Here is a 55,518-nt window from a genome sequence, read left to right on the forward strand (position 1 = left end):
AACCGCGTCGACAACGCATACGGAGACCGAAACCTCGTCTGCACATGCCCACCAATGTCAGAATACGAAGAAGCCGCCGAGTAAAAACGCGAAACCCCCGCTGAAAAGCGGGGGTTTTTCTTATGGTACGAACCCTTCAGGCACGCCGAATGGCGGCGTCTCTACGCTTGACCCCGTCAGTGCCTGCAAAAAGGCGATGAGACTTTTTATTTCCTCGTCGGATAGTTCTACTAGACGAATGTCGATCTTGGTGCGCTGACGTTCCATTTCGAACTTGTCGTCCCACACCACAAAGTCCGCTTTCTGAAGCCAGGGCACGTCGGGCAAAGCGGCCATGTCCCGAGTCCACTGCGACAGGCTCTGCTGCGGATTCAGATGATGACGGATCATGCTTTCGAGATCGGGTAACGCTCCGTTATGGCCGTAAGGCGCAGTCAGCGCGATGTTTCGAAGCATCGGTGTGCGAAACCTGTAGGCATCTTCCAACCGGTCGCTTTCGCCCATGCGACCGACGTCCCGGACGTAGGGGTCCCATTGTCTTGTACGGCCCGGTCCGAATGGTGGCAGAGCCAGCGCGTGAAACTTCTGATCCGACATGAGCGGCCCGGAATGGCAGGCAGAGCATTGCGCCTTTCCGTAAAACAGGCTCATGCCGTTCTTTTGGTCCTGTGACAGGGCGGTAGTGTCTCCGGCCAGATACTGATCAAACGGGCTGTCTGTGCTGCGCCATTCGACGGCCATGAAGGCTGCAAGCGCGTTGGCTATCTGGGTGATCGAGATGTCCTCGGTCGCCTCGATTTCGTCAAACGCAGCGACGATGGCCGGACCATAGTTCGGATCGGTGCGCACCCTTTTGGCGAGGATCGGCCAGCCTTTGTCGATCCGGTCGTGTACGGCTCCAGTGACCTGGTTCTCGGCCACGTTGCCTGCCATCTCAAACTGCGAGGTCAGCGGAAACAACGCCTGCGCAGCGAGCAGCGAGTTCAAACCCTCTGGCAACCATTCCTGTGCGGGCGAGTTGAAGCGGTTGCCATAAACATCTGAGATGCTCAGCCGACCGTCGTGAAACAGGGTGTGAATGTCCTTCGCCCCTAGGTTCCAAAGGCCCGGAGAGTTTCGGGGGATGCGTTTGCGGATCTTGTCGGCGCCTGTGCCGGGGTTTCGGTCGGGTCCCAGGCCGTCACCACCTTCGCCGATGCCCAGTGACAACCCGTCCGACGTTCCGAAATCGGGGTGATGGCAATGGGCGCAGGCGATGTTCTGATTGCCTGACAGGATCGGGTCGTAAAACAGTTGATGACCGATGGCGGCCTGTTTCATATCAAAGGACAGGAAATCGTCATCTGTTAGCGGTCGTGGAAGTTCTTGCGCGATTGCCGTCCCGGCCCAGAGGAAAGCAGCCACCCCATGCGTCAGTATGTTTTTGCCCTTTGTCTTCTTGCCACCCCGGCGCTTGCCGAACTGGAGCAGGCCCGCGATATGATGGAGGCGGGAGAGTTTGAGGCCGCGCGCGAGGAACTTTGGCCCGCCGCGCGTTCTGGCAATGCCGAGGCGGAAGAGCTGATCGGTGTGATGTATGGCCTTGGGCTGGGCGTCGAGCAGGATTATGAGCGGGCCTTTGAATGGTATCTGCGCGCCTCGATGAAAGGTCATCCCGGGGCGCAGTCTGGTGTTGGCTGGTATTATGAGCTTGGTCTGGGCATGCCTGCGCCCGATCTGGTGCGGGCTTACATGTGGTACACGCTTAGCGCCATTGGCGGCGATCCCGACGCGGCGATCAGCCTTGAGGAAGTGGTCAAGAAAATGTCGCCGGAGCAGATTGAAAGGGCGCATGTTCTGGTCAACGACTACAAAGGGTGGATGTACCCGTTTCGGTGAAAGGGCCGGGCCACAAGGCCCGACCCACAATTGATTAGTTCAGGTCTGCATCGCGTGACGCATTGATCTCGCCTTCCGCAATCGAAACGGCTTCGGTCAGCGCGGCAAAAATCTCATCACCGCGAGCCACGTTCGACTGGAACCACTCGTAAACAGGCGTAGCCGCATCTTTGAACGCGGCTTTCTGATCGGGTGTCGGGACGTAGAGGTCACCGCCGCCCGCAACGAAATCTTCATAAGCCTGGATCGACTTGCGCTTGGGCGAGGCAAAAGTGGCCTGCTGCAGGGCATAGAAACCGTCGACGACCACGCGGCGCAGATCCTCGGGCATCTCCTGGAACTTGGCGTTATTCATCCACCACAGCGCACCCATATAAGCGTGGCCGTCCAGCGTGACGTATTGCAGGCCTGCATCCGGGAACTTCATGCCCATGATGTCGGTAATGCCGTTCTTGGATCCTTCAACAACACCGGTCTGGAAGCTGGTGAACAGCTCGGGCCACGGAATCGGCGTGGGCGAGGCGCCCAATGCCTTGACCAGTTCCTGAGGCAGGTCAGCGACCACGGTGCGGATCTTCAGGCCTTCCATGTCCGCGGGTTCGGCGATCCGGCGCTGCGTGTTCGCAAAGTTGCGCCAGCCGCCTGTGTTGCCGATGGTCATCAGACGGATCGCACCGCCGGAATCCTCCAGCGCCATCTCGCGCATTTTCCGTGTGAAATCACCGGACAGTACACGCTCGGCCACACGGTCATCTGCCATCAGGTAGGGAAGATCGAGCACCTGTACGTAAGGGAAGATTCCCGACGCACCGCCAGAGGTAGAGATGTAGATGTCGATGGTGCCATCAGCAACGCCCTGCAGGCATTCCGCGCCGTTCGAACACAACTGCGTTCCGATGAACAGTTCGACTTCGATCGCACCGTTCGAGGCCGCTTCGACAAAGTTTTTGAAAACGATCAGACCGTCATAGTCCTCATCGTTTTCATTAGAGTTTGCAGTCGCGCGCAGCGTGTAGTCAGCTGCAGTTGCCGCGATGGCGGATGCGGCAACCAGCGATGTCGCTAGGGCTGCTGTTTTGATAAATCTTCCGAGCATGCGTTTCCTCCCTGTGATACTCAGTCAGTTTGCAAATCCCGTTATGCGTGGGATCGTCATTGATAATGCGGGGACATAGGTGATCAGAAAGATCACTATGATTTCGACAGCCAGGAACGGCAGGATCGCCTTGGCAATGGTTTCAACCTTTTCCCGTGACACGGCGGCGGCCACGAACAAAACCAGCCCCATGGGCGGTGTCGCAAGACCAACGGTCAGGTTGACGCTCATGATGATGGCAAAGTGGATCGGGTCGACGCCAAGGCTGGTAAAGATCGGGGCCAGGATCGGGCCAAGGATGATAATCGCGGGGCCTGCATCCAGAAACATACCAACGATGAACAGCAACAGGTTGATCAGGAACAGCAGGATCAGCGGGTTTTCCGACAGGCTGAGGATCAGCGAGGCCAGTTGTTCAGGCGCGTGGCTGAGGCTGACAACGGTTTTGAACGCCATCGCGGCACCCACCAGCAACAATACGACGGCCGAAGTCAGGCCTGCATTGCTGAGGATTTCCGGCACCTCTTTCAGGGTCAGTGTGCGCAGCACGAAGAACCCGATGAGGAATGCATAGCCGACAGCAACTGCCGCAGCTTCGGTTGGTGTGAAGATACCGCCCAGAATACCGCCGAGGATGATGACCGGTGTCAGCAACGGGAAGAACGCCTTGAGGCTGGCCTGTCGACGCTCGCCCCAGGTGTACTTCCTGCTGGCGACGGGAAAGTCGTATTTGTCGGCCATCACCTTGATCATCAGCATCAGACCAACGCCCACCATGACGCCCGGCACGATACCGGCAAGGAATAGCGCCGCAACGCTTTCGCCCATGACATAGGCATAGATGATCATGATGCCCGAGGGCGGAATGATCGGCCCGATCACCGAACTGGCCGCTGTGATCGCAGCGGCGAACTTGCGGGTATAGCCCTGTTTCTCCATCGCTGGGATCAGCATGGACCCCAGCGCCGAGGTATCGGCAACAGCCGAGCCTGACAGGCCTGCAAACAGGATCGAACTCAGCACATTCACATGAGCCAGACCGCCCCGGAAGTGCCCCATCAACGCCTGACTGAATTCAACCAGGCGAATGGTGATGCCACCGCGGTTCATCAACTCACCAGCCAGCATGAAGAAGGGGATGGCCATCAGCGGAAAGCTGTCCATGCCGTTATAGACGTTGCGGTAGAGCAGCGTGATGTCGTTGGTCTGGCCGTTCAGCCATAGCAGAATGCCGGGGGCTGCCAGCAGAGCGAAAAAGACCGGCAGGCCGATCAACAGGAACACGAGAAACGTGGGCAGGAACCATATCAGCATTTACTCGGCCCCCACGGGTGCGTCGGCAATGTCCGGTAGCAGATGCCCGCCGCCCATCAGGGTTACGAAGGCGCGCAATATCAGTTCGATGTTCACCGAGATCAGCAGGATGACGCCAACCAACAGCGATGCCATCATCCAGCTGCGGGGGATGCGATACCACTCGTCAAATCCAAAGGATGTCGGCAGATACAGCGCAGCTGTGGCGAATTTGCCGCCAAAACCGGTCACCTCGGACCAACCGATATTGACGGCGACCAGCAGCACGGCCAGCGAAACCAAAAGAAGCAGGATATTCAGGATCTGCCCGATCCCACGCGGCAACATCAGGGGCACCATGTCGATGGCGACGAACCCGCCACGCCGAAATGCCGTGGGGGCCATCAGGCCCGTCATCCACAACATACAGAACCGCGCAGCCTCATCCGGCCAAGGCAGCGCGTTGCCCAGAACGTATCTGAAAAACACCTGAATCAGGATCGCGATTACCATAAGCGCAATCGCAACGACACCAACCGCGCGGCCCAATCGCAACACGGTTTCATTAACAAACGCGATCGGCGCAAGCACCGACGTCAATCCGCCCATGCGGATCCTCCCTTTTCAGCCGCGGGTTTCCACCGCGACAGTTATTCCGCGCTTACTGGTGCGCGAATTGGCCGAGCTTTCCGGCGTAGAAGGTCAATGCGTCTCCGTCCGCCATACTGGCACGCAGGACCTTTCCAATAACAATAACGTGGTCGCCAGCGTCATGATAAGCGTGTTGCTCACACTCGAACCGGGCCAGGCAGTCGGGCAGCAGCGGGGTTCCGTTTTCACAACGGTCGTGCTCGATATCCTGAAGCGCAAACGCGTCTTTCGAGCATCCAAAGCACAGCTCGGCCTGTTCGGATGACAAGACGTGAACACTGAAATGGCGCGCCTCGTGAAAATAACGGAAGCGCCGAGAATTGCGGTCCCCCGCCCACATCACAAGCGGCGGATCCAGAGACAGCGACGAAAAGCTGTTGGCCGTGATGCAGACCGGTCCATCGGCGCTGTCGCAGGTGACGACAGTGACACCGGTGGCAAAGCGGCCAAAGGCATCGCGCAGGGTGCGGGTGTCGTCCTTGTGCGGGACGAAGGTGTGTGTCATGTCCTTTGAGATTGCGTTCATCATGGTACCTCATGCCCCAGTGCCGCCTCGTACAGGCGAAACCAGCTCTCGCGATCCAGATTGACTTTCAGCGCATCGGAAATGCCTTTGATGCGGTCCAGATTGTTAGTGCCCAGAACCGGAAGGATACCGGCTGGATGCGCCAGCAGGAACGCGATTGCGACGGCGGCGCGATCCACGCCGAACTCGACCGCGATCTCATCCGCAACCACACCGACCGGAGGGTTTCCGGCCATCAGCAACCCACCACCTAATGGTGACCAGGCCATTACCGGCTGGCCGTGTTGTTGATGAAAGGCAAGATCACCGTTAGTGAAGGGGCTGATCTCACCCAGAGAAATCTCGATCTGGTTGGTCACCAGTTGCGTATTCATCGCCGATTGCAGCAAGCTCCAGTCCCAAGGGCGGAAATTGGACACGCCCACTGCGCCGACCTTGCCGCTGGCGACAACTTCGTCCAGCGCGGCACCTGTTTCGTGATGATCCATGAACGGATCGGGGCGGTGGATCAGCAGCAGGTCGATATGATCGATAGCCATTTCTGACAATGACGTCTCAACCGATTTCAGGATATGCGCGCGTGAGGTGTCATAGTACTTGCACTTGGCGTCCGCATATCGGCCCATCGGCGCGACGATGTCACATTTGGTGACGATTTCCATCTGTTTACGCAGGCCCGGATTTGCGCGTAGGGCGTTGCCCAGAACAGCCTCGGCCGCGTAACCGCCATAGATGTCGGCCTGATCGAATGTGGTGATGCCCTGATCCAGGCAGGTCTGAATCTTGGCCTCGACATGGCCTACTGACGTATCCGTGTCATCGCCCAGCCGCCACATGCCATAGACAAGGCGGCTCATGTCCAGCGAGTCAGATAGTTTTACGCGTTGCATCAGCGACGAACTCCATTGCCCAGCGGTGTGGCCGGTGTATTTGCAGGAACCCTTCCGTAGGCTTCGGGAAGGGAGCAGGTTTTCAGGTTCGGCATAACACGGCTGCCAAAATGGCGGGCTTCGTCCATGTGGGGATATCCCGAGAAGATGAAGGCACGGATGCCCATCTTCTGATATTCCTCGATTTTGGACATGACCTGATCAGTCGATCCGACCAGAGCTGCGCCGCACCCAGACCGCGCGCGTCCCACACCGGTCCATAAGCCAGGTTCGACATAGCCATACTCATCCGCCAGATCGCGGTTCTTGGCCTGATGTGCCACACCCAGTGAGGTCGCATCCAGCGCCCGTTCACGGATCGCGCGGCCGTATTCGTCATCCAGTTTGGACACGATGTAATCCGCGTATTCCTGCGCTTCGGCCTCAGTATCGCGAACGATCATGTGCACGCGCAGGCCGTAATCCAGCGTTCGGTTGTAGTTCTCGGCAACCGCGTGCACGGCCTTCATCCGTTCGGCCAGTTGATCCTTGGTCTCCGGCCACATCAGGTAGACGTCGCAATGCTCGCCACACAGGTCCAAGGCGGATGGGGAATAGCCACCAAAGTACAGAAGCGGCCCGCCGGTCTGATAGGGTTTCGTCGGATCGGTCGTCAGCCCTGAGAAGTTATAAACCTCGCCCGCATGGTTGATTTCATCCTGGGTCCACGCCTGTTTCAGGATCTCAACCACCTCGCGCGAACGCTGATAGCGATAGGCGCTGTCGGCTTTCTCGCCGGGGAAGTCGGATGAAATAATGTTGACGGTCAACCGCCCTTTCAGCATGTGGTCCAGCGTAGCAATGGTGCGGGCTAGCATGATGGGTTGCATCTCACCGCAGCGAACAGCGGCCAGCATGTTGATCTTTTCAGTAATCGGCGCGCATCCCGCGACAAAGCTCAATGTGTCCTGACCCACCTGATAGGACGAAGGGCAGAGGATGTTTCGGAACCCTTGCGCCTCGGCCTCTTTCACGATGCCCGAGCAGTGGTCCCAGCTGGATCGCAGATCGCCATCCGGCACGCCAAGAAACTGGTAATCGTCCGAGCACAGCGCCGCGAACCACGAAACCTCGGCCGCATTCAAATCGGGTGAGGTGATGGGGACGATGGTCATCTGATTCGCTCTCCGCAGTGCTGTGACTTTCCTCTTGCGTAGCAATCACATTGATGTAGATCAATGGTGTATCAATTTTTCCTGCGACCGAGTGAAGCGCCCCAAGATGTCCTCAGCCAACCGAAACCCGAATGCTCTGCCTGTTTATGTTCAGATCGCAGAGCTTCTGATCCGCGACATTGCTGCTGGACGCCTGATTGATGGAGAGCGTTTGCCGCCGGAAAGAGATCTAGCAGCCGAACTGAAGGTTTCGGTCGGGACCCTGCGAAAATCGCTCGCTGAGCTTGAGAAAAAAGGCATGCTGGAGCGTATTCAGGGGTCCGGGAATTACATACGCGAGACCGGAACACAGAACAGCGTCTATGCAATGTTTCGCTTGGAACTACCCGAAGGCGGCGGGTTGCCACGCGCGGATATCCTCTCGGTCGATCATCTGAAAAAGCCTGTGGACCTGCCGCGTTTTGGGGCGTCTGAAATGGGATCGCGGGTGCGCCGGATGCGCTACCTGAATGACACAATCATCGCTGTCGAGGAGATCTGGCTGGACGAATCTGCCGGACAGATTGATCGGCACCTGCTCTCCGACTCGTTGTACCGGTACTATCAGCACCAGCTTGGGTTCTGGATAACGCGAGCTGAAGACAGGGTTTCTCTTGGGGCGCTGCCGGATTGGACGCCTGCTGATTTCACCAAGCCAGTCGGAGAAACGGTTGGCTACATCGAACGGTTCAGTTGGTCGGAAAAACCCGAACCGGTTGAGTTTTCAAAAACATGGTTCGACCCGGATCGGGCCACCTATGTCCAACGACTGAAGTAAAAGGAACTGCGCATGACCCGGACCATTCACTACGGGCTGATCGGATGTGGTATGATGGGGCAAGAGCATCTGCACAATATTGCCCTGCTGGACGACACGCGCGTTTCAGCGATTTTCGAACCGGACGCCGAGATGGCGAAGGCTGCACAGGCGATTGCGCCGGATGCGGTGATGGTCACGTCGGTCGAGGACTTGTTGGCGGTTGCGGATTTGGACTGCGTTGTCATCGTCAGCCCCAATCATGTGCACGTGGATCAGATTGAAGAGATTGCCCGAACACGACCCTTGCCGTTGCTGGTCGAAAAACCTCTGTTCACTGATCCTGCAGATGTCGCGCGGCTGGAAGCCGTCCAGCGCGACTATCCGCATCCGATCTGGGTGGCTATGGAGTATCGCTATATGCCACCCATCGCCGCTTTGGTTGCCGAGGCGGAGGCTACGGGTGGCGTCAGGATGCTGTCGATCCGCGAGCATCGGTTCCCATTTCTTGAAAAGGTTGGGAACTGGAATAGGTTCAATCGCAATACGGGCGGGACATTTGTCGAGAAATGCTGCCATTTCTTCGACCTCATGCGCCTGATCCTGCAATCTGACCCGGTGCGCGTCACCGCAAGTGGCGGGCAGGCGGTGAATCACCTGAGCGAGTCGTATGAAGGTGAGACACCGGATATCCTCGACCACGGATACGTCATCGTAGATTTCGCCTCGGGTGCGCGCGCGATGCTAGAGTTGTGCATGTTTGCCGAAGGGTCGCGGTATCAAGAGGAAATCTCGGCCGTTGGTCCGGATGCTAAGATCGAAGCGCTGGTTCCCGGACCCGGGCGCTTCTGGCCGGAACATTTGGGGGAGCCGCCCGTGCCGCAGGTCATCGTCAGCCCTCGCGACCCGAAGGGGCCGATTGCCAAGGAGATACCGGTCGATCCGCGCTTGCTGGCCGCCGGGGATCACAACGGTTCGACCTTCTATCAGCATCAGGGGTTCCTGGCAGTTCTGCGAGGCGAAATAGCCAGGCCGGAAGTGACACTGCAGGATGGTCTTTGGGCAGTGAAGATGGGGCTGGCCGCGCAAGAGGCGCTTGAGACCGGAGAGACCGTCCGCTTCGCTTCGTGAAGCCGATAGGAAACTCACGTTCCAGATACGCGCATATTCTGGTGTCGTTTTTGACACCAGAAGCGTCTTTTCCGCTTGCTGAGCGTATTGCCACGCAATAGCTCTGTCCGTGGGACACCCCTCCCCAACGAGGGGCGTGTATCTGGAAGGATAATACACATGGCTATCGAACAACCGGCGACGCGGCCGGCTAATCCGCGTTTTTCCTCGGGCCCCTGCGCCAAACCCCCCACATTTGATTTGACCAAACTGGCGGATGCTGCGCTGGGCCGGTCGCACCGTGCTGCGGTTGGCAAGGACAAGCTGAAGGCCGCCATTGAGGGCACGCGCGAGGTGCTTGGTATTCCGGCAGACTACAAGATCGGTATCGTTCCCGCGTCAGACACCGGTGCGGTTGAGATGGCTCTGTGGTCGTTGCTGGGCGAACGCAAAGTCGAGATGCTGGCCTGGGAAAGCTTTGGTGCGGGCTGGGTAACCGACGTGGTCAAGCAACTGAAGATCGATGCCGAAGTGAAGACGGCTGACTATGGGCAACTGGTTGATTTGGCGTCGGTAGACTTCGCCAATGACGTTATCTTTACGTGGAACGGCACCACCTCGGGCGTGCGGGTTCCAAACGGCGACTGGATCGTCGATGACCGCCAAGGGCTGACAATTTGTGATGCCACCTCGGCAGCTTTCGCGATGGACCTGCCGTGGGACAAGCTGGATGTAACCACCTTCAGCTGGCAGAAGGTGCTGGGTGGAGAAGCGGCTCATGGCATGCTGATCCTGTCGCCCCGCGCTGTAGAGCGATTGGAAAGCTATACGCCCGCGTGGCCGCTGCCAAAGATTTTCCGCCTGACCAAAGGTGGCAAGCTGATCGACGGTATCTTTACCGGAGCCACGATCAACACGCCGTCGATGCTGGCGGTCGAAGACTACCTGTTTGCCCTGGATTGGGCGCGCTCGGTTGGCGGGCTGCAAGGCCTGATCGCTCGCGCCGATGCCAATGCCGGTGCGGTGCATGCGTTCTGCGATCAGAACAACTGGATCGCCAACCTGGCCGAGGACGCGGCAACGCAGTCGAACACCTCGGTCTGCCTGAAATTCACCGATCCGCGTATTCAGGACGGTGCGACGTTCGCCAAAGCTGTTGCCAAGCGGCTGGAGGCCGAGAACATCGCCCTGGATATCGGAGCCTATCGCGATGCGCCTGCCGGCTTGCGTATCTGGTGTGGCGGTACGGTCGAAACCCAGGATATCGAAGCGATGCTGCCCTGGCTGGCATGGGCTTTCGAGACCGAGATTGCCGCGCAATCTGAAGCCGCCTGATCCTTTCCAATCTTCACCGGGCCGCCTCAGGCCCGGATCTCTCATTACATGCAAGGACCACGAACATGGCTCCCAAAGTACTCGTCTCTGACAAACTCAGCGAAACCGCCGTTCAGATTTTCCGAGATCGCGGCATCGACGTGGATTTCATGCCTGATCTGGGCAAGGACAAAGACAAGCTGGCCGAGGTGATCGGTCAATATGACGGTCTCGCCATCCGCTCGGCCACCAAGGTCACGCCCACCCTGCTGGAAAAGGCGGACAATCTGAAAGTTATCGGTCGCGCAGGCATCGGGACCGACAATGTCGACAAGGATGCGGCCTCGAAAAAGGGTGTGATCGTGATGAACACACCCTTTGGCAACATGATCACCACCGCCGAACACGCGATCGCGATGATGTTCGCCGTGGCGCGGCAAATCCCCGAGGCCAGCACTTCGACCCATGCGGGCAAGTGGGAAAAGTCCAAGTTCATGGGGATCGAGCTGACCAACAAGACCCTCGGTGTTATCGGCGCGGGCAACATTGGCGGTATCGTTTGCGAACGCGCGCTGGGCCTGAAAATGAAGGTCATCGCCTACGACCCCTATCTGGGCGAAGAGAAAGCCGCCAAGATGGGTGTGGAAAAAGTCGAACTGGATGAGCTGTTGTCGCGGGCTGACTTCATCACCTTGCACGTGCCATTGACCGACCAGACGCGCAATATCCTGAGCCGCGAGAATCTGGCCAAAACCAAGCCGGGTGTGCGCATCGTCAACTGCGCGCGCGGTGGTCTGGTCGATGAGGCGGCTCTGGCCGAGATGCTGACCTCTGGTCATGTTGCGGGTGCAGCCTTTGACGTGTTCAGCGAGGAGCCGGCCAAGGACAACCCGCTGTTCAACCTGCCCAACGTGGTCTGCACGCCTCACCTTGGTGCGGCAACAACCGAAGCACAGGAAAACGTGGCGCTTCAGGTGGCTGAGCAGATCTCGAACTACCTGCTGACCGGAGCTGTCGAAAACGCACTGAACATGCCCAGCGTGACCGCCGAAGAGGCCAAGGTCATGGGACCGTGGATCAAGCTGGCGGGTCATCTTGGCAGCTTCATCGGCCAGATGACGGATGAGCCGATCAAGGCGATCAACATCCTCTATGACGGCGTCGCGGCGGAAATGAACCTTGCCGCACTAAACTGTTCTGTCGTCGCTGGGATCATGAAGAAATTCAATCCCGAGGTGAACATGGTCTCGGCCCCGGTCGTTGCGAAGGAACGCGGAATTCAGCTGTCGACCACCAATCAGGACAAGTCCGGCGCCTTTGAAGGCTATATCAAAGTGACTGTGGTGACCGAAAAGCGCGAACGTTCGATTGGCGGTACGGTCTTCAGCGATGGCAAGCCGCGCTTCATCCAGATCAAGGGTATCAATATCGACGCCGAAGTCGGCGCGCATATGCTCTACACCACGAACGAGGATGTCCCGGGCATCATCGGTACGCTGGGCCAGACCATGGGCGAGAACAACGTGAACATCGCTAACTTTACGCTGGGCCGCGCCGAAGCCGGAGGCGAAGCCATCGCATTGCTTTACGTGGACGAGCCGGTTCCGGCCGAAGCGCGGGCGAAATTGGCGGAAACCGGGCTGTTCACTCAGATCAAACCGCTGGAGTTCGACGTGGCCTGAGTTGTGGTCCAAAAATTGTGATTTCGACGATGCCCGTGCTTGAAAAGTGCGGGCATTGTCTTTTTTCTGCAAGCATGTTGCTGCCCAAGGCGGCTTACACTTTTTAGAGGCACCGTTTTGAGCTCCCCAGTTTACGCAATCGGCGACATTCATGGTCAGCTTGAGATGCTGCAACAGGCGCTGAGCCTGATCGAAGCCGACGGTGGGCCGGACGCCCACGTGGTGTTTCTGGGTGATTATGTGGACAGAGGGCCGGACAGCCGTGCTGTTCTGGACCTCTTGTCCGCAGAACACCGCGCCGGGCGGAACTGGGTCTTTTTGCTTGGCAATCACGACCGGATGTTTGCCCGCTTCCTGAACGATGGCTCCACGGCCGAGGCCAAACTGCGGGTAGGGGAACACTGGTTGCATCATCGTCTGGGCGGGGCAGAGACTTTGGCGTCATACGGCGTCGTATTCTCGGAGTATGACCGCATCTACCAGCTTCTTGAGCGGGTGCGCGATGTTGTTCCGAAAACCCATATCGAATTTCTGAACAGCCTTGTGACACATCATCAGGTAGGAGAGGTGTTCTTTGCCCATGCAGGCATTCGCCCCGGTGTCGCTTTGGCGGATCAAACCGAAGAGGATCTGGTTTGGATACGGGGCGAGTTTCTGAACGACCCGCGCCCGCATCCTTGTCTGATTGTCCACGGCCACACGCCCGCCCAACGGGCCGAGCATCTTGGCAACCGGATCAACCTGGACGGCGGTGCCGGGATGGGCCGACCACTGGTTCCGGCGGTGTTCGAGGGTCGCAACTGCTGGCTGTTAACCGAAAATGGTCGTGCGCCTTTGATCCCTAGCTCTTGACGAACAGATCCCTGAACTGTTCGCGCAGGGCGCTCTTCTGCACCTTACCCATCGTATTGCGCGGCAGTTCATCCAGTACGATCAGCTTTCGGGGATGCTTGAACCGCGCCAACTCGTTTTGAACATTGGACAGAATGGCATCAAGGTCTGGCGTCCCACCAGGCTCTGCCACCAAAAGGCCCAGCACCGTCTCGCCAAAATCAGGGTGCGGCACGCCAATCACGGCGCTTTCCAGCACACCGGACTGATCGTCCAGCACCAGTTCGATCTCTTTCGGATAGATATTGAACCCGCCTGAGATGATCAGGTCTTTGCCCCGACCGACGATATGGAGATAGCCGTCCTCGTCTACGCGCCCCAGATCGCCGGTGATAAAGAACCCGTCCGCACGCAACTCGGCGGCGGTTTTCTCAGGCATCTGCCAATAGCCTTCGAACACGTTTGGACCGCGTACTTCGATCATGCCGATCTCGCCCTGCGGCAGTGTTTCGCCCGTATCAGGGTCTGTTACCTTCAGCTCAACGCCCGGCAAAGGAAACCCGACAGTCCCTGCGCGGCGTTCACCGTCATAGGGGTTCGAGGTGTTCATGTTGGTTTCGGTCATTCCATAGCGTTCAAGGATGCGGTGACCGGTGCGCGCCTCAAACCGTTCATGGGTTTCGGCTAGCAAAGGGGCCGAGCCCGAGATGAACAGCCGCATATGCCGCGCCAGATCGCCGGTAAAGCGCTCATCCACCAACAGGCGGGTATAGAAAGTCGGCACACCCATCATCGAGGTTGCCTGGGGCATAAGCCGCAGGACGTCATCCAGATCGAATTTCGGCAGAAAGATCATTGACCCGCCTGAGGCCAGAATGATGTTCGTCGCGACAAACAGCCCATGTGTGTGAAAGATCGGCAGGGCATGCAGCAGCACGTCTTCCTTGGTAAATCGCCATTCCTGGACCAGCGTCTCGGCATTGGACAACAGGTTTGCCTGAGTCAGCATTGCGCCCTTGGACCGTCCGGTTGTGCCAGAGGTATAGAGAAAGGCGGCAAGGTCGTCCTCGGCCCTCTTCACCGGTGCAAATGCCGGCAGCATTCCCAAAGCCCGGCGCATGAGGCTGCCCGATCCGTCGGCGTTTAGCGTCTCTAACCTGGCGTTTTGCGCCTCAGCGATCGGTGTCAGTTCTGCCTCGCTGGCGGTATCGCAAACCACCAATGCCGCGCCGCTGTTTTCGATGAAATAACTGAGTTCCACTGATTTGTAGGCAGTATTCAGCGGCAAAAAAATCACCCCGGTCAGTGCGCAGGCCGCGTATAGGGCCAAAGCCTCGGGTGACTTTTCCACCTGAACCGCAACCCGGTCGCCGGGCTCAAGCTCAAACCCGGTCAACGCATTGGCGATCCGGGCGGTCATGTCCAGAAATGCGGCGTGGGAGATGATTTGGCCGTCAGGCAGATGCAGGAATGGCGTGTCCTTTCCTGCATGAATACCAAACAGTCGATCATACAGAGGGTTGCCCATCCCATAGTTCCTTCGCACTGGACCAAATTGCGCTGAATCTGGCGTGGATTAGAAAGACGGTAAAGCGGAAATCGCAGACAAACTCAGAACTGTGTGGTCATGCGGTACCCGGCGGCAAAGTACATCTTCGCGAAAGTGACCGGCTGCCCCTCCAGCCACGTGATACGCTCGCCCGTGAACACCGGTTCGCCCACAGGGACGTCCAGGAACCCCGCCACTGTTTCATCCGCACGGCTGGCCAGGAAACTCAGCTCAACATTGGTGAATGGAACGGTTTGGATCAGCCATTCGTTCGGACCGATGGCAGCAAAATCCGCCTCAGCCACTTGCGGAACCGAGTCGATGACGATCCAGCGATCCTCGTATTGGAACGGCGTGTTGCCGTTGAAATGCATGCAGCGCACTTGCATGACGCTTTGATCCGGCTTTAAGGCAAGACGCGCACGCAGCCAATCGGGGGCGTTCGTGACCTCCGATGAAACCAACGCATAGCGATAGGTGCCGCCCAGCGCCTCAACCTCGTCCCGCACCATTGGGATCGTAAAGCGGGCCTGCCGTTGCGGTGCGCTCAGAACGCGCGTGCCAGCTTTCCGGCGCCGCTCCAGATACCCTTCCTCGGCCAGTTCTCGCAACGCGCGGTTCACTGTGGTCCGGGTGCACGAGAATTCGACGGCAAGGTCCTGTTCATTCGGCAGCAGAGAGTCGGGCCGCCACCGCCCCGACCGAATGCGCGCCAGCACGGTTTCTTTGATGTCCCTGTAGCTGGTGGTTTCCGTCGGTTGAGTCATGTGCCTGCTTTCTTTGATAGGTCGGTTTAGACGTCGGCTAGTAGATCGGCAATTGCTGACCGATAGGCGGGGACGATCCTGTCCCGGTTTACGTGGCGGCCTTGCTGCACCATGTGCCTTCCGGCAGACCAAAGATCCGTCACCAACCCATCCGGGGCAGCAAAACAAAGGCCGTCCAGCAATTGCTGGTCGGTCAACGCGCACAGCGTGGGATGAGTCCGGTCGATTGCAACGAGGTCCGCCAGTTTACCGACAGCGATCTCCCCGGCATTCCGCCCCAACGCTTGCGCACCCCCTGACGCGGCCCCGGTGTAGAGCGCATTACCGACCGACCCTTCGTCCTTGACCAGAATAGTTCGTGCTTGGTCTCTCAACCGTTGCGAATACTCCAGCGTCCGCAGCTCCTCAGGTAGGGAAATCCTTATATTAGAGTCTGATCCAACGCCAAATCGTCCGCCTTCGCTGACGTATACAGCCCCGTTGAAGATACCGTCGCCCAGATTGGCCTCGGTGATCGGACATAGTCCCGCAACCGCGCTAGACTGCGCCAGGGCACGGGTTTCTTCGTTCGTCATGTGGGTTGCATGGATCAGGCACCACTTATGGTCGACCTCTGCGTTGTCCAGCAACCAGGCAACGGGACGCTGACCCAAAGCAGCTTCGACATCGGCGACCTCTTTGACCTGTTCCGCGATGTGAATGTGCACCGGACCATCAGGAGTGGCATGCAGGACATTCTGCAAATCTGCAGGCGACGTCGCCCGCAGGGAGTGCGGAGCAATCCCGATGACGGAGTCGGTATTAGGCAGCGCTGCTCGGCACTCCTCAACCAGATGCAAGAACCGATCCGGCGCATTGCCAAATCGTAATTGTCCGCCGGTTAGTGGTTGCTGCTCGACGCCGCCGTAAGTGTAGAGAACGGGAAGGTGGGTCAGCCCGATACCGGAAAGGGCGGCCGCAGAAAAAACGCGCTGGCTGAGTTCGGACAATCGGTCGTAAGGCGTTCCTCCCGGTTGGTGATGGACATAATGAAACTCGCCGACCGAGGCATATCCGGCCTCCTGCATCTCCATATAGACCAGCGCGGCAATGGCTTCGACGTGATTCGGGGTCAACGTGTCCAGGAATCGATACATCAGAGTGCGCCAGGTCCAAAAGCTTTCGCGCCCCGCGGCACGGACCTCGGTCATGCCGGCCATGGCGCGTTGAAACGCATGGCTGTGCAGGTTGCCCAGTGCCGGAAGCAGCACATCAACTTGTGTGTCACCGCGCAGCGCAGGTGTTCCGGTCTGCACTTTCTGAATCTGCCCCTGCTCGATTTCTATCCGCAAATTGCTGACCCAATCAGAGCCTAACAAAGCGGTTTTTGCGTGGATCGTCATTGTATTTCCATTTTGTGTAGACTTTAAACCTTTATACGTATACGAAAAATCCAATCGCAAAGGGAGCCCAAAAGAATCGTCATGGTGAAAAAATCTGTTCTTTTCAGCACGCGCGTGGCGACCATGGTCCATGGGGATGAGCCTTACGGGATGGTTAAGGATGCGGCGCTTGCCGTCGACGGCGGAAAAATCGTTTGGATTGGGCCTAAAACTGCGCTGCCCGCAAAATATGACGATTGGTCTGTGACGGATTACGGCGACCGGCTGATCACGCCCGCTCTGATCGATGCCCACACACATGTGGTGTTCGGCGGAAACAGAGCGGTCGAGTTCGAAATGCGCCTGAAAGGGGCCTCATACGAGGAAATCGCGCGCGCGGGCGGCGGCATTCTGTCCACAGTCACCGCGACGCGTTTGGCCAGTGAGGATGAACTGCTGGCGGATGCCCTGACCCGAGTGGATGCGTTGCTGGCCGAAGGGGTGTCCTGCATCGAGGTCAAATCGGGTTACGGGCTGGACACGGATACCGAGCTTAAGATGTTGCGCGTTGCGCGCCGGATCGCCAAAGCACGCCCGTTTCGCGTAAAGAACAGCTTTCTGGGCGCGCATGCGGTGCCGCCCGAGTACAAAGCGCACCCGGACGACTACATTGACAACGTTTGTATTCCCACACTGCGCCAGGCCCATGAAGAAGGGTTGGTGGATGCCGTAGACGGTTTTTGCGAAGGAATCGCCTTTGATCCGGCGCAAATTGCTCGGATCTTTGATGTCGCAAAGGAATTGAACCTTCCGGTCAAATTGCATGCGGAACAACTTTCGAATCTGGGCGGCGCGGCGCTGGCGGCCTCGTACGGCGCGTTGTCTGCAGATCACATCGAGTATCTCGACGAGGAAGGCGTGTCTGCAATGGCACAGGCAGGCACCGTGGGAGTACTGCTGCCCGGGGCGTTCTACACACTGCGCGAGACACAGGTGCCGCCAGTTGAACTGCTACGCCAGTACGGGGTTCCAATTGCACTGGCGACCGATTGCAACCCAGGATCGTCGCCGCTGACGTCCTTGTTGCTCACCATGAACATGGCCTGCACGCTGTTCCGCCTGACACCCGAAGAGGCGTTGGCCGGTGTTACGCGTCACGCCGCGCAAGCGCTCGGGTTGCAAGACACGGGAACGATCGCCTCAGACCAGCGCTCGGATCTGGCAGTCTGGGATGTCGAGCACCCGGCAGAACTGTCCTACCGCATTGGATTCAATCCATTACACACGCGCATTTTCGGAGGTTCGGCATGAAGGCCCTCTCGCTTGTCCCGGGGCAGGTTTCGCTGTCTGATCTGGCAGAGGTTTACTGGAACCAAACATCCGTATCACTGGACCCTGCGTGCAGACCCGTGGTGGAAGCTGCGGCTCGGCGAATTCTGGACGCTGCAGCGGGTGTAGAGCCTGTTTATGGCGTCAACACCGGGTTCGGCAAACTGGCAAGCCACAAGATTGCCGCCAAAGATACTTCGACCCTTCAACGCAACCTGATCCTCAGCCATTGCTGCGGCGTCGGGCCCGCTGTGTCGCGCCGTGTGACCCGATTGATGATGACCCTGAAGTTGCTGTCTTTTGGCCGTGGCGCATCGGGCGTTCGTTGGGAACTGATCAAACTGCTGCAACAGATGCTGGCCAAAGGCGTTACGCCGGTGATCCCGGCCCAAGGCTCCGTCGGTGCATCTGGTGACCTTGCGCCGCTGGCCCATATGACCGCTGTCGTCATCGGGTCAGGGGAAGCAGAGGTTAATGGTTCGGTCTTGCCGGGTGAAGTGGCGCTGAAATCCGTCGGTTTAGAGCCTATTGAGCTGGGTCCGAAAGAAGGTTTGGCCTTTATCAACGGTACCCAGTTTTCGACCGCGTTTGCGCTTGCGGGTCTGTTTGAAGCATGGCGCGCTGCCCAGAGCGCGCTTGTCATTTCGGCCCTGTCGACAGATGCCATCATGGGGTCCACCGCACCGCTGCAACCTGAGATCCACACTCTGCGCGGTCATCGCGGCCAGACCGAGGCCGCCAGCGCCATGCGTGCCACGCTAGCGGGTTCCGAGATCCGCGAAAGCCACCGGGATGGTGATACCCGCGTGCAGGATCCTTATTGCATCCGGTGCCAACCGCAGGTCACGGGCGCGGCTATGGACGTCATGCGTCAGGCCGCGGCTACGCTTGAGATCGAGGCGAACGCTGCCACCGACAACCCCCTTGTGCTGACTGAAGCGGGGATCATCGTGTCAGGTGGTAACTTCCATGCAGAACCGGTTGGCTTTGCCGCCGACATGATCGCGTTAGCCCTGTCCGAGGTCGGAGCGATCGCACAGCGTCGCATCGCGTTGATGGTGGACCCGACGCTCAGCTTTGACCTGCCGCCTTTCCTGACACCAGACCCAGGCCTGAACTCGGGTCTGATGATTGCAGAGGTCACCACTGCTGCGCTGATGAGCGAAAACAAGCACCTCGCCAACCCTTGTGTCACCGACAGCACCCCGACCTCGGCCAATCAGGAGGATCACGTGTCCATGGCCGCGCATGGTGCGCGACGTCTGACACGGATGGTCGAGAACCTGAACTACATTCTGGGCGTCGAACTGCTGTGCGCGGCGCAGGGGGTGGAGTTTCGCGGGCCCTTGGCAACCAGCGAGCCATTGCAGCAAGTGATCAACAGGCTCCGGGCGGATATCCCGCCGCTGGCAGAGGACCGCTATTTGGCGCCGGAACTGGAAACCTCCAAGCAACTGGTGGCCGGGGGTGAGATTCTCGGGGCCGTGGGCACTCCGATGCCGGAGTTGTTCTGATGCAGGTCCTCAGCGTTCAGCGTGGGGATGGACCTGTTGTGTTGGGGCAACCCCATGGCGGCACCCATGTACCAGCCGAAATAGCGACTCGTCTGAATGATACCGGGCGCGGATTGGCAGATACGGATTGGCACATAAACAGGCTCTATGAAGGGCTTTTTGATAGCGCAACGGTCGTACGCTCCCATGTCCACCGTTATGTTGTCGACTCGAACCGAGACCCTGCCGGGTCCTCGCTGTATCCGGGACAGAACTCGACGACCTTGGTGCCCCTGACCGATTTTGACGGGCAGCCGATCTGGCATCCGGGCCAAGAGCCGTCCGAGGATGAGGTTGAGGACAGGCGGCGAAAGTACCACGCACCTTATCATGCTGCCTTGCTGGAAGAACTGACCAGAGTGCGGGACACGCACGGCGTGGCGATCCTGTTTGACTGCCACTCGATCCGTTCGGTGATCCCGTTTCTGTTCGAGGGCGAATTACCGGTGTTCAATACCGGAACGAATGACGGACAGACCTGCGATCCGGCCATTGAGCAGGCCATTCACGAGGTTGCGGCCGCTGCGAACGGGTATGATGCGGTCCTGAACGGTCGCTTCCGCGGCGGCTGGACCACCCGACACTATGGCCGCCCTTCAGAGGGGTTCCATGCCGTCCAGATGGAGATCGCACAGCGGGCCTATATGGATGAAACGCCCCCTTGGACATGGCGTGAAGATCGTGCCGAGAACCTACGCCCTCATCTGAAAACGATGCTGACCCGCCTTAATGAACTTGCCCTATCGGGCGCATTGACCGCACAAGGAGCCCAGAAATGAGCGATCCGCGCAAGAACACCCGCGACATCTATCCGCCAACCGGCCCCGAGTTGAACGCCAAAAGCTGGGTGACCGAGGCTCCGCTGCGGATGCTTATGAACAACTTGCACCCGGACGTGGCCGAAAACCCGCACGAGCTGGTGGTCTATGGCGGCATCGGGCGCGCGGCCCGCACGTGGAAAGATTTCGACACTATTGTTGCCGGTTTGAAGGATTTGGAAGAGGACGAGACGCTGATCGTCCAGTCCGGCAAGCCTGTCGCGATCATCAAGACGCACAAGGATGCACCGCGGGTGCTGATCGCCAATTCCAACCTTGTGCCGCATTGGGCGACCTGGGATCACTTCAACGAGCTCGATAAGAAAGGCCTGATGATGTACGGCCAGATGACGGCTGGCTCGTGGATTTACATCGGAACACAAGGCATCGTCCAAGGCACCTATGAAACATTTGCTGAGGCAGGTCGTCAGCACTATGACGGCGACTTGACTGGCAAATGGATTTTGACCGGTGGGCTGGGCGGCATGGGCGGCGCGCAACCCTTGGCCGCTGTATTTGCTGGAGCTTGCTGTCTGGCCGTCGAATGCAACCCGGACAGCATCGATTTCCGCCTGCGCACGAAATACCTAGACGAAAAGGCGGAAACGCTGGATGAGGCGCTCGAGATGATCGACCACTGGACCAAAGCGGGTGAGGCGAAGTCGGTCGGTCTGCTGGGCAACGCGGCAGAGATTTTCCCCGAGATTTACCGTCGGATGGCCGAAGGTGGCATGCGTCCGGATATCGTCACCGATCAGACCAGCGCACATGACCCGATCAACGGCTATCTTCCGCTGGGCTGGACCATGGGAGAGTGGCGCGAGAAGCGTGAAACAGACCCTAAAGCGGTGGAAAAGGCTGCTCGTGCCTCGATGAAACAGCACGTGTCCGCGATGGTCGATTTCTGGAACGCCGGTGTGCCGACACTAGATTACGGAAACAACATCCGGCAGGTGGCGCAGGATGAGGGTCTTGAGAATGCATTTGCCTTCCCGGGTTTCGTGCCCGCCTATATCCGTCCGCTGTTCTGCAAAGGGATCGGCCCGTTCCGCTGGTGTGCCCTGTCCGGCGATCCCGAGGACATCTACAAGACCGACGCAAAGATGAAGGAGTTGTTTCCCGAGAACGACCATCTTCATCGCTGGCTCGACATGGCGCAAGAACGGATCGCGTTTCAGGGTCTGCCCGCACGGATTTGCTGGATTGGTCTGGGTGACCGGCACCGCGCTGGGCTGGCCTTCAACGAAATGGTCGCCAATGGCGAGTTGAAAGCGCCGGTTGTGATCGGTCGGGATCACCTGGATTCGGGGTCGGTGGCAAGTCCAAACCGCGAGACCGAGGCGATGCTGGACGGCTCGGACGCGGTCTCGGATTGGCCGCTGCTGAACGCGCTGATCAATACGGCGAGTGGTGCAACCTGGGTCTCCCTGCACCACGGCGGTGGTGTCGGAATGGGCTTTAGCCAGCACGCGGGCGTTGTGATCTGCGCTGATGGCACCGAGGATGCTGCGCGGCGGTTGGAGCGGGTTCTGTGGAACGACCCGGCCTCGGGTGTGTGGCGCCATGCGGACGCCGGGTATGACATCGCCAAGGATTGTGCCCGTGAACATGGGCTGCGTCTGCCGGGTATCTTGGGCTAGTTCGAAACTGTCTCTGGCGAAAATGCTGCACCTGCGATATGCGCAGGTGAGCTTGCCGGAGATCGAACATGTACGTTGCCACCCTGTTGACCAACCCCAACGCGCCGACCCTGGAACTCTCGTTGGTCGAGTCCTTGCGAAACGCATGGGGTGGGGGTGAGATCGTTTGGCTCAGCCCGGATGAGGCAGCAGAGTTCGCACTGGCCGAGATGCCGGGCAACCACTGGGATGTCTGGGCGGACCTGCAGCAGATGGGCGTGGATCTGGTTGTCCAACAAGCCGAGGGGCGTCGCAAAAAGATGCTGCTGGCCGATATGGACAGCACCATGATCCAGCAGGAGTGCATTGACGAACTGGCGGATGAGGCCGGCGTCGGCGACCGCGTCAAAGACATCACCGCGCGCGCGATGAATGGCGAGTTGGATTTCGAAGGCGCACTGACTGAACGGGTCGGATTGCTGGAAGGTTTGGATGAGGCGGTGATTGGCAAGGTTCTGGACGAACGCATCACGCTGATGCCGGGCGGCAAGGAACTGGTCGCCACGATGCGCCAGAACGGAAGCTATGCCGCATTGGTATCTGGCGGATTTACAGCTTTCACGGCGAAGGTGGCCGAGTCGCTGGGCTTTGACGAAAACCGCGCCAACACTTTGCTGGCCGAAGACGGGAAGCTGACGGGTGATGTACTGCGGCCCATTCTGGGGCGGCAGGCAAAGGTAGATGCGTTGGAACAAATCACGGCGCGTTTGGGTCTGGCTGAGGCAGATGTTCTGGCTGTCGGAGATGGGGCGAATGATCTGGGGATGCTGCACCGAGCGGGAACAGGCGTCGCGCTCCACGCCAAGCCCACGGTTGCCGAGCAATGCGAGGTTCGGGTCAATCACGGGGATCTGACAGCATTGCTGTATGTGCAAGGCTACAGTCGATCGGAGTTTGTGGCCGACTAAGGGCTTTCCATTATTTAACTCTTGTGTTAAATAATGATAATGAACACACTGTTAAATGCTTTTTCTGCTTTGTCCGATTCCACTCGGTTCTCGATTGTCGAGCAGCTGATGCAAGACGGCGAACTGCCCGCCGGTGATTTGATCCAAGGGCGCGGCATGTCAGGTGCCGCAATCTCGCGCCATCTGAAAGTGCTGCGCGAGGCCGGGCTGGTGCAACAGCGCGTCCAGGGCACCCAGCGGATGTATTCTATCCAACCCGATGGGCTGCGGGCGATTGCCGAATGGACCATTTCAAAACGTCAGTTCTGGGAAAGCAGCCTTGATCGTCTGGGCGACCTCATTGAAAGGGAAAATTCATGGCCGACCTGAAATTGGAACGTGAGTTCCCTACCAGCCCCGAAAACCTGTTTGCATGGATCAGCGATGGCGCCAAGCTGCTGCAGTGGTGGGGGCCAGAGGGAGTGCATGTGCCCGAGCATAATCTGGATTTCTCGCGCACGGGGCCATGGTATTCGGTGATGAAGAACGCCGAGGGTCAGACATTCAAGGTGTCGGGGCATGTGACCCATGTTGATCCACCCAATTCCGTCGGTTTCACCTGGGCCTGGCATGATGATCAGGATCAACGCGGGGCGGAAAGCCATGTGACCTTCGCGGTCATAGCAACAGAAAACGGCGCGCGGCTGGTTCTGGACCATCGTGAACTGGCCGATGCCGAGGCCGCCGCGAACCACAATTCCGGCTGGACCTCGTCGCTGCGCAAGCTTGAGGCGCAGCTGGTTTAGGAATTCATCAGGGAGGAAATACAATGCCACAGTATTTATTTGTTTATCACGGCGGAAGTACACCGACTGACCCCGCCGAAGTCGAATCAACCATGGCCGCTTGGGGTGCTTGGTTTCAGAACATGGGCGAAGCGCTGGACATCCCTGGCAACCCGGTTGGTCAGTCCTATACCGTCAGCTCCGGCGGTGTTGTTGACAATGGCGGCGCCAACCCGGCGTCAGGCTTTACCGTCATCAAGGCGGACAGTATTGATGCCGCAACCCAAATGGCCAAAGGCTGCCCGATGGTTGTCAACGGCTCAGGTTCGGTCGAAGTCGCCGAGGTGCACGAGATCGAGATGTGATGACCTTAGCCGGGGAACCCCGGCGCAGGTCGGATCACGCCGCATTCCAGCCCGCGACGGCTGTACTGTATGGCGTTCATGAATTTGCGGGTGGCCGGGTGATCGGCCTCCAGCACACCGAGGCTGACCAGAATGGCGGCTATTGCGCATTCGCTGGCGCGGGTTGTGCCGTCGGTGATTTTTAGCGCGACCCCCAGTTTCTTCTCAGGAATGATGGCGACGAACACCGCCTCGGCCCCGGTCTTGATCGCGGCGCGACCGTTCATGGCGCGCATCAACTCGGTGCAGGCGCGGCTTTCACCGGCAACAAGTTCAGGGTGTTTGATCATGGCAGCGGTCAACTGCTGAGCCGCGTCGCTGGCCCGGTCAGACCGGTCGGCAGCTGACGCAAACCACGCCATCGAACGCGCGAGACCCACCAGCGAAGTGGCAAAGTTCGGTGCCGAACAGCCGTCAATCCCATAAGCCGGGCTGGTTTCGCCGGTGGTTTCTTCAAGCGCGGACAGGCAGGCCTGCTGAACGGGGTGGTCGATTTCCAGATACTCCGGTCCGGCTCCCATATGCTGGGCGACGGTGAGAAACCCGCAATGCTTGCCTGAACAATTGTTGTGGATCTGGCAGGGCGTATCATCGGCAAGGATCAGCCCGTCGCGCGCGGCCATGTCCTGCGGCTCCTGCGGACCGCAGCGCAAATCGTGCTCGTTCAAGCCAAGGTGGTCCAGCCATGCCGACACGCGGTCCGTATGGATATGGGCACCGCTATGCGAGGCGCAGGCCAGCGCCAGTTGCTCGGAGTTCAGTCCGTATTTCGCGGCCGCGCCCGAGGTGATCAGGGGCAATGCCTGTATCATCTTGGCCGAGGACCGGGGGTAGATTACAGCTTGCGGATCGCCCCAGCTTTGCACGATCTGTCCGGTGTCATCACAGATCACCGCATGCCCCCTATGCAGGCTTTCCAGCAAGGGCCCGCGCCACAATTCAGTCATTGGTATGGGCTGTGTCATCTGGACCTCCGGTTTTATGCGCAAAAATCTGCCAATCGCCCTTTCGCCTGTGGCGAAACCTGCGTTAGTGTGTGTATGTCGACAATCATCGGAATACGCAACTTACAGACGAACCGGCAGAGTTCGTACGCATATCCGGTGGGTATGAGGTATTAGGTCGAGCTAGGAGGCTGGACAGATGGGATCAAAACTCGTCCGCATGATCGCGGGCCTGTGCGTGGCGGGGATGGCCACAACCGCAACCGCTCAGCAGGCGACCAGCACCAATCGCGTGGCAGCCAAGACGGATTGGAGCGTTTTCGTCGAAGACGATCCCACCGAATGCTGGAGCGTGTCCGCCCCAAAGGAAACCGTAAACACCCGCGGTGGCCGTGTGGTATCCGTGCGCCGCAGCGATATTCTGTTGTTCGTCTTCTACCGCCCGAATGCCGAGGTCAAAGGTCAGGTCACCTTTACCGGCGGCTACCCCTTTGCGGCAGGATCGACCGTGAATCTTGAGATCGACGGGTCCGAATTCGCGCTGATTACCGAAGGCGAATGGGCATGGCCAGCGACGGAAGGCGAAGACCTGAAGGTCGTCGCAGCCATGAAGCGCGGCACCGAGGCTGTTCTGACCGCCCGGTCCGAGCGTGGCACGCAGACCAAAGACACGTTCTCTCTGCTGGGCTTTACGGCCGCGATTGAAGACGCCGAAAAGCGCTGTACCAACTGATCCGGACAGAAATTCGCGGGCCCTTCGCGATCCTGTGTTAGCCTTGCGCCAACACAGACATTTCTGATTGACGAGGTCCGCCATGCGTTTCGCCGCCCTTCTTTGTTTTGCTCCGTTTGCCGTATTTGCCGATCCCACCTTGGAATGCACAGATGCAGGCTCGCAGGTTGAGATCGGCGCTTGCGTGTCCAAAATGGAAGAGCGTGTGAATCAAGCGCTGGCCGAAAGTTACTCTTTTGCCTTGGCCGCGGCGCAGGAGCTGGACGAGGTGACAGGCCGCGTTGTGGCCCAGCCCGCGCTTGAGACATCGCAGAACTCTTGGGAGGCTTACCGCGATGCGCAATGCGAGGCGGTGGGTGCCTGGTTCGGAGGTGGATCGGGAACAGGTATTGGTATCACCTCCTGCAGGGTGGATCTGGGCCGAGAGCGTGTGGACGAATTGCTGCGCATGGCAAATTAAGCGTCACGATTTCTTTTGATCTTTGCGCGCGATCCTATATAGAGGCGCATCCCAAGCCAGAATCCGTTGAGATAGCCACATGTCGCCCAAAGCGCCGATCACTCAAGACGTCATGACCATCCCCCGCAAATTGCCGGAGGGGAAGGTAAACCTTGTCGGCCTGACCCGCGATCAGTTGCGCGCGGTTCTGATCGAACACGGCACGCCGGAAAAGCAGGCCAAGATGCGCACAGGTCAGATCTGGCAGTGGATTTACCAGTGGGGCGTGCGCGACTTTGCCGAGATGACTAACCTTGCCAAAGCTTATCGCGCGCAGCTGGCCGAGAGTTTTGTGATCGAAATCCCCGAGGTCGTGACGCGTCAGGTGTCCGAGGACGGTACCCGTAAGTATCTGTGCCGAATCGCGGGCGGGCACGAGGTTGAAGTGGTTTACATCCCCGAGGAAGATCGGGGCACGCTGTGCATCTCGTCTCAGGTGGGATGTACGCTGACTTGTTCATTCTGCCATACGGGCACGCAGAAACTGGTGCGCAACCTGACGGCGGCAGAGATTGTCGGTCAGGTGATGATGGCCCGCGACGATCTTGAGGAATGGCCGACGCCCGGCGCGCCCAAGGACGAAACGCGCCTGTTGTCGAATATCGTTCTGATGGGCATGGGCGAGCCGCTCTATAACTTTGAAAACGTCCGCGACGCGATGAAGATCGCGATGGACCCCGAGGGGATTTCTCTGTCACGCCGTCGGATTACCCTGTCGACCTCGGGTGTCGTGCCAGAAATCGCGCGGACGGCTGAGGAAATCGGCTGCTTGTTGGCGATTTCCTTCCACGCCACGACAGATGAAACCCGCGATGTGCTGGTGCCGATCAACAAGCGCTGGAACATCGAAGAGCTGCTGCAAGCGCTGGCGAGCTATCCCAAAGCGTCGAATTCCGAGCGGATCACCTTTGAATACGTGATGCTGGATGGGGTGAACGACAGCGATGAGGACGCGCGCCGTTTGATCGATCACATCAAGCGCCACAACATTCCGGCCAAGATCAACCTGATTCCGTTCAACGAATGGCCCGGCGCACCCTACAAGCGCAGTTCCAACAATCGCATCCGGGCGTTTGCGAACATCATCTATCAGGCCGGCTATGCCTCACCCATCCGCAAAACGCGCGGCGAGGACATCATGGCAGCTTGTGGTCAGTTGAAATCGGCCACCGAGCGCGCCCGAAAGTCGCGTAAACAGATCGCAGCCGAGGCGGGATTGCAAAGCTGAACTGTACAACCTGTGTGCAACGCCCATTAAGAAATTAATGTTTGGGCCGCTGTTTTTTGTATGCACAATTTGATATATTTGCAGGGCCAGAGCCGGATGGGGATGGCTCACTTTCGCGCACAAAGCAGTGAGAGTTGCAATCCGGTTGTGGCGCGTTTGTTCAGGGCCGCTATCTTTTTCAAGACGTAACATGCGGCGTTCAGGCGAACCTTACGAACCGGGTGGGCCAAGTAAATGATTTTGCGATTAAGAAATCTGTTTTCAAACTTTCTTTTGGCTTTGCTTTCAGCGGGCCTTGCTGCGGCGGTTGCCGATGCTCAATCCACGGACGAGGACGCACATCTTGCCATTGAAAATCCTGCGGATCTGACCAAAGAAGAAGCGTTGCGCATATATGAGTCCCTGCAACGCCGGATGGAACGCGGATATGCAGCCGCACAGTTGGATTTGTTGATGAACTACCAGGCGTGGCCTTTGTTTAATGATGCGCCCTATATCTCGGCCACCCATGGTCAGCGCTATGTGAACAGCTACGCCAATCGCATGGCCCACAACTATGGCACCTTGGCTGAGGGGGAAAAGCTGCCGATGGGGTCGGTGCTGGCTAAGGACAGTGTAACCGTCACCGATGAGGGCAACGTCCACCCAGGGGCTCTGTTCGTGATGGAAAAGCTGCCCGAAGGCACGAGCCCGGAAACGGCAGACTGGCGCTATATCATGGTGATGCCGGATGGATCATTATTCGGCGACACGATGGGCGCACGTGCAGGTGCCGTCGCCTACTGCCACGAATGCCACGAAGCGGTCGCGGACCGGGATTACACGTTCTTCGTTCCCGAAGAATACGTCGTCGGCAACTGAGCGCAGTCAGACAGCGTCACCCGGCAACTTCAGCGCCGTGGCTTCGCTGCGGCTGAGTTGTTCGCCTTGTTTGCGTTTCGACAGCACTTCCCGTGCCAACGCGTATTTTTCGTCCTGCCAGAAGATCAGGCAGCCGTTGCACCCTTTGCCGCAGCAACCCTCGGTGCCGATGCGGTTGGTCTTGAACCGGCGTTCGTTGCCATCCTCACCGATCTTTCCCACCAACTCGTCGCGGCGGCGGGCATAGGCGTTGGGGTTGTCACGGCCCGAGGTTTCCAGCCCTTGCACCAGCTTGTCAAAGCGGATGCGGCTCCAGTGTTCATCGGTCAGTGCGCGTTCCTTGCGCAGCACGGAATAGACAGGGAACCGGGCACGCAAGTCGTCGATATCTTCGTGATCGAACAGGGTGAAGGGCATGCGGATGACAGTTTTGGTGCTGCCATGAACCACGTCCAGCCGCGCTCCGTCATCGGCGCGTTCGAAATCATAGACCCGCAGCAGAACTGTGTCGCGCGAGATGGGTGAGACGAAATCCAGCACATCGCCTGGTTCCAGCTTGTTCTTCACCTCGACCAGAAACGCATCCTCGGTCACTTCGGTGACAATACCGGCATATTCCCACTGGGCGATTGAGGCCGTGTGTTCATAGTCATGCGCATAGTTTGTTAGGCGACCCTCATGGAAGGCCAGCGTGTAGCCACGGTTCCCGACTGTTTCGAGTTCGCGCATATAGGGCTTCGGGTCCCAGTTCTCGGGGTCCGCGTGGTAATCGTCGATGGCCATCCGATAGGCGCGGGCGACGACGGCAGCGTAATATTCCGATTTGCCTCGCCCTTCGACCTTGAGGCTGTCGACGCCGATCTTCAGGTACTCATCCAGTTTCGGCATAATACACAGATCGCGCGAGTTCAGGATGTACGAGCCGCGATCATCCTCTTCGATGGGCATCAGATCCCCCGGGCGGCAACCTTCCTCGAGTAGAAATTCGAACAGGTCGGCGTTTTCCTCGGTGATGCGCAACTCCTGATGCGTGCCATCCTTGAGGCGCAGCTTCAGGCCATAGTTCCAGCGGCAGGAATTGGCGCAGTTGCCCTGATTGGCACCACGCTCGGCCATGAAGTTCGACAGCAGGCAGCGGCCCGAATAAGTCATGCACATGGCACCGTGAACAAAGGCCTCAAGTTTGATATCGGGGCATTTCTCGCGGATTTCGACCAGTTCGGGGTAGGAAACCTCGCGGGCCAGAACCACCAACTCGGCCCCCTGATCCTGCCAGAATTTCACCGAGAGCCAGGAGCAGATATTGGCCTGGGTCGAGATATGCAGCGGCAGTTCGGGCGCGCGTTCGCGGACATATTGGAACACACCGGGGTCGGCGATGATCAGCCCGTCGGGTTTCACCTTGCGCACCGTGTCGATGTATTCGTCCAGCTTCGGGATGTCCTTGTTGTGCGAGAACAGGTTCAGCGTCAGATAGGCGCGCCGACCATGTCGGTGGCAGAACTCGACCCCTTCGATCACCTCTTCCAGCGAGAATTCGGATTTCGTGCGCAGCGACATGTCCGGTGTACCCAAATACACGGCGTCCGCCCCGTAGAGGATGGCGAGTTTCAATTTGCGCAGATTGCCCGCAGGCATCAGCAATTCGGATCTGGACTGGGTCATGAGCGTACCGGGCGTTGGATCAAGGGAGCCTTTTACGGTAAATCCCCGGCGTCCAAAAGACCGTTAGCTGCGACTGAATCGCGCTGTGCCGATGACCTCGATCAATTGCTTGCGAATGGGTTCGGGTTGCGTTTCGACGGCATTCAGAACCTCGCGCAGTTCAGCGCGCAGGCCGTGCATCTGGTCGATCAGAGACAGCATCATCGACAGCGCATCCGGTTCCATCTCGTACTGGTCGTGCAACTCGCAGGCCAGTTCCAGTCGCGCTACGTCGAGGGTGTGATACACCAACCCCTGCTCGGTCTGCTCAGGGATTACGATTTCAGCCGCCAGATATTCAGTCAAACGGGACGACGTCAGGCGGGTGACGGTTGCGATCAGCTGTTCTTCGGTCAGGCTCATGACGGCATTCCTTTGCGCGGATCATAGCTGTGGCTTTCACGCCATGTCTCCATGAATTGCTTCAGCTCATCATCGATCTTGTCGGGCATGGACACGGTTAGTTCGATCAGCTGATCGCCCCGATCCGACGAGCCGCGTTTTTTCACCCCTTTGCCGCGCAGGCGCAGTGTCTTGCCGCTGCTGGTGCCAGCCGGGACACTGACGTTAACGCCGCCGTCGATTGTTGGGGCGGGAACCTTGCCGCCGAGGATGGCCTCGTCAATCGTGATCGGCAGCGTGATATGGATGTCGTCGCCCTGCCGGTCAAAGACCGGGTGCCTTGCCACCGATACAGTGACCAAAGCATCGCCCGGAGGACCTTCACCAAACCCCGGATCGCCTTTGCCGCGCAGGCGGATGGTTTGCCCATCCGTGATACCGGCGGGGATTTTCACCTCGATCCGGTCACCATCGGGCAGCGTCAGCTTTTGGCTGGCCCCGAAAACTGCATCCAGGAAACTGATTTGCAGGCTGTAGCTGCGATTGTGGCCGGGCGCGTGGAATTCATGCGTGCGCTGCTGGTATCCGCCCCGCCCCCGCATGAACTCAGCAAAGATGTCGGACATATCGTCCGGGTCCGCCGCCCGCCCGCGATAGGGATTTCCGGCGGCTTCGGCATACTCGCGATAGTATTGCTGCTGCGGCCGTTCCTGGCCCGAGGCATCAATCTCGCCATTGTCATAACGCGCGCGGGTGTCCGGGTCTTTCAACAGGTCATAGGCGGACGCCGCCGCCTTGAACTTGGCCTCGGCCTCGGCGTCCCCGGGCTTCAAATCCGGGTGGCATTCCTTGGCGATGCGCCGATAGGCCTTTTTGATTTCGGCGGCACTGGCGTCTTTGGCGACGCCAAGGACGGTATAGGGATCGTCGCTCATCTCACCTCTCGTCGATGGGGGTGGGTCTGATCTTGATGAATGTGTTTTATCATGCGATTTCAATGGTCCAAAAGAAAGCGGCTTTTGAATCCGCTCGCAAATTCCCGCGAGTCTGTTAACATCTGCATGTTTCGAACTGTTTTTTGACGGAGACCTCCATGACGCGCAGATTCAAGTCCATTCTGGCCCTGCTGGTCGGCAATGCCATCGGGTTGTTGCTTGCAGCGATTTTGTTGCCGGAATTCGCGATCCGGCCGATCTCGTTCATCGTGGTGGTGATCGTCTTTACTCTGGTGCAGTGGATTGCCGAGCCGCTGATCCTGAAGCTGGGCGAGAAAAGAGCACCCGCGATCAAAGGGGGGATTGCGCTGATCGTGACCTTCGTCGGGCTGTTGGTCACCGATCTGGTCACAAATGGGCTGACCGTGGGCGGAATCTCCAACCTGCTGGCCGCGACGCTTCTGGTCTGGCTGGGCGCGCTGATCGCCAGTGTTGTGCTGCCGATCTACGTGTTCAAGGAACTGCGCGAGCCTAAAAAGTAACTAAAGCGCGCTCAGACTGGTCTCGATCGCCTGCCAGAGCTCTTCCACCGGTTCACATCCGACAGACAGGCGGATAAAAGCGGGGTCGACATCGTCGCCCCAGCGCGCACGGCGTTCCGCGGAACTGTGGACGCCCCCGAACGAGGTCGCGGGCCGCAGCATCGAGCAGGCGTTGATGAACTCTTCCGCTTTCGTCTCCGACTCCAACGTGATCGACAGAAGGAACCCGAATCGTTCGGTCTGGGCCTTGGCCAGAGCATATGAGGTGTCGCCCGGCAGGCCGGGATAGCGAATCTGCTTCACGGCCCAATGACCTGCCAACCGTTCGGCCAACAACTGCGCCGAGGAACACATACGGTCGAACCGCACATCCAGCGTTTCCAACCCGCGATGCAACAGCCATGCCTCATGCGGGCCGGGGATCGCACCCGAGACGCGTCGCCACTCCTCGACCCGCTCCATGATCTGTGCGTTGCGGCTGGCGACATGGCCCATCAGCAGGTCGGAATGCCCGCCCATGGCCTTGGTGTCCGACGCCACCACAACGTCGATCCCCAGATCCAGCGGGCGTTGCCCCAGCGGGGTCAGCGTAGTGTTATCGGCAATCGTGATGCCGCCTGCAGCCCGAACAGAGGCCGCGACCGAACGCAGGTCGATCATGTCCAGACCGGGGTTCGACGGGCTTTCGACAAAAACCACGTCGAATTCGTCGAATCCGCCATCATCGAAAGCGGTCGTTGGGCGCTCTGTGACCGAGACACCCAGATTGGACAGAAACCTTTCGGCCAGCAGGCGGGTCACATAATAGCCATCGGACGGGATCAGAATGCGCGCCCCGGATTTGACCGTCGCAAACAACGCGGCCGAGATCGCGCCCATACCTGACGGAAAAGTCAGGCAGGGTGCGCCTTCCAGATGGGCCAGAACATGCTCCAGATGCTGCCAGGTTGGGTTGTCGACGCGGCCATAGGTGGGCAGGCCATCCGTGGCACCGGGCAGGTGGTACATGCTGCTTTGGGTGAGCGGCAGCGCAACCGGCTCCCCCGCGTTCAGGGCATTGCCGCGCAAGTGCAGCATCTCTCCGGTCTTGGGGGGTGTCATGCCTCAACGTCCCGGAATTTGGTCGCGGGGTGGGGCCGGTTCCCAGTTCTCGATGATCTCGACCGCCTCTTGCGCGGTGTCGACAAACCGGAACAGATCCAGATCCTCGTCCGAGATCGTGCCCGCGTCGGCCAGGGCCTCCCAGTTGATGACCTTTTCCCAGAACTCCCGCCCGAACAGCAGGAAGGGCACGCGTTCCATGCGGCCGGTCTGGATCAGGGTCAGGGACTCGAACAGCTCGTCCATGGTTCCAAAACCACCGGGGAAGATGGTGATCGCGCGGGCGCGCATCAGGAAATGCATCTTGCGGATCGCGAAATAGTGGAAGTTGAAGCTGAGATCGGGCGTCACATAAAGGTTCGGAGCCTGTTCATGCGGCAACACGATGTTCAGGCCGATGGAACAACCGCCAGCATCCTGCGCGCCACGGTTTCCGGCCTCCATCACGCCCGGGCCTCCGCCAGTTACGATGACGTTTTCCCGGCAGCCGGTTTCATTGGACTTCTCGGTCATCAGACGGGCGAATTCCCGGGCCTCGTCATAGTACTTCGACAAGCCGGCCAGCGTGTCCGTCCGCGCGGTGTGTTTCTTTGAAGGCTCTGGAATGCGCGCGCCACCGAACATGACAATGGTCGAGGTGATCTCACGCTCGGACATGATCATCTCGGGCTTCAGCAATTCCAACTGCAGGCGCACGGGGCGCAGCTCATCCCTGCACAGGAAGTCATCATCCGCAAAGGCCAGGCGATAAGCCGAAGAACGCGTCTGTGGCGTGTCCGGCACCTCGCTCGCGGTCGAGCGGTCGGTCTGTGCGTCGCGGAAAGGGCTGAGGCGGTCTTCTCTCATGTGTGATGCATCCCTGCTTGCGTGTTCTTAAAACAGCTATAGGGTTCGCGGGCAGAGTGCCAGTCACGGAAGAACAAGAATGAGTTGGAAGCGCGAAATTTCCGCAGCCGCCGAACGGATCAATGGGTATGCGCAGGTAACTCCTGTGATTCAAAGTCGTTTGCCCGGTTTGGAATACCCGATCGAGATGAAGCTTGAGCACATGCAGCACACCGGGAGTTTTAAGGCGCGTGGGGCGTTCAATACCTTGCTCAGCCTGGATGTTCCCAAGGCCGGTGTTGTGGCGGCCTCGGGCGGCAATCATGGTGCGGCAGCGGCGTATGCCGCGCAAACGCTGGGCCACCCGGCCAAGGTCTTTGTGCCGGATCTTGCAGGGCCGTCCAAGATTGCCCTGATCGAACAGACGGGAGCAGATCTGACGGTGGTGCAGGGCGAATACGCCAACGCCCTGAACGCAGCGCAGGCGCATGAAGCGGTAAGTGGTGCCATGCAAATCCATGCCTACGACGCGCCTGCAACGGTCGCCGGGCAGGGGACATGCTTCGCCGAATGGGAAAGGCAGGGCTTGGAGGCCGATACTGTTCTTGTCGCCGTCGGCGGCGGTGGCCTGATCGCCGGCGCGCTGGCCTGGTTTGACGGTTCCCGCAAGGTCGTGGCGGTCGAGCCAGAAACCTCTTGCGCCCTTAATGCAGCGTTGCAGGCGGGCGAGCCGGTGGACGTCTCGGTCTCTGGCATTGCGGCCAATGCGCTGGGCGCGCGGCGGATCGGGTCGATCTGTTTCGATATGGCGCAGGGCATGACCTCGGTTCTGGTTTCTGATGATGCCATTGCACAGGCGCAGCAATCTCTGTGGCAGACTCATCGCATTCTTGTGGAACCCGCGGGCGCTACCGCATTGGCGGCCCTGGCATCTGGCGCATACCAGCCGGAACCGGGTGAACGCGTCGCGGTTCTGGTCTGCGGCGGAAATATCTCGCCCGATCCGTTTCTTGAGTGAATTATCGGCTTGTGGAAGCAGGTTAAGGATTTTATCGATAATCTATGACTGCAACCATCGCCGACACAATTTACCAAAATCTCAGCCAGAAGATTATCACCGGCGAATTGCTTGCCGGTGAAAAGTTGCGGCAGGACCACATCGCCAAGGCGTTTGAAACCAGCCATGTTCCGGTACGCGAGGCTTTGCTGCGTCTCGAAGCACACGGTTTGGCCCAAAGTGAACCGCGCCGCGGGATGCGAGTCACCGCGCTGGACCCGGCAGAGGTTCGGGAAGTCGTCGAAATGCGCGTCGCATTGGAATCGCTGGCATTGCAACATTCGGTGCAGAACATGACTCCCGGCGCGCTCAAAGAGGCGGATGACGCACGGATTACTTGCGACGCAGCACAGACGATGCCGGAATGGGAAGCCCGCAATCGTGCCTTTCACCGCTCGATCCTGACCCCATGCGGGCTGCCACGGCTTTTGCACGCCATCGACGATTTGCACATAGCCGGTGCGCGCCACCTGTTTGCCCATTGGCGTCCCAAATGGGTGCACCGCGCTGATAGTGACCATGCAGCGATCGTGCAGGCGCTCAAGCGCAAGGACGCGGCCACGGCAACAGCCATTCTGACGCGCCATATCCGACGCGCAAGCTGATCACAGGTCAACCTAGCCGCAAATCGTACCTTCTGCGTCGCATTGCACCACGAGATGCAGTTGCGTATAGGCCAAACAAACGTGAACAGATTCTGCAGGGAGCCCTCCGATGTCCAACGCGCAACTGGAAACCGCTATCGAAGCCGCCTGGGAGGCGCGCGATACCATCACGCCCGCCACCACCGGCGAACAGCGCGAAGCGATCGAAGACACGCTGAACGCGCTGGACAGCGGTTCGCTGCGCGTTGCCGAAAAGCTGGAGAGCGGTGATTGGCACGTGAACCAGTGGGCCAAGAAGGCGGTTCTGCTGGGCTTCCGCATCAAGGATATGGAAATCCAGAACGGCGGTCCGCAGGCCGGCGGTTGGTGGGACAAGGTGGACAGCAAGTTCGCAGGTTGGGGTGAAAACCAATGGCGTTCCGCTGGTTTCCGTGCGGTTCCGAACTGTGTTGTCCGCAAATCGGCCTATATCGCGCCAGGCGTGGTTCTGATGCCGTCGTTCGTGAACCTCGGCGCTTATGTCGACGAAGGCACCATGGTTGACACCTGGGCCACCGTCGGGTCCTGCGCGCAGATCGGTAAAAACGTGCACCTGTCGGGTGGTGTTGGTATCGGCGGCGTTCTGGAACCAATGCAGGCCGGTCCGACCATCATCGAAGACAACTGCTTTATCGGCGCACGCTCCGAAGTGGTCGAAGGCTGCATCGTCCGTGAAGGTTCGGTCCTGGGCATGGGCGTGTTCATCGGCAAGTCCACCAAAATCGTCGACCGTGAAACCGGTGAAGTCATGTATGGCGAAGTACCGCCCTATTCGGTGGTTGTTGCGGGCTCGATGCCGTCCAAGAACAATGTCAGCCTGTATTGCGCCGTGATCGTGAAGCGCGTTGATGAAAAGACCCGCTCGAAAACCGGGATCAACGAATTGCTGCGCGACTAAGTCAATCGCAGCTGAGAAACGGGGCTGTAGCAGAATTCGCTACAGCCTTTTTGTATTTGGCTTACGCTTTGATCGGATAGCGGTCGGGTTCTTCAAAGACGTCGATCACCCGGGTCCCGGCCTTGATCGTTCCCCCATGTTCGACACCGGACGGGATCGTGTAGCTGTCGCCGGGGCGATAAATCTTGGTCTCATCGCCGATGGTCAGTTCAACCTCACCTTCGATCACCGTGCCCCATTGCGCCTTGTGCGAATGCGGGGGCAGTTCGAAATCCTTGAGGAAGGTGAAGAATGCCACCAATCCCGAATCCGACCGGATGACCGCGGTTTGAACCACGTCCGTTGGGAATGGCACGTCGAGGGCCGGGAAGTCCGTGATGAAATCGGGATACGCCATGAAAATTCCTTTGCGGTTTGAAACAAGTTTTCCCGGGCACTATGGACGTGCCGAAGCCGTCCTGCAATTCCCGGCTGCTTGACCGCAGACAGACGCGCAGCTATGGCCCCCTGCATGGAAAAGCAAAAGAAACCGTCCCGTCAGCAAGTCTACACATTGCTCGTTCAGATCGGCCGCAAAGAGGGCGATGGTCTGCCCGAAGGTGCGACCGGGGCCGCGTTGATGTGCTTTGCCAGCGGAGTGGACGAGGCCGAGGCCGTGCGCGAAACTGTCGCCATCCTGAAACAGGCTGACACCGCACCACTGGATGTCACGGGCTATGGCACCTTGGCCGAGCGCGAAGCGCTGGGGCACGACATTGATCCCGATGAGCGCGCCCTGATGCAGCGGGCATTGGATGAGAACGCTGTTATCGTCGCCCAGATGACGCCGTTTTTCGGGGATGAGGAACCGGCTTAGTTCCGTACTCCGAACCACTTGCGGTAAATGTCGTCATAGGTTCCGTCTTCGCGCAGCGCGAGCAGGGCCTGATTGACGTCCTCGACCAGAGGTGAGCCCGTGGGGAATGCGATCCCGTAGTTTTCACGCAGGAAAACCCCACCGGTCATGGACGCGATCCGGCGTCCTTCATGCGACGCGAAATAGGACAGGATCGGGGCGTCAAAAACGACGGCGTCCAGTTCTTTCTCCCGGAACGCCGTCAGCATGTCGTCCAGGTTTTCATAGCCGGAAAACTCAATCTCGCGCCGGTTCAGGAAATTGGCTGCTGTTGATTGCGAGATCGTACCGACCTGCTTGCCATACAGGTCATTTACCGAATTCACGCTGCCACTGATCGCATCTACGGTCATGACCGACGTGATACGGGCCGTGAAGACCGACACGATGAACAGCGAGGATACGACCAGAACGACACCCAGCAGCCGACCAAACGGCGTGCGCGGCATGCGTTCTTCAAACCCGCCATTTACCACAAGGTTCAGGGCCCACCAAAAGGATGGGAACCAGGCCTCGTTCAGTTTGCGGTCAAAATAGGGCTGGGCGCGCCGTTCAAAGCCCCACATCAGCATCCCGCCACCCAAAAGGATGGCAAAGGCCAGACCGATGGCGATGAATAGTTCGACCGACAGTAACGCATGCAACAACGAGGGTGTGCGCACGGCATCGGACGGCACCATGATCTGCAAGCCAGCCTCAAAGATAGGCTGGCTGAAGTCCATTTGCGTTTCCCGCGCCGCCGTGATCGAGATATTGGCAATTGCCAGTTCAGCGGACCCATTCCGAACCGCACCCAACATGTCACCGAACGCCTCGACCCGGTTTACCGAATAGTCCCAATTCAGCGATTCCGCCAACGCCTCGAGCAGTTCCATTGAAAAACCGGTCTGTGCCCCGTCCTCGACATAGGAAAACGGGGGGCGGGTCACCGTGGCGACCGTCAGCGTCTGAGCCTGGCTTTGCTGTGCGAGAGCGGCGAAAGTCAGGCAGATCAATCCGAAAATGGCGCGTTTCATCGTCGACTTACCTGCTTCGCGGCCCTCTAACGCAGATTTGATCCGGGCGGCAAGGTGGCCGCAGGGTAAACATCTATGTTTTATTGGGGCGTCATCTTGAGGCGCGCAGAGAAAAACCTGGCAAATTCGGTCGGGAAGGGGTTGGCAAGCCGGACAATTCGTTGAATCTGTGCGCGAACCAACCAAAGGGGGCAGATAATGACAGATCCGGTCGAGTTGACGGCAAACCTGATCCGTTGCCCATCGGTCACACCCGACGAAGGTGGCGCGCTTGTTTTGCTGGAAAGCGTTCTGACCGAGGCGGGGTTCGAATGCACCCGTGTTAATCGCGGTGACGTCAGCAATTTGTTTGCCCGCTGGGGCAAAAAGGGGCACGCGCGCAGCTTTGGGTTCAACGGTCATACCGATGTCGTCCCGGTGGGTGATGAGGCCGCGTGGACAACGCCGCCATTCGGCGCCGAAATCCGTGACGGCGTGATGTTTGGCCGAGGCACAACCGACATGAAATCGGGTGTCGCGGCATTCGCGGCAGCGGCGATGGACTTTGTACGTGAAACCCCCCCGGACGGGGCCGTGATCCTGACCATCACTGGTGACGAAGAGGGCGACGCGGTGGACGGCACCACGGCGCTGCTGGACTATATGACCCAGGCCAACGAGCAAATGTCCGTCTGTCTGGTAGGCGAGCCGACCTGTCCGAATACAATGGGCGAGATGATGAAGATCGGGCGGCGCGGCTCGATGACCGCTTGGTTTACCGTAACCGGCGTTCAGGGGCATTCCGCCTACCCGCATCGGGCCAAGAACCCTCTGCCTGCGATGGCGCGGCTGATGCATCAACTGGCCAGCCACGAGCTTGATCAGGGCTCCGACCACTTTGATGCCTCGACACTGGCCGTCGTGAACATCGACACTGGCAACACTGCGACCAATGTAATCCCCGCGCAATGCAGTGGCGCGGTGAATATCCGGTTCAACGACCTGCATTCGGGCGCAGGCCTCAGCGAATGGCTTCAGTCCGAGGCACGCGCAGTCGCCGAAGCCTATGACGTCGATGTCGACCTCCGCATCAAAATCTCGGGCGAAAGCTTTCTGACGCCACCAGGTCCTCTGTCCGATCTGGTCGCGCAAGCCGTCGAGGCGGAAACCGGCATCCGCCCCGAGATGTCGACAACGGGCGGCACATCGGACGCGCGGTTTGTCAAAAACCACTGCCCTGTTGTGGAGTTCGGGCTGGTTGGTCGAACGATGCATCAGGTGGACGAATGTGTCGAGATTGCGCAAATCGAACAGCTCAAGGCGATCTACTCGCGTATTTTGCGGGACTATTTCGCCTGATCGATGCAGCGCACACTGGTCATAATGGTGAAAGAGCCACGCCCGGGCCGGGTCAAGACCCGGTTGGGGCGCGACATCGGTATGGTCGGCGCGGCCTGGTGGTTTCGCTGGCAAACGCGTGCGTTGATCCGTCGTCTGCGAGACCCGCGCTGGCAGATCGTGCTTGCCGTTGCCCCTGATCAAGAAGGTCTGACCAGCCGCATCTGGCCCGCAGACCTGCCGCGCGCGGGGCAGGGGCGGGGTGATCTGGGCGATCGTATGGAGCGGATGTTGCGCGGCATGCCGAAAGGTCCGGTCTGCCTGATCGGAGCTGACATTCCCGGCATTACGCCATCGCACATTGCGCGGGCGTTCAAGGAATTGGGGCGCGCGCAAATGGTGTTTGGCCCCGCACCGGATGGTGGCTATTGGCTGGTCGGTGCGCAGCGGTACAGGCCGCTGCCGAAAAGCCTGTTTCAAGATGTTCGCTGGTCGACTGAATACGCTCTGGCCGATACTCTGGCCTCGGTTCCTGGGTGTCGCGTGGCGTTTCTGGATCAATTGCGTGACGTGGATACGGTTTCGGATCTGAAAACCTGACCCAGCCCGCCGCTTTTTGGTCATGACGCCGTCGCATCCCCGTGATAGGCCGGAACTATGACTCGCATCCCCACCAAGCAGGAGGTCCTCGACTGGATCTCGGCGAACCCCACCCTGACCTCGAAACGCGATATCGCCAAAGCCTTTGGTATCAAAGGCGCGGATCGGATCGATCTGAAACGTATCCTCAAAGAGCTTGAGGCCGAGGGGCATCTGGAAAAGCGCAAGCGCAGCTACCGTGACCCGGATCGCTTGCCACCAGTCAGTGTGCTGCAGGTGAAGGCGCCTAACGCGGATGGCGATCTGTTCGCGCGCCCGCTGGAGTGGCATGGCGAAGGGGTCGAGCCGATCGTTCTGATCGTCGCCCGCGCCAGTGATCCCGCGCTGGGCGAGGGCGACCGCATTCTGGCCCGCCTGACGGTGGTGCATGAAGAAGACCATAATTACGAGGCTCGCCTGATCCGCCGGATCGGGACCAACCCGCGCAAGATCGTGGGTATCTTCCGCAAAGGGGCCGAGGGTGGGCGGATTGTGCCCATCGACAAGACCGGCCAGACGGAGTGGCTGGTGGCAGACGGTGCGGTACTGGGTGCGAAGGACGGCGAACTGGTTGAAGCAGAACAGGCCGGACCGAAGAACCGCATGGGTCTGCCGCGTGCCCGCATCGTGGAACGGCTGGGCGATCCGTCTGCACCCAAGGCGGTCTCGCTGATTGCCATCCATCAGCATGGCATTCCAGACGATTTCCCGGACAAGGTTATTGACGAGGCCGACAAGGCCAAACCCGTTGGTCTGAAAGGGCGCGAAGACCTGCGGGACATGCCGCTGCTGACCATCGACCCGTCAGACGCACGGGATCATGACGATGCCTGCTATGCCCATGCCGATGACGACCCCAAGAACCCGGGTGGTCATGTGATCTGGGTCGCGATTGCCGATGTGGCCGCCTATGTGCAGCCTGGCACCGCGCTGGACCGTGAGGCCCGCAAGCGGGGCAACTCCAGCTATTTCCCGGACCGGGTTGTGCCGATGCTGCCGGATCGTCTGTCGGGCGATTTGTGCTCGCTGCACGAAGGCGTCCCGCGTGCCTGTATTGCTGTTCGGATGCAGATTGACGCGAACGGCAACAAGACCGGCCATCGCTTTGTACGTGGCCTGATGCGCTCGGCCGCGTCGCTACACTATGCCGAGGTGCAGGAAGCCATCGACGGCAACCCAAATGACCGCACCGGGCCGTTGTTAGAGCCTGTTTTGAAGCCGCTCTACGCCGCTTATGCGGCCCTGAAAAAAGCGCGGGCAGAACGTCAGCCGCTGGAACTGGATTTGCCCGAACGCAAAATCGTCCTCAGCGACAAGGGTGAGGTCGAAAGCGTGGCCTTCCGTGAACGCCTTGACGCACACAAACTGATCGAAGAATTCATGATCCTCGCGAACGTCGCCGCGGCCGAGACTTTGATCGCCAAGCGCCGCCCGCTGCTATTCCGAGTGCATGAAGAACCCGCGCCTGAAAAACTTGAAAGCCTGCGCGAGACTGCGCAAGCGGCGGGGCTGAATCTAGCCAAGGGGCAGGTACTGCAGACACGTCACCTGAACGCGCTGTTGAACGCCGCCGCTGGGACTGAGGATGCGGAACTGATCAACCTGACGACGTTGCGGTCGATGGCGCAGGCCTATTACAACCCCGAGAACTTTGGCCATTTCGGTCTGGCACTGCGCAACTACGCGCATTTCACCTCGCCCATCCGCCGCTACGCCGACCTGATCGTGCATCGCGCGCTGATCTCGGCCCATGGCTGGGGCAAGGACGGGCTGACCGAGGATGAAATCGCGCGGCTGGACGAAACTGCCACCCATATCTCGGATACCGAGCGCCGCTCAATGATGGCCGAACGGGATACGACGGATCGTTACCTCGCCGCCTATCTCAGTGAGCGAGTAGGGAATGAATTCAGCGGTCGCATCAGCGGCATCGCCCGCTTTGGTGCCTTCGTGAAGATGGATGAAACCGGTGCGGATGGGCTGGTGCCAGTCCGGTCGCTAGGGCGCGAGTTCTTCCATTTCGACCGCGAAGCCGGAACATTGATGGGGTCAGACAGCGGGTTGATCATTGCCATCGGTCAGCGGGTCACGGTTCGGTTGACCGAAGCCACGCCCGTCACCGGTGGGTTGGAACTGGAGCTACTGTCCATCGACGATCAGGCTCTGCCGCGCGGACGCGGGCCTGCCAAGCGGGGCACGCGGCGCAAGGCAGTCAGTACCAAGCGCAAGAAAGACAAGATCAAGCGCAAGGTCGAACGCAAGCGGCGTCAAAGGTGATAGGTCAGCGCCCGAGCGATCAGCCAGCCATGACGGGTTTCATCGATCTGATCCGGGTCATCGAACAGGATTGCCCGATTCCCGTCGATCCGATCCTCGCCCGGAAAAGCTGATGTGAAATCGCCCATCAACCGGCTTTGACAATGCACGAACAGGGCAAAAGATGCCGATTTGTGCGCTCCTAATCGAATGGTTGATCCCTTGGGGGCCAGATAGGCGGGCTGGCCCCAACGCAACGCCTCCTGCAATGGGTTCGCCTTGGGCAGCGTTTCAGCAGTTGAAAGCACCAATTCACGCAGGGCAAGAACACCCGTGCGGGTGTCCTTGGGAAATGCCTCAAAAGCGGCCTCCACGGCAGGGTCGTCAAAGGGTGTCATGACAGCGGAATCGCCTGTTCCATTCGATCTATGTAGCTGTTCAGCAGGTTATCCTGCTTTATCCGCCGGGTCAGTGGTGTATCCGCCGGCGTCGCGCGCATGGCGGCCAGCATGGGGCCGACGCTCATATCCGCCGAGGTTGGTTGGTTGCCCAACAAGTAGGGCGATTGCCAAAGATAGGCGGATATCGCCTCAAGGTCCCGTTCCAGTCGGTCTTGGCGTTCCGCGGGTGAGAAACGGCTGACACCCTGAAACCCCAGACCATTGACGACTTTCTTGCGTATGGAATTCGACACGGGCGTTCGGATCAATGCCGGAATGACGGAAAAGAAGGTTTTTCGCAGAACCGGCCAGACTTCGTCGTTACCCCAGCGATCCAGTACGATCTGAAAATAGATATGCTCTTCTGCCATGCGGATCAGCGCACGGGACTGCGCCTTTTGTATGTCGGTCAATCCCTTGTCGAAATCCGCACCCTGCGCCTCGAGCCAGTCGCGGATCAGATCACTGTCGGGGACCAGCCGTTCCGGGGTGCGCAGAACGGGCAGTTTCTGGTGCGGCATCTTGCGAGGGTCCAGCATGTCGGACCGCTGCCAGCGCTGGCCGGCGTGCTGGAGCATATAGGCGGTTTTCACGCAGAAGGGGCTGGCGCTGAACAGGCCAAAGGCGGAGGGGTAGGTCAGAAGGGTCAGCATCGTCGGCTCCTTGATTGGGGTGCCAAACGGTTAGATCAGTCTAATGACAGAAATTGGCATTAGGTTTAAGGTAGGCTGCATTATGTCCCGTACCGCCCGCCTGTTCCAGCTGATGCAAGCCTTGCGTTCTGGTCCGTCGCCAAAGACGTCCCAACAACTGGCGCAGGATCTTGGTGTTTCGCCCCGCACCGTGCACCGCGATATCGATTCGTTGCGTGGGCTTGGGGCGGTGATCGACGGCGAGGCTGGGTTTGGTTTTACCCTGATCGAAGACGCAACTTTGCCGCCGCTCGGGTTCACCGACGATGAGCTGGAAGCGTTGGTTCTGGGCCTGCGTGAGGTGCAAGCCATTGGCGATCCAGGGCTGGCCGAAGCGGCCGGCAATGCATTGCGCAAACTGCAGGGTCGCTTGCCGCAACGCCAGTCCCATCGCCTGAGTCACGCGGTACTGACCGCGACGCGCTTTGACCGTCCGGCAAAGCCGACAATCGACGTGTCTGACTTGCGGCAAGCTACTTGGGATGAACGCACGATCGAATTCGCCTACACGGACGCCAAGGGTGACGACACCCGCAGAAAGGTCAATCCGCTAAGCATCGTGTACATGGATCGCTCCAGTGTCATGCTGTCGTGGTGCCATCTGAGAGAGGATTTCCGGTTTTTTCGGCTGGATCGGATTCGTGAAATGTCCGTTACGGATGAAAGCTTTAGGCCAAACCGTGTGCCGTTACTACGCGAGGCTTTAGCCCAAATCCGCGCCGAGCGAGAAGCAAATGATTGCTAGAACGAAAGCTGAGCGCTTTGGAAATTTCCGGTTTTGCGTTATCCTGAGGTCGAGCAGTACTCAGGAAAATTCGGAATGCGTAAGTGCATAGGTGGCGTCATGACCGCCGCATTATGGGCATCCATTGTGCAGGCGGAATCAATCAACTCGCTGAGCGGGTCACAGACCATACAATTGGCATCGGCAGGTGTGGTCGTGTCCATCCGGCCGGTCTTGCGGCCCTCAGTTAAGGAGCACCGGGTGTCAACGGAAGGAAACGCGCGATTTCAGGCGTGGCTTGGAGCTTTTCGGGAAAGAGCGGTCGAGCAGGGGATATCGACCTCAACGCTGGATCGGTCTCTGGCCGGCCTGACTTATGACAGGGATGTCATCAAGCGAGACCGAAATCAGGCGGAATTTTCCAAACCAATCTGGGAATATCTGGACTCTGCGGTCTCGGATTCGCGGGTCAGAAATGGCCGCGCCGGGTTAGAGCGTCATCGCGATGCGTTGACCCAGATCGAAGCGCAATTTGGCGTTGAAAAAGAAGTCGTGACCGCGATTTGGGGGCTTGAGACGTCTTTTGGAACGTTTCGAGGCAACGATCACACCATCCGGTCACTGGCCACGCTGGCCTTTGATGCGCGCAGGGCGCAATTTTTCGAAACCCAGTTGATCGCGGCGTTGCAGATCGTTCAGGCAGGCGATGTCAGTCCAATCAACATGGTGGGCAGTTGGGCCGGAGCGATGGGGCACACCCAGTTCATGCCGACATCGTACCTCGACCACGCGGTGGATTTTGACGGCGACGGTCGGCGCGATATCTGGTCGGACGACCCGACTGATGCGCTGGCTTCGGCGGCGGCCTATCTGGCGCGGCATGGATGGACCAAAGGGCAGCCCTGGGGTGTTGAAGTGACATTGCCCAAAGGGTTCGACTATTCCACGGCGAGGCGGGATCACACGCTGATGCCGTCGGAGTGGGCCGCACGCGGCGTGGCGTCTATGAGTGGCGCTCCGATTTCGGATCATGGCCAAGCGGCGATCCTGTTGCCCGCCGGAGGACAGGGTGTTGCGCTGATGATCTTCGACAATTTCAGCGTGATTGAAAAATACAACGGCGCCGACGCCTATGTAATTGGAATCGGCCACCTGTCCGACCGTCTGGCCGGACGCACACCGTTTCAGGCTGATTGGCCGCGGGGAGACCAGATACTGAGCTTCACTGAGAAGAAGGAACTGCAAACCCGCCTGACCGACGCTGGATTCGACACGCAAGGCATCGACGGGCGCACCGGGCCGAACACGGTCAATGCGGTTCGGGCGTATCAATTGGCGCAGGGGTTGTTGCCGGATGGGTACGCCAGCTTGAAACTGCTGGAACGGCTGCGGTGACTTAACGGCACCTGCCCCGAGATGATATTCTATCTGTCAGTCGGGAGTTCTGCACCATGGGCAAACAAACCCATCCTGGTCCCTGTGCCCGACACAAGGATCGTATCACCGGGCTCTACGGTGGTGGCGAGCTCCTCAGACAGATTGCAAAGCCTGTGCCAAGGTGACGGCACGCCTTCCAGCGCAACAGAGTATGGGCAACGGCCGTCTGGCCCAGAACCGCCATACCAGTCTGAGGTGTAAGGCAATTCGATTTCCTGTCCCGCTAAAGTGGAAACTACTATCGGGAATCCATATGTGACCGGCCCGGCGCCGTCCAAAAGGACAAACCAAACCGGAAAAAAACAGAATAAAAACCATTGCGAAAAGACGTTTGACTTGGCGGATGCAGAGTTTTGGTTCATCCACAGTCTAAAACACACGACGCTAATAAAGCATAGTACGGCAACGCTCAAAGCAATGTCGAAAGTGCGAGCTTTGATTAACCAGTCAGGAGACGGAAAATACTGTACTGAAAAGAATGATAGGATGACGTGCGGAGCGGTAAGCACAAGATAAACTAGCAGTACGACTCTGACCCACGGTGCAACAATTGGTTTCTTTTGATTGGCCAGTGTTTTCTCGGACATTGGAATTAAAAGCTCTTAAATCGAATGCCTCTGAGCTAAGTTTGAAATCTAGCAGTTGTAAAGACGTCATTCTACTTCGAGTTGAAGAAAGGGCGATTGTCGAACCAACCGCCCCTTGTGTCCTTCCAGTCCAAACCGTCGGCTTATGACGCCGCCTTCATCAACCCCTGAGCGATGATTTCGGCATGCGCCTCGTCCAATGACTTGTAAATCCGCACGAACATCTCGTCGATCTCTGCAGGCGTCAGAACCAGCGGGGGAGAGATGATCATCCGGTCGCCCACATGCCGCATGATCAGGTTGTTGGCAAAGCAGCGGTCGCGGCAGATATATCCGATCGTGCCCGGCTCGGACGCGAATTTGGCGCGGCTGGCCTTGTCCGGTGTCAGTGCGATCGAGGCCATCATGCCAACGATCTTGGCCTCACCGACCAGCGGATGGTCGACCAGTGCCTCCCATTTTTCCTTCAGGTAGGGCGCGGCCACGTCGCGGACGTGTTCGACGATCCCCTCTTCTTCAAGGATGCGCAGGTTTTCCAGCGCAACGGCTGCAGCAACCGGGTGGCCGGAATAGGTGTAGCCGTGATTGAATTCGGTGCCACCGATCACCTCGGCGATCTCATCATTGACGATAGACCCGCCGATTGGCGCATAGCCCGAGCTGAGGCCCTTGGCGATGGTCATGATATGCGGCTTGATGCCGACAGTTTCGGAACCGAACCAGTTACCGGTGCGGCCAAAGCCGCAGATCACCTCATCCGCGATCAGCAGGATGTCGTATTTATCACAGATACGCTGAACCTCGGGCCAGTAGGTATCTGGGGCTACGATCACGCCACCTGCGCCCTGCACGGGTTCGGCGATGAAGGCCGCGACGCGGTCTTCGCCCAGTTCCAGAATGGCCTCTTCCAGCTCACGCGCACGAGCCAGGCCGAAATCCTCGGGCGCCATGTCACCACCCTCGGCCCACCAGTTCGGCTGGTTGATATGGTGAATGTTCGGGATCGGAATGCCGCCCTGCGCGTGCATTCCTGCCATACCGCCCAGCGATGCTGAGCCTACGGAGGACCCGTGATAGGCGTTCTTGCGGCTAATGATGATGTTCTTGTCAGGCTGGCCTTTTTCAGCCCAATAGGTCCGTACCAGACGAATGTTGGTGTCGTTCGCCTCGGAACCGCCGGCGGCAAAGAAGACATGGTTTAGATCGCCCGGCGCCAGCTCTGCAATTTTGGCGGCTAGGGCGATGGCCGGAACGTGGGTCGTTTTGAAGAACGTGTTGTAATAGGGCAATTCGCGCATCTGGCGCGCGGCGACCTCGGCCAGTTCGTCGCGGCCATAGCCGATATTGACGCACCACAGACCGGCCATGGCGTCCAGAATCTCTTCGCCTTCGCTGTCCGTCAGGTACACGCCCTTTGCGCGTGTAATGACCCGCGCGCCTTCTTTGCCCAACGATCCGTTGGCAGAAAACGGGTGTATGTGATGCGCCGCATCCAAAGCCTGCAACTCGGCGGTCGGCATGTGATTGGTGATGGTCGACATCAGAGAATCTCCTGCAAAAGCGGTTGCTCGTCACAATATGATCAAATTTTGTGCTGTCAATCGAATCGAACTGAATCAATCGCCTGTCAAAGCGTCGGACATCAGTTCCATCCCTTGTTCAATGTCCTGTGCAGTCGCTTTCGCCACATTTTCGGCATCCCCCGCGCGCAAAGCCGAGATGATGTCCTTGTGCCGGTCAGGCAAGCTATGAGTGCCAAATCGCCCGCATACAACGCGCAGGGAAGGGCCAAACCGCAACCACAGCCGCTCGGCCAAATCGTTGAGAATCGGAGCATCCGCATGTGCATAGAGCGTTTCGTGAAACTGATGGTTCAAACGCAGGTAGCCGCTGACATTTCCATCTACGATGGTCTGATCCAATCGCTGATCAAGCCGCTCAAGCTGGTCGATGTCTAGGGGTGTCACGGTGGCAGTTGCGCGGCGAGAAAGCTCTGATTCTATTGATATTCTTGCGAATATCATCTGTTCAACATCGGCGTTGGACAGCAGCGGAACGCTGACGCGGCGATTGCCCTGAAACATAAGCGCGCCGTCCGAAATCAACCGCCGGATTGCTTCGCGCACCGGAGTCATTCCGACCCCAAGCGAATCAGTCAGACCTTGTATCGTGACGGGCTGTCCAGGGACCAGTTCCCCGTACATGATCTGTGATCTCAGGGTTTGGTACACCTGCTCATGCGCCGGTCTCTTTCCTTCACTCTCATGGGCGCCGGATGCTTTATTTTTGATCAAATCCAAGTGGTTTACCCTGTTTCCCGTGGTGTTGTCTTGCCAGAAGCCTGACCTCGTGAAACCATACGATGGATCGAGCAAAAACGCAAAACTTGATCAAATCCAAAAAAAAGGGAAAATACCCGTACATTCGCAGGGAGAGAAATATGTCAATCAAAACGCTGACGCTGACGGCAATCGTCGCGCTGGGGACTTCGGCGGCCTTTGCCGAAGAGGTGCGCGTCTATAACTGGTCCGACTACATCGACGAAGAACTGCTGAAGAAATTCGAGGAAGAGACGGGCCTGACCCTTATCTACGACGTGTTCGACAGCAACGAGGTACTGGAAACCAAGATGCTGGCCGGGGGCTCGGGCTATGACGTGGTGGTGCCATCGGGCACTTTCCTTCAGCGTCAGATACAGGCTGGCGCGTTTCAGGAGTTGGACTCAGCCAAACTGTCCAACGCTGGCAATTTGTGGGACGTCATTCAGGAACGCACTTCTGGGTATGACCCGAACAACGCCTATTCGATCAACTACATGTGGGGAACCACAGGTCTTGGCCTCAATGTCGACAAGGTCAAGGAAGCGCTGGGTGAAGACGTTGCCCTGAACAGCATGGACCTTGTTCTGAAACCGGAGAACATGGAAAAGCTCGCCTCGTGCGGGGTGCATTTCCTTGACGCTCCGGCCGAGATCATTCCGATGGTTCTACAATACATCGGCGAAGACCCGGACAGCCACGACCCCGACGTGATTGGTAAGGCCGAAGAAATCCTCGCTGGTGTCCGTCCGCATGTTCAGAAGTTCCACAGTTCGGAATACATCAATGCGCTGGCAAACGGTGACATCTGTGTGGCTGTTGGCTGGTCGGGTGACGTTCTGCAAGCTCGGGACCGCGCAGCCGAGGCGGACAACGGTGTGAACATCGAATACCATCCCTTCGCCGAAGGTTCGCTGATGTGGTTCGACCAGATGGCCATCCCGGCAGATGCTCCGAACCCGGATGGCGCGCACCAGTTTCTGAACTTCATTCTGGACGCCAACAACATGGCGGCAGCCTCGAACTATGTGTACTACGCCAACGGTAACAAGGCCTCGCAAGAGTTCCTTGAGGAAGACGTGATCGGCGATCCTGCGATCTATCCGGATGATGCAACAATGCAAAATCTCTACATCACGACGCCCTACCCGTCGAAAACACAGCGCGTGGTGACGCGCATGTGGACCAAGATCAAATCGGGCACCTGATCCGAAGTATCTGAGCAAGGCGGCCTGTCCGCCTTGCTGTTCCAATCAGACTGTCTAACGGGGGCCGTTTTGAACACTACCGTCTTTGCGCCGTGGGAAGATCCACAGGCGAAACCATTGATCCAATTCCAGAATGTAACCAAACGTTTTGGTGGGTTCACGGCCATCGACAACCTGTCTTTGGACATTTTCGAAAAGGAGTTCTTTGCTCTGCTGGGTCCGTCCGGCTGCGGCAAAACCACCATGATGCGGATGCTGGCCGGGTTCGAGACGCCGACCGAAGGGCATATTCTGCTGGGCGGCCAGGACATCGACCCTGTGCCACCGAACAAACGGGCGGTGAACATGATGTTCCAGTCCTACGCGCTGTTTCCGCACTTAAGTATTTGGGAAAACATCGCTTTCGGTCTCCGCCGAGACAACATGCCAAAGCATGACCTTGAGGATCGCGTCGAAGAAATGCTGCGCCTGACCCGGCTGGAACAGTTTGCCCGCCGTAAACCACACCAGATCTCGGGCGGTCAACGTCAGCGGGTGGCACTGGCGCGTTCTCTGGCCAAGGCACCGAAACTGCTGCTGCTGGACGAACCTCTGGGCGCGCTGGACAAGAAACTGCGGCAGGACACGCAGTTTGAGCTAATGGATATCCAGGAAAAGACCGGCACAACATTCGTGATCGTGACCCACGATCAGGAAGAGGCTATGACCGTTGCCAGCCGCGTAGCCGTGATGGATCAAGGAAGGCTGATGCAGGTGGAAACACCGGACCGCATCTATGAAAACCCGAACTCGGTCTATGTCGCGGATTTCATCGGCGATGTGAACATCATCGAAGGCCGGGCCTCGTCCAACGGTGACGATACCTATCAGATCGACTGGGCCGAGGGGCAGTCGCCGTTGACGGCGACCTCGGCCAACGGGTTTTCGCAGGGACAGACCTGTCACCTTGCGATCCGGCCCGAAAAAGTGACGATCTCGGCAGACCGCCCGGCAGATGCCATCAATGCGGTGCAGGGCAAGGTTCACGACATCGCCTATCTGGGCAATCTCTCCACCTATCACGTTGAACTGCCGAACGGCACGATTATCAAGGCACAGACGGCCAACACTCGCCGTATCTCGCGCCGGTCGTTTACATGGGAAGACCCGGTCTGGCTGTCCTGGACAGCAACCGCCGCGGTTTTGCTGGCAAGCTGATGCGCCGCGCGTTTCTGATTGCCGTTCCGTATGTCTGGCTGCTGGTGCTGTTTCTGGTGCCGTTTTTGATCGTCCTGAAAATTTCACTTTCGGATACCGAGCTAGCCATTCCGCCTTACACGCCGACGCTGGACCTGTCGCAGGGGTGGGCGGGAATCAAAGGCTTCTTCAGTCAATTGGACTTCGAAAACTATGTCTGGCTGACCGAGGATGATCTCTATTGGAAGGCCTATCTGTCCAGCGTCAAGATCGCCCTGATCTCGACGGCGCTGACCCTGCTGGTGGGCTATCCCATCGCATACGGTATGGCCCGTGCGCCAGAGGAATGGCGCCCGACGCTTATGATGCTGGTGATCCTGCCGTTCTGGACCTCGTTCCTGATCCGGGTCTACGCGTGGATGGGTATTCTGTCCAACGAAGGGTATCTGAACCAGATCTTGTTGTGGCTGGGTATCATCTCGACCCCGCTGACCATTCTGAACACGAACACGGCGGTCTATATCGGCATCGTCTACACCTATCTGCCGTTCATGATCCTGCCGATCTATTCCTCGCTGGAGCGTATGGACGGGTCGCTAATCGAAGCGGCCGAGGACTTGGGCTGCTCCCGGATTCAGGCGTTCTGGCTGGTGACTATTCCGCTGTCTCGCCCCGGCATCATTGCAGGTTGTTTCCTAGTGATGATCCCGGTGATCGGTGAATTCGTGATCCCTTCTTTGCTCGGCGGTTCCGGCACCCTGATGATCGGTAAAGTGCTGTGGGAAGAGTTCTTCTCGAACCGCGACTGGCCGGTGGCCAGCGCTGTTGCCGTGGTCTTGCTGCTGATCCTCGTGATCCCGATCGTGCTGTTCCAGCGCAACCAGCAGAAACAGACGGAGGCTGAGCAATGAACAGGATGAGCTGGTTCAACGCGGTCTCGCTGACTTTGGGATTCGCGTTCCTCTACATCCCGATGGTCATTCTGATCATCTTCAGCTTCAACGAAAGCAAACTGGTCACAGTATGGGCGGGGTTTTCAACCAAATGGTACGGTGAACTGGCTCAGAACGAAGCGTTTCTGGACGCGGCCTGGGTCACAATCAGGGTGGCTGTGTTCTCGTCGACGCTGGCGACTATTTTGGGCACGGCTGCGGCTTATGTGCTGGTGCGCGGCGGGCGGTTCTTTGGCCGCACGCTGTTTTCCGGCATGATCTACGCGCCTCTTGTGATGCCCGAAGTGATCACGGGTCTGTCGCTGCTGCTGCTGTTTATCGGCATCGGACTGGACCGGGGCATTCTGACCATCGTTCTGGCGCACACCACATTCTCGATGTGTTTCGTGTCAGTCGTGGTGTCCTCACGCCTTGTGACTTTTGATAAGTCATTGGAAGAAGCCGCTTTGGATCTGGGCTGTTCGCCCGCGCAGGCGTTTCGTCTTGTGACACTGCCCATCATTGCGCCTGCGGTAATTTCGGGTTGGTTGCTGGCGTTCACCCTGTCTCTGGACGATCTGGTGATTGCGTCGTTTACGTCGGGCCCGTCGGCGACGACTTTGCCGATTAAGATTTTCTCGGCCGTACGCCTTGGCGTCAGTCCCGAGATCAACGCCTTGTCAACCATCATGATTGCGGTCGTAACGGTTGGCGTCATCACCGCCTCTCTGGTCACGAAACGGGCAATGGTGCGGCAAAAACAGGATGAACTTGCCGCTGCGCGCACCGAATGAAGCGTCTGTTCCCGGATTACACTTATGGCCCCGGGCCGCGGCAGAACTGCTGGTGGGACGAAACGATTGCGGCGCCGGATTGGCCAATTCTCGATGGCGATCTGAGCGTAGACGTCGCCATTTTAGGCGGCGGGTTCACGGGCCTTTCGGCAGCGCTGCATCTGGCCGAGGCCGGTACATTCGTCGCCGTATTGGAGGCTGCGACCCCAGGCTGGGGGGCTTCAGGCCGTAACGGCGGGTTCTGTTGCCTTGGCGGGTCCAAGCTGAGCCATTCGGCCATGGTCCGGCAATTCGGCTTGAACGCTGCACAGTCATACCAGCAGGCCGAAGGTGACGCTGTCCAATTGGTTGCCGATCTGCTGGAGACACACCAGATCGACGCCGATACGCATTCAAACGGGGAAACCCAGTTGGCGCATTCCGCACGGGCGATGGAAAAGCTGCGCCGTACAGCCGAAGACTCGGGCATCTTGCACGAAGCAGGCGAATTGCTGGGGCTGGGGTTTGGGGGTGACTTTCACGGCGGGTACACCAATCCGGTCGGGTTTGGCCTGAACCCCAGGAAGTACCTGTTTGGGCTCGCCTCTGCTGCGGAATCTCAAGGCGCTCGCCTTTTTCAGAAAACGGCGGCTGAAAGCATCCGAAAGACGAAAGCCGGCTTCGAAGTTCAGACTGGAACGGGACTTATCCGCGCTGCGAACGTGCTGATCTGCACCAACGGGTACTCCAGCGAAGACGTTCCGCAATGGTTGTCGGGCCGGTACATGCCCGCACAGTCCACTGTTCTGGTGACGCAGCCCCTGTCTGAGCCCGAGTTGCAGGCGCAGGGCTGGACTTCGGATCAGATGTGTTACGACACCCGAAACTTGCTGCACTATTTCCGCCTGATGCCCGACCGGCGGTTTTTGTTTGGTATGCGCGGTGGGTTGCGGTCTTCGCCCAAGGCTGAGGCCGCAATTCGCAGAACAGCTCAGCAAGACTTTCGGCGCATGTTCCCGGAATGGGCGGACGTAGAAGTTAGCCACATGTGGTCCGGAATGGTTTGCCTGTCCCGAAATTTGACGCCCTATGCCGGGCCAGTACCCAATCAGTCGGGCATATTTGCCGCCTTCGCCTATCATGGGAATGGTGTCGCGATGGGGACATACTGCGGACGCGCCCTTGCACGCATGGTCCTGAACCAGCCAGACGAACTGCCCGAACCGATTACGCAGCCTCCAGCGCGGTTTCCCCTTGGGGCGTGGCGACGTGCGCTGATGCCGCCAGCCTATGCTGCGATGGCGATCGCTGATCTCTGGTCGCTTTAAAGCACGGCGACTTCCAGCTCCAGCGACACAGCATAATCCGCGGCCCCGTTTTCGATGCGCCAAAGGCAATAGGCCGCCATGCGCCAAGCATACCAAGGGCGCAACTCGGTAAATCGCGCGACCGTTTCGGGGTGATCATAGGCGGCCAGAAACCGCTCTTCTTCCGCCGGGCTGAGTGGATATCCCCGATATAGCCGTTGCATGGCAGGCGACAGGAACATTGCGATGTCCTCGCAAGGGTCGCCCCTAGCTGGGCATTGCCAGTCAATCAGGGTCATGCCCGACTGTGAGACAAGAATGTTTCCCGCTACCGTATCGCCGTGAATAAGGCATGTTCGCGCGGTCGGGGCAACGTGACCTGCCGGATATAGCTGTGCCAGGCGGGCCCGCGTGTCCGACCGGCATTCGCTCAGAATGCGCTCTGTGTGCTCAGACAGATCCGCGCTGCCATTGCATCCGTCCGGCACCCGAACTGCGGCATCGAGCTTGTGCAGTTTACGCAACAACTTCGCAACATCCTCCGGCCCCTCTTTCCAAGGCGATCCAGGGGCGTGATCGTAGAATACCCAATTGCCCGTGTCATGCGCTCCGGTCGCGCGCAGGCGCGGAACGAACCCCGTTGGTTCCAAGGCGCGCAGGCATTGCGCTTCATGGTCTGGGTCGTTGCGAAACAGGGGATTGCGCGGCGTTGCGCGATACAGTTTCAGAACCTTGTCACCGCCGCCGCCCAGTACTTTCCAGACCTGGTTGGTGCGCCCCCCATACAACGTCTGAAACTCCGCGCCGGGCTTGACAAGGCCACGGGCACGAAGGGCGTCGATAAGATCAGGTGGGGGGCAAGTCGGGGCAGGCAGCGGGTTCACCAGTTGGGTTAGTGAGTCGATTTTGCCAAGGTTTGGCCTGTCGCGCCCTGCAGATCAAGCTTCGGCTCTGACCCCCGACACCGTCGTGGCGGAAACAACTTGGCCGCTTGCCAGCGTCAGCATCACCTGATTTTCCGCAACCTGAGCTTCGACGACCTGATTGTAGGCGGCAGCCAACTGTTGCGACAGCAACTTGTCCCCGTCATAGCTTTCCAGCGTCGCCGAGTAACTGCCCGCCGCCAAAGGCTGGC

The 55,518-nt window shown here is 58.7% G+C and carries 58 protein-coding genes (1 of these 58 only partly in view); 33 read left to right on the top strand and 25 right to left on the bottom strand.

Annotated elements, in window-relative coordinates; translation table 11 throughout:
- Window positions 1-120: 120 nt before the first annotated feature.
- Entirely contained in the window at window positions 121-1,404 is a 1,284-nt protein-coding gene (locus ACR0J0_RS15550; RefSeq protein ID WP_480665060.1) for a cytochrome-c peroxidase, read from the bottom strand.
- A 3-nt stretch (window positions 1,405-1,407) separates the two neighbouring features.
- On the opposite strand from ACR0J0_RS15550, the gene ACR0J0_RS15555 reads away from it, so the two are divergent.
- Window positions 1,408-1,878 carry a tetratricopeptide repeat protein gene (locus tag ACR0J0_RS15555; RefSeq protein WP_480665061.1) on the top strand — a complete coding sequence of 157 codons (471 nt, stop codon included), beginning with the start codon at window positions 1,408-1,410 and terminating at the stop codon, window positions 1,876-1,878.
- A gap of 34 nt (window positions 1,879-1,912) precedes the next feature.
- Here the strand turns inward: ACR0J0_RS15555 and ACR0J0_RS15560 are convergent, their stop codons facing one another.
- The 6 genes from ACR0J0_RS15560 to ACR0J0_RS15585 are packed head-to-tail and all read right to left on the bottom strand — an operon-like array spanning window position 1,913 to window position 7,488.
- Window positions 1,913-2,974, bottom strand: a complete 1,062-nt coding sequence (locus tag ACR0J0_RS15560; protein ID WP_480665062.1) for a TRAP transporter substrate-binding protein — start codon at window positions 2,972-2,974, stop codon at window positions 1,913-1,915.
- Between the two features lie 24 nt (window positions 2,975-2,998).
- The gene (locus ACR0J0_RS15565) at window positions 2,999-4,288 is read right to left on the bottom strand and encodes a TRAP transporter large permease (RefSeq protein ID WP_480665063.1); all 1,290 of its coding nucleotides are present in this window, start codon (window positions 4,286-4,288) and stop codon (window positions 2,999-3,001) included.
- Window positions 4,289-4,876 carry a TRAP transporter small permease gene (locus tag ACR0J0_RS15570; protein ID WP_480665064.1) on the bottom strand — a complete coding sequence of 196 codons (588 nt, stop codon included), beginning with the start codon at window positions 4,874-4,876 and terminating at the stop codon, window positions 4,289-4,291.
- 52 nt (window positions 4,877-4,928) lie between these two features.
- A complete protein-coding gene (locus tag ACR0J0_RS15575) occupies window positions 4,929-5,444 on the bottom strand; it encodes a flavin reductase family protein (protein ID WP_480665248.1) in 516 nt (171 codons plus the stop codon).
- Window positions 5,444-6,334, bottom strand: coding sequence for an aldo/keto reductase (locus ACR0J0_RS15580; RefSeq protein ID WP_480665065.1), 891 nt, complete (start codon window positions 6,332-6,334; stop codon window positions 5,444-5,446). The genes ACR0J0_RS15575 and ACR0J0_RS15580 overlap by 1 nt, the downstream gene beginning before the upstream one ends.
- Entirely contained in the window at window positions 6,334-7,488 is a 1,155-nt protein-coding gene (locus ACR0J0_RS15585) for an LLM class flavin-dependent oxidoreductase (protein WP_480665066.1), read from the bottom strand. The genes ACR0J0_RS15580 and ACR0J0_RS15585 overlap by 1 nt, the downstream gene beginning before the upstream one ends.
- 106 nt (window positions 7,489-7,594) lie before the next feature.
- On the opposite strand from ACR0J0_RS15585, the gene ACR0J0_RS15590 reads away from it, so the two are divergent.
- From ACR0J0_RS15590 to ACR0J0_RS15610, 5 genes are all read left to right on the top strand, one after another.
- The gene (locus ACR0J0_RS15590) at window positions 7,595-8,305 is read left to right on the top strand and encodes a GntR family transcriptional regulator (RefSeq protein ID WP_480665067.1); all 711 of its coding nucleotides are present in this window, start codon (window positions 7,595-7,597) and stop codon (window positions 8,303-8,305) included.
- A gap of 12 nt (window positions 8,306-8,317) precedes the next feature.
- Window positions 8,318-9,415 (top strand): Gfo/Idh/MocA family protein, encoded by a 1,098-nt coding sequence (locus ACR0J0_RS15595; protein ID WP_480665068.1) that lies wholly within the window; start codon window positions 8,318-8,320, stop codon window positions 9,413-9,415.
- 159 nt (window positions 9,416-9,574) lie between these two features.
- Window positions 9,575-10,729, top strand: coding sequence for a phosphoserine transaminase (locus ACR0J0_RS15600; protein ID WP_480665069.1), 1,155 nt, complete (start codon window positions 9,575-9,577; stop codon window positions 10,727-10,729).
- A 65-nt stretch (window positions 10,730-10,794) separates the two neighbouring features.
- Complete coding sequence (serA, locus tag ACR0J0_RS15605) at window positions 10,795-12,390, top strand: phosphoglycerate dehydrogenase (protein WP_480665070.1); 1,596 nt, start codon at window positions 10,795-10,797, stop codon at window positions 12,388-12,390.
- Window positions 12,391-12,507: 117 nt separating this feature from the next.
- Window positions 12,508-13,242 (top strand): metallophosphoesterase family protein, encoded by a 735-nt coding sequence (locus tag ACR0J0_RS15610; RefSeq protein ID WP_480665071.1) that lies wholly within the window; start codon window positions 12,508-12,510, stop codon window positions 13,240-13,242.
- Here the strand turns inward: ACR0J0_RS15610 and ACR0J0_RS15615 are convergent.
- The 3 genes from ACR0J0_RS15615 to ACR0J0_RS15625 form a co-directional block, all read right to left on the bottom strand.
- Window positions 13,232-14,749: a malonate--CoA ligase gene (locus ACR0J0_RS15615; protein ID WP_480665072.1), complete on the bottom strand. Its 1,518-nt coding sequence runs from the start codon at window positions 14,747-14,749 to the stop codon at window positions 13,232-13,234. The genes ACR0J0_RS15610 and ACR0J0_RS15615 overlap by 11 nt on opposite strands.
- A gap of 83 nt (window positions 14,750-14,832) precedes the next feature.
- Entirely contained in the window at window positions 14,833-15,537 is a 705-nt protein-coding gene (locus ACR0J0_RS15620; RefSeq protein ID WP_480665073.1) for a GntR family transcriptional regulator, read from the bottom strand.
- Window positions 15,538-15,563: 26 nt separating this feature from the next.
- Window positions 15,564-16,919, bottom strand: a complete 1,356-nt coding sequence (locus ACR0J0_RS15625; protein ID WP_480665074.1) for a formimidoylglutamate deiminase — start codon at window positions 16,917-16,919, stop codon at window positions 15,564-15,566.
- A gap of 81 nt (window positions 16,920-17,000) precedes the next feature.
- Between ACR0J0_RS15625 and hutI the strand changes: the two genes are divergently transcribed.
- The 8 genes from hutI to ACR0J0_RS15665 all read left to right on the top strand — a co-directional run bounded on the left by hutI (window position 17,001) and on the right by ACR0J0_RS15665 (window position 24,314).
- Window positions 17,001-18,209, top strand: a complete 1,209-nt coding sequence (gene hutI / locus ACR0J0_RS15630; protein WP_480665075.1) for an imidazolonepropionase — start codon at window positions 17,001-17,003, stop codon at window positions 18,207-18,209.
- Window positions 18,206-19,741 (top strand): histidine ammonia-lyase, encoded by a 1,536-nt coding sequence (hutH, locus tag ACR0J0_RS15635; protein WP_480665076.1) that lies wholly within the window; start codon window positions 18,206-18,208, stop codon window positions 19,739-19,741. Before hutI ends, hutH begins: the two co-directional genes overlap by 4 nt.
- Complete coding sequence (gene hutG, locus ACR0J0_RS15640; RefSeq protein ID WP_480665077.1) at window positions 19,741-20,559, top strand: N-formylglutamate deformylase; 819 nt, start codon at window positions 19,741-19,743, stop codon at window positions 20,557-20,559. Before hutH ends, hutG begins: the two co-directional genes overlap by 1 nt.
- Window positions 20,556-22,238, top strand: a complete 1,683-nt coding sequence (gene hutU, locus ACR0J0_RS15645) for a urocanate hydratase (RefSeq protein ID WP_480665078.1) — start codon at window positions 20,556-20,558, stop codon at window positions 22,236-22,238. Before hutG ends, hutU begins: the two co-directional genes overlap by 4 nt.
- Window positions 22,239-22,306: 68 nt before the next feature.
- Complete coding sequence (serB, locus tag ACR0J0_RS15650; RefSeq protein ID WP_480665079.1) at window positions 22,307-23,185, top strand: phosphoserine phosphatase SerB; 879 nt, start codon at window positions 22,307-22,309, stop codon at window positions 23,183-23,185.
- A gap of 39 nt (window positions 23,186-23,224) precedes the next feature.
- Window positions 23,225-23,554 (top strand): ArsR/SmtB family transcription factor, encoded by a 330-nt coding sequence (locus ACR0J0_RS15655; RefSeq protein WP_480665080.1) that lies wholly within the window; start codon window positions 23,225-23,227, stop codon window positions 23,552-23,554.
- Window positions 23,542-23,970, top strand: coding sequence for an SRPBCC family protein (locus ACR0J0_RS15660; RefSeq protein ID WP_480665081.1), 429 nt, complete (start codon window positions 23,542-23,544; stop codon window positions 23,968-23,970). The genes ACR0J0_RS15655 and ACR0J0_RS15660 overlap by 13 nt, the downstream gene beginning before the upstream one ends.
- 23 nt (window positions 23,971-23,993) lie before the next feature.
- Window positions 23,994-24,314, top strand: a complete 321-nt coding sequence (locus tag ACR0J0_RS15665; protein ID WP_480665082.1) for a YciI family protein — start codon at window positions 23,994-23,996, stop codon at window positions 24,312-24,314.
- Between the two features lie 5 nt (window positions 24,315-24,319).
- Here ACR0J0_RS15665 and ACR0J0_RS15670 read toward each other — a convergent pair whose 3' ends face one another.
- Entirely contained in the window at window positions 24,320-25,318 is a 999-nt protein-coding gene (locus ACR0J0_RS15670) for an asparaginase (RefSeq protein WP_480665083.1), read from the bottom strand.
- A gap of 178 nt (window positions 25,319-25,496) precedes the next feature.
- Between ACR0J0_RS15670 and ACR0J0_RS15675 the strand changes: the two genes are divergently transcribed.
- The 4 genes from ACR0J0_RS15675 (at window position 25,497) to ACR0J0_RS15690 (ending at window position 28,618) form a co-directional block, all read left to right on the top strand.
- Window positions 25,497-26,030, top strand: coding sequence for an invasion associated locus B family protein (locus tag ACR0J0_RS15675; protein WP_480665084.1), 534 nt, complete (start codon window positions 25,497-25,499; stop codon window positions 26,028-26,030).
- A gap of 82 nt (window positions 26,031-26,112) precedes the next feature.
- Window positions 26,113-26,490 (top strand): lysozyme inhibitor LprI family protein, encoded by a 378-nt coding sequence (locus ACR0J0_RS15680; RefSeq protein ID WP_480665085.1) that lies wholly within the window; start codon window positions 26,113-26,115, stop codon window positions 26,488-26,490.
- A gap of 79 nt (window positions 26,491-26,569) precedes the next feature.
- Window positions 26,570-27,757, top strand: a complete 1,188-nt coding sequence (gene rlmN / locus ACR0J0_RS15685; protein WP_480665086.1) for a dual-specificity RNA methyltransferase RlmN — start codon at window positions 26,570-26,572, stop codon at window positions 27,755-27,757.
- 234 nt (window positions 27,758-27,991) lie between these two features.
- On the top strand, window positions 27,992-28,618 hold the full coding sequence (locus tag ACR0J0_RS15690; protein WP_480665087.1) for a cytochrome P460 family protein: 627 nt from the start codon (window positions 27,992-27,994) through the stop codon (window positions 28,616-28,618).
- Between the two features lie 6 nt (window positions 28,619-28,624).
- Here ACR0J0_RS15690 and ACR0J0_RS15695 read toward each other — a convergent pair whose 3' ends face one another.
- The 3 genes from ACR0J0_RS15695 to ACR0J0_RS15705 form a co-directional block, all read right to left on the bottom strand.
- Window positions 28,625-30,283 (bottom strand): U32 family peptidase, encoded by a 1,659-nt coding sequence (locus ACR0J0_RS15695; protein WP_480665088.1) that lies wholly within the window; start codon window positions 30,281-30,283, stop codon window positions 28,625-28,627.
- A gap of 63 nt (window positions 30,284-30,346) precedes the next feature.
- Window positions 30,347-30,685 carry a chaperone modulator CbpM gene (locus ACR0J0_RS15700; RefSeq protein ID WP_480665089.1) on the bottom strand — a complete coding sequence of 113 codons (339 nt, stop codon included), beginning with the start codon at window positions 30,683-30,685 and terminating at the stop codon, window positions 30,347-30,349.
- Window positions 30,682-31,599 carry a DnaJ C-terminal domain-containing protein gene (locus tag ACR0J0_RS15705; protein ID WP_480665090.1) on the bottom strand — a complete coding sequence of 306 codons (918 nt, stop codon included), beginning with the start codon at window positions 31,597-31,599 and terminating at the stop codon, window positions 30,682-30,684. Before ACR0J0_RS15705 ends, ACR0J0_RS15700 begins: the two co-directional genes overlap by 4 nt.
- 158 nt (window positions 31,600-31,757) lie before the next feature.
- Between ACR0J0_RS15705 and ACR0J0_RS15710 the strand changes: the two genes are divergently transcribed.
- On the top strand, window positions 31,758-32,141 hold the full coding sequence (locus ACR0J0_RS15710; RefSeq protein ID WP_480665091.1) for a hypothetical protein: 384 nt from the start codon (window positions 31,758-31,760) through the stop codon (window positions 32,139-32,141).
- Here the strand turns inward: ACR0J0_RS15710 and ACR0J0_RS15715 are convergent, their stop codons facing one another.
- Window positions 32,142-33,242 (bottom strand): cystathionine gamma-lyase, encoded by a 1,101-nt coding sequence (locus ACR0J0_RS15715; protein WP_480665092.1) that lies wholly within the window; start codon window positions 33,240-33,242, stop codon window positions 32,142-32,144.
- A gap of 3 nt (window positions 33,243-33,245) precedes the next feature.
- Window positions 33,246-34,088: an LOG family protein gene (locus tag ACR0J0_RS15720; protein ID WP_480665093.1), complete on the bottom strand. Its 843-nt coding sequence runs from the start codon at window positions 34,086-34,088 to the stop codon at window positions 33,246-33,248.
- A 79-nt stretch (window positions 34,089-34,167) separates the two neighbouring features.
- On the opposite strand from ACR0J0_RS15720, the gene ACR0J0_RS15725 reads away from it, so the two are divergent.
- The 3 genes from ACR0J0_RS15725 (at window position 34,168) to dapD (ending at window position 36,666) form a co-directional block, all read left to right on the top strand.
- Window positions 34,168-35,085 (top strand): threonine/serine dehydratase, encoded by a 918-nt coding sequence (locus ACR0J0_RS15725; RefSeq protein ID WP_480665094.1) that lies wholly within the window; start codon window positions 34,168-34,170, stop codon window positions 35,083-35,085.
- 44 nt (window positions 35,086-35,129) lie between these two features.
- Complete coding sequence (locus tag ACR0J0_RS15730) at window positions 35,130-35,729, top strand: GntR family transcriptional regulator (RefSeq protein WP_480665095.1); 600 nt, start codon at window positions 35,130-35,132, stop codon at window positions 35,727-35,729.
- Between the two features lie 109 nt (window positions 35,730-35,838).
- On the top strand, window positions 35,839-36,666 hold the full coding sequence (gene dapD, locus ACR0J0_RS15735) for a 2,3,4,5-tetrahydropyridine-2,6-dicarboxylate N-succinyltransferase (protein WP_480665096.1): 828 nt from the start codon (window positions 35,839-35,841) through the stop codon (window positions 36,664-36,666).
- A 61-nt stretch (window positions 36,667-36,727) separates the two neighbouring features.
- Here the strand turns inward: dapD and ACR0J0_RS15740 are convergent, their stop codons facing one another.
- Window positions 36,728-37,063, bottom strand: a complete 336-nt coding sequence (locus ACR0J0_RS15740; RefSeq protein WP_480665097.1) for a cupin domain-containing protein — start codon at window positions 37,061-37,063, stop codon at window positions 36,728-36,730.
- A 114-nt stretch (window positions 37,064-37,177) separates the two neighbouring features.
- On the opposite strand from ACR0J0_RS15740, the gene ACR0J0_RS15745 reads away from it, so the two are divergent.
- Window positions 37,178-37,522 (top strand): hypothetical protein, encoded by a 345-nt coding sequence (locus ACR0J0_RS15745; RefSeq protein ID WP_480665098.1) that lies wholly within the window; start codon window positions 37,178-37,180, stop codon window positions 37,520-37,522.
- Here ACR0J0_RS15745 and ACR0J0_RS15750 read toward each other — a convergent pair.
- Window positions 37,519-38,577: a transporter substrate-binding domain-containing protein gene (locus ACR0J0_RS15750; protein WP_480665099.1), complete on the bottom strand. Its 1,059-nt coding sequence runs from the start codon at window positions 38,575-38,577 to the stop codon at window positions 37,519-37,521. The genes ACR0J0_RS15745 and ACR0J0_RS15750 overlap by 4 nt on opposite strands.
- A 198-nt stretch (window positions 38,578-38,775) precedes the next feature.
- On the opposite strand from ACR0J0_RS15750, the gene dapE reads away from it, so the two are divergent.
- Genes dapE through rnr form a run of 3 tightly spaced genes read left to right on the top strand, consistent with a single transcriptional unit; the run spans window position 38,776 to window position 42,810 of the window.
- Complete coding sequence (gene dapE, locus ACR0J0_RS15755) at window positions 38,776-39,915, top strand: succinyl-diaminopimelate desuccinylase (protein WP_480665100.1); 1,140 nt, start codon at window positions 38,776-38,778, stop codon at window positions 39,913-39,915.
- Window positions 39,916-39,918: 3 nt separating this feature from the next.
- The gene (locus ACR0J0_RS15760; RefSeq protein ID WP_480665101.1) at window positions 39,919-40,494 is read left to right on the top strand and encodes a TIGR04282 family arsenosugar biosynthesis glycosyltransferase; all 576 of its coding nucleotides are present in this window, start codon (window positions 39,919-39,921) and stop codon (window positions 40,492-40,494) included.
- A 57-nt stretch (window positions 40,495-40,551) separates the two neighbouring features.
- Entirely contained in the window at window positions 40,552-42,810 is a 2,259-nt protein-coding gene (gene rnr / locus ACR0J0_RS15765; protein WP_480665102.1) for a ribonuclease R, read from the top strand.
- Here rnr and ACR0J0_RS15770 read toward each other — a convergent pair.
- The gene (locus tag ACR0J0_RS15770) at window positions 42,801-43,187 is read right to left on the bottom strand and encodes a DUF1801 domain-containing protein (RefSeq protein WP_480665103.1); all 387 of its coding nucleotides are present in this window, start codon (window positions 43,185-43,187) and stop codon (window positions 42,801-42,803) included. The two genes, rnr and ACR0J0_RS15770, sit on opposite strands and share 10 nt — an antisense overlap.
- Entirely contained in the window at window positions 43,184-43,882 is a 699-nt protein-coding gene (locus tag ACR0J0_RS15775) for a glutathione S-transferase family protein (RefSeq protein WP_480665104.1), read from the bottom strand. Before ACR0J0_RS15775 ends, ACR0J0_RS15770 begins: the two co-directional genes overlap by 4 nt.
- Before the next feature lie 82 nt (window positions 43,883-43,964).
- Between ACR0J0_RS15775 and ACR0J0_RS15780 the strand changes: the two genes are divergently transcribed.
- Both ACR0J0_RS15780 and ACR0J0_RS15785 read left to right on the top strand, forming a co-directional pair.
- The gene (locus ACR0J0_RS15780) at window positions 43,965-44,666 is read left to right on the top strand and encodes a helix-turn-helix transcriptional regulator (protein ID WP_480665105.1); all 702 of its coding nucleotides are present in this window, start codon (window positions 43,965-43,967) and stop codon (window positions 44,664-44,666) included.
- A 75-nt stretch (window positions 44,667-44,741) separates the two neighbouring features.
- Window positions 44,742-46,040, top strand: coding sequence for a lytic murein transglycosylase (locus ACR0J0_RS15785; RefSeq protein WP_480665106.1), 1,299 nt, complete (start codon window positions 44,742-44,744; stop codon window positions 46,038-46,040).
- 29 nt (window positions 46,041-46,069) lie between these two features.
- Here the strand turns inward: ACR0J0_RS15785 and ACR0J0_RS15790 are convergent, their stop codons facing one another.
- The 3 genes from ACR0J0_RS15790 to ACR0J0_RS15800 all read right to left on the bottom strand — a co-directional run bounded on the left by ACR0J0_RS15790 (window position 46,070) and on the right by ACR0J0_RS15800 (window position 48,969).
- Window positions 46,070-46,669 carry a hypothetical protein gene (locus ACR0J0_RS15790; protein ID WP_480665107.1) on the bottom strand — a complete coding sequence of 200 codons (600 nt, stop codon included), beginning with the start codon at window positions 46,667-46,669 and terminating at the stop codon, window positions 46,070-46,072.
- Between the two features lie 143 nt (window positions 46,670-46,812).
- Window positions 46,813-48,210 carry an aspartate aminotransferase family protein gene (locus ACR0J0_RS15795; RefSeq protein WP_480665108.1) on the bottom strand — a complete coding sequence of 466 codons (1,398 nt, stop codon included), beginning with the start codon at window positions 48,208-48,210 and terminating at the stop codon, window positions 46,813-46,815.
- 75 nt (window positions 48,211-48,285) lie between these two features.
- Complete coding sequence (locus ACR0J0_RS15800) at window positions 48,286-48,969, bottom strand: GntR family transcriptional regulator (RefSeq protein ID WP_480665109.1); 684 nt, start codon at window positions 48,967-48,969, stop codon at window positions 48,286-48,288.
- Window positions 48,970-49,109: 140 nt separating this feature from the next.
- Between ACR0J0_RS15800 and ACR0J0_RS15805 the strand changes: the two genes are divergently transcribed.
- From ACR0J0_RS15805 to ACR0J0_RS15825, 5 genes are all read left to right on the top strand, one after another.
- The gene (locus tag ACR0J0_RS15805; protein WP_480665110.1) at window positions 49,110-50,195 is read left to right on the top strand and encodes a polyamine ABC transporter substrate-binding protein; all 1,086 of its coding nucleotides are present in this window, start codon (window positions 49,110-49,112) and stop codon (window positions 50,193-50,195) included.
- Between the two features lie 69 nt (window positions 50,196-50,264).
- A complete protein-coding gene (locus ACR0J0_RS15810) occupies window positions 50,265-51,392 on the top strand; it encodes an ABC transporter ATP-binding protein (protein ID WP_480665111.1) in 1,128 nt (375 codons plus the stop codon).
- Window positions 51,392-52,282 (top strand): ABC transporter permease subunit, encoded by an 891-nt coding sequence (locus ACR0J0_RS15815; RefSeq protein WP_480665249.1) that lies wholly within the window; start codon window positions 51,392-51,394, stop codon window positions 52,280-52,282. The genes ACR0J0_RS15810 and ACR0J0_RS15815 overlap by 1 nt, the downstream gene beginning before the upstream one ends.
- Window positions 52,279-53,097: an ABC transporter permease gene (locus ACR0J0_RS15820; RefSeq protein WP_480665112.1), complete on the top strand. Its 819-nt coding sequence runs from the start codon at window positions 52,279-52,281 to the stop codon at window positions 53,095-53,097. The genes ACR0J0_RS15815 and ACR0J0_RS15820 overlap by 4 nt, the downstream gene beginning before the upstream one ends.
- Window positions 53,094-54,404 (top strand): NAD(P)/FAD-dependent oxidoreductase, encoded by a 1,311-nt coding sequence (locus ACR0J0_RS15825; protein WP_480665113.1) that lies wholly within the window; start codon window positions 53,094-53,096, stop codon window positions 54,402-54,404. The genes ACR0J0_RS15820 and ACR0J0_RS15825 overlap by 4 nt, the downstream gene beginning before the upstream one ends.
- On the opposite strand, the gene ACR0J0_RS15830 is transcribed toward ACR0J0_RS15825, so the two are convergent.
- Together ACR0J0_RS15830 and ACR0J0_RS15835 are read right to left on the bottom strand one after the other, a co-directional pair.
- Window positions 54,401-55,267: a phosphotransferase gene (locus tag ACR0J0_RS15830; RefSeq protein WP_480665114.1), complete on the bottom strand. Its 867-nt coding sequence runs from the start codon at window positions 55,265-55,267 to the stop codon at window positions 54,401-54,403. The genes ACR0J0_RS15825 and ACR0J0_RS15830 overlap by 4 nt on opposite strands.
- Window positions 55,268-55,321: 54 nt before the next feature.
- Window positions 55,322-55,518, bottom strand: partial view of a flagellar hook capping FlgD N-terminal domain-containing protein gene (locus ACR0J0_RS15835; RefSeq protein ID WP_480665115.1) — the 3' portion only. It continues 469 nt past the right edge of the window; the window shows 197 of its 666 coding nt (coding positions 470-666); its start codon lies beyond the right edge, outside the window; it ends in the stop codon at window positions 55,322-55,324.

The organism is Ruegeria sp. BF12, assembly GCF_056538705.1.

Coding starts and splice junctions, on each gene's coding strand:
- ACR0J0_RS15555 (WP_480665061.1), top strand. CDS start 1,408: ATGCGTCAGTATGTTTTTGCCCTTTGTCTTCTTGCCACCCCGGCGCTT.
- ACR0J0_RS15560 (WP_480665062.1), bottom strand. CDS start 2,974: ATGCTCGGAAGATTTATCAAAACAGCAGCCCTAGCGACATCGCTGGTT.
- ACR0J0_RS15565 (WP_480665063.1), bottom strand. CDS start 4,288: ATGCTGATATGGTTCCTGCCCACGTTTCTCGTGTTCCTGTTGATCGGC.
- ACR0J0_RS15570 (WP_480665064.1), bottom strand. CDS start 4,876: ATGGGCGGATTGACGTCGGTGCTTGCGCCGATCGCGTTTGTTAATGAA.
- ACR0J0_RS15575 (WP_480665248.1), bottom strand. CDS start 5,444: ATGAACGCAATCTCAAAGGACATGACACACACCTTCGTCCCGCACAAG.
- ACR0J0_RS15580 (WP_480665065.1), bottom strand. CDS start 6,334: ATGCAACGCGTAAAACTATCTGACTCGCTGGACATGAGCCGCCTTGTC.
- ACR0J0_RS15585 (WP_480665066.1), bottom strand. CDS start 7,488: ATGACCATCGTCCCCATCACCTCACCCGATTTGAATGCGGCCGAGGTT.
- ACR0J0_RS15590 (WP_480665067.1), top strand. CDS start 7,595: ATGTCCTCAGCCAACCGAAACCCGAATGCTCTGCCTGTTTATGTTCAG.
- ACR0J0_RS15595 (WP_480665068.1), top strand. CDS start 8,318: ATGACCCGGACCATTCACTACGGGCTGATCGGATGTGGTATGATGGGG.
- ACR0J0_RS15600 (WP_480665069.1), top strand. CDS start 9,575: ATGGCTATCGAACAACCGGCGACGCGGCCGGCTAATCCGCGTTTTTCC.
- serA (WP_480665070.1), top strand. CDS start 10,795: ATGGCTCCCAAAGTACTCGTCTCTGACAAACTCAGCGAAACCGCCGTT.
- ACR0J0_RS15615 (WP_480665072.1), bottom strand. CDS start 14,749: ATGGGCAACCCTCTGTATGATCGACTGTTTGGTATTCATGCAGGAAAG.
- ACR0J0_RS15620 (WP_480665073.1), bottom strand. CDS start 15,537: ATGACTCAACCGACGGAAACCACCAGCTACAGGGACATCAAAGAAACC.
- ACR0J0_RS15625 (WP_480665074.1), bottom strand. CDS start 16,919: ATGACGATCCACGCAAAAACCGCTTTGTTAGGCTCTGATTGGGTCAGC.
- hutI (WP_480665075.1), top strand. CDS start 17,001: ATGGTGAAAAAATCTGTTCTTTTCAGCACGCGCGTGGCGACCATGGTC.
- hutH (WP_480665076.1), top strand. CDS start 18,206: ATGAAGGCCCTCTCGCTTGTCCCGGGGCAGGTTTCGCTGTCTGATCTG.
- hutG (WP_480665077.1), top strand. CDS start 19,741: ATGCAGGTCCTCAGCGTTCAGCGTGGGGATGGACCTGTTGTGTTGGGG.
- hutU (WP_480665078.1), top strand. CDS start 20,556: ATGAGCGATCCGCGCAAGAACACCCGCGACATCTATCCGCCAACCGGC.
- serB (WP_480665079.1), top strand. CDS start 22,307: ATGTACGTTGCCACCCTGTTGACCAACCCCAACGCGCCGACCCTGGAA.
- ACR0J0_RS15655 (WP_480665080.1), top strand. CDS start 23,225: ATGAACACACTGTTAAATGCTTTTTCTGCTTTGTCCGATTCCACTCGG.
- ACR0J0_RS15660 (WP_480665081.1), top strand. CDS start 23,542: ATGGCCGACCTGAAATTGGAACGTGAGTTCCCTACCAGCCCCGAAAAC.
- ACR0J0_RS15665 (WP_480665082.1), top strand. CDS start 23,994: ATGCCACAGTATTTATTTGTTTATCACGGCGGAAGTACACCGACTGAC.
- ACR0J0_RS15670 (WP_480665083.1), bottom strand. CDS start 25,318: ATGACACAGCCCATACCAATGACTGAATTGTGGCGCGGGCCCTTGCTG.
- ACR0J0_RS15675 (WP_480665084.1), top strand. CDS start 25,497: ATGGGATCAAAACTCGTCCGCATGATCGCGGGCCTGTGCGTGGCGGGG.
- ACR0J0_RS15680 (WP_480665085.1), top strand. CDS start 26,113: ATGCGTTTCGCCGCCCTTCTTTGTTTTGCTCCGTTTGCCGTATTTGCC.
- rlmN (WP_480665086.1), top strand. CDS start 26,570: ATGTCGCCCAAAGCGCCGATCACTCAAGACGTCATGACCATCCCCCGC.
- ACR0J0_RS15690 (WP_480665087.1), top strand. CDS start 27,992: ATGATTTTGCGATTAAGAAATCTGTTTTCAAACTTTCTTTTGGCTTTG.
- ACR0J0_RS15695 (WP_480665088.1), bottom strand. CDS start 30,283: ATGACCCAGTCCAGATCCGAATTGCTGATGCCTGCGGGCAATCTGCGC.
- ACR0J0_RS15700 (WP_480665089.1), bottom strand. CDS start 30,685: ATGAGCCTGACCGAAGAACAGCTGATCGCAACCGTCACCCGCCTGACG.
- ACR0J0_RS15705 (WP_480665090.1), bottom strand. CDS start 31,599: ATGAGCGACGATCCCTATACCGTCCTTGGCGTCGCCAAAGACGCCAGT.
- ACR0J0_RS15710 (WP_480665091.1), top strand. CDS start 31,758: ATGACGCGCAGATTCAAGTCCATTCTGGCCCTGCTGGTCGGCAATGCC.
- ACR0J0_RS15715 (WP_480665092.1), bottom strand. CDS start 33,242: ATGACACCCCCCAAGACCGGAGAGATGCTGCACTTGCGCGGCAATGCC.
- ACR0J0_RS15720 (WP_480665093.1), bottom strand. CDS start 34,088: ATGAGAGAAGACCGCCTCAGCCCTTTCCGCGACGCACAGACCGACCGC.
- ACR0J0_RS15725 (WP_480665094.1), top strand. CDS start 34,168: ATGAGTTGGAAGCGCGAAATTTCCGCAGCCGCCGAACGGATCAATGGG.
- ACR0J0_RS15730 (WP_480665095.1), top strand. CDS start 35,130: ATGACTGCAACCATCGCCGACACAATTTACCAAAATCTCAGCCAGAAG.
- dapD (WP_480665096.1), top strand. CDS start 35,839: ATGTCCAACGCGCAACTGGAAACCGCTATCGAAGCCGCCTGGGAGGCG.
- ACR0J0_RS15740 (WP_480665097.1), bottom strand. CDS start 37,063: ATGGCGTATCCCGATTTCATCACGGACTTCCCGGCCCTCGACGTGCCA.
- ACR0J0_RS15745 (WP_480665098.1), top strand. CDS start 37,178: ATGGAAAAGCAAAAGAAACCGTCCCGTCAGCAAGTCTACACATTGCTC.
- ACR0J0_RS15750 (WP_480665099.1), bottom strand. CDS start 38,577: ATGAAACGCGCCATTTTCGGATTGATCTGCCTGACTTTCGCCGCTCTC.
- dapE (WP_480665100.1), top strand. CDS start 38,776: ATGACAGATCCGGTCGAGTTGACGGCAAACCTGATCCGTTGCCCATCG.
- ACR0J0_RS15760 (WP_480665101.1), top strand. CDS start 39,919: ATGCAGCGCACACTGGTCATAATGGTGAAAGAGCCACGCCCGGGCCGG.
- rnr (WP_480665102.1), top strand. CDS start 40,552: ATGACTCGCATCCCCACCAAGCAGGAGGTCCTCGACTGGATCTCGGCG.
- ACR0J0_RS15770 (WP_480665103.1), bottom strand. CDS start 43,187: ATGACACCCTTTGACGACCCTGCCGTGGAGGCCGCTTTTGAGGCATTT.
- ACR0J0_RS15775 (WP_480665104.1), bottom strand. CDS start 43,882: ATGCTGACCCTTCTGACCTACCCCTCCGCCTTTGGCCTGTTCAGCGCC.
- ACR0J0_RS15780 (WP_480665105.1), top strand. CDS start 43,965: ATGTCCCGTACCGCCCGCCTGTTCCAGCTGATGCAAGCCTTGCGTTCT.
- ACR0J0_RS15785 (WP_480665106.1), top strand. CDS start 44,742: ATGCGTAAGTGCATAGGTGGCGTCATGACCGCCGCATTATGGGCATCC.
- ACR0J0_RS15790 (WP_480665107.1), bottom strand. CDS start 46,669: ATGTCCGAGAAAACACTGGCCAATCAAAAGAAACCAATTGTTGCACCG.
- ACR0J0_RS15795 (WP_480665108.1), bottom strand. CDS start 48,210: ATGTCGACCATCACCAATCACATGCCGACCGCCGAGTTGCAGGCTTTG.
- ACR0J0_RS15805 (WP_480665110.1), top strand. CDS start 49,110: ATGTCAATCAAAACGCTGACGCTGACGGCAATCGTCGCGCTGGGGACT.
- ACR0J0_RS15815 (WP_480665249.1), top strand. CDS start 51,392: ATGCGCCGCGCGTTTCTGATTGCCGTTCCGTATGTCTGGCTGCTGGTG.
- ACR0J0_RS15820 (WP_480665112.1), top strand. CDS start 52,279: ATGAACAGGATGAGCTGGTTCAACGCGGTCTCGCTGACTTTGGGATTC.
- ACR0J0_RS15825 (WP_480665113.1), top strand. CDS start 53,094: ATGAAGCGTCTGTTCCCGGATTACACTTATGGCCCCGGGCCGCGGCAG.